Genomic DNA, 57487 nt, shown 5'->3' on the forward strand with positions numbered 1-57487 from the left:
CGGCATCCAAGAAGAGATGAGTGAGGGCAACGTGGTGATCGGCGCCGCGGACGTGACCGCCGACCTGATGCGGCGCACGTTCGAGACGAATGTCTTCGGCACGGTGCGCGTCCTCCACGCGTTTCTCCCGCTGCTGCAGCGTTCCGCCGCCCCGGTCGTGGTCAACGTCAGCAGCGGCCTGGCGTCGCTGACCCGGGTCACCACCCCGGACACCCCGGCGTACGCCTACCCGGGCGTCGCCTACCCGGCGTCCAAGACCGCGGTCAACATGATCACCGTGCAGTACGCCAAGGCGTTCCCGAACCTGCGGATCAACGCGGTGGAGCCTGGCTTCACCAAGACCGACCTGAACGGGAACACCGGTATCCAGACTGTTGAGCAGGGCGCCGAAATCATCGTGCACATGGCGCAGGTGGGCTCTGATGGCCCCACTGGAGGCTACTTCGACGCGGAAGGCGCCCTTCCCTGGTGACCGGCTCCACCACGCCTGGCCCACCAAGGTCGAAGAGCTGCACTCTAGAATCGTGTTCTAATATCGGTCAAGATGTCGATGAACACATCAGGCGACTGGAGAGTGGAGATCATCGATGGCTCGACTGCTGCGCCGCTTCGCCGAGACCCGGCCGGACGAACTCGCGCTGGCCGACGATGAGGGCACCACCACGTGGCGCGAGCTGAACGAGCGAGTCGACCGGCTTTGCGGTGCGCTCCTCGGTTCGGGGCTCGCCGCGGGTGATGTCATCGCCGTCCACGCGGCCAACCGCCGCGAGTACTTCGAAGTCATGGCGGCCGCCGGCCACATCGGCCTGCGCTACGTCCTCGTCAACTGGCACTGGACCGCCCAGGAGCTCCGGTACGTACTCCAGGACGCGGGTGTGCGGGCCCTTTTCTCCGAGCCGGCCTTCGCCGCGCAGGCGAGCGAGGCCCTCGTCGGGCTCGACCTGCCCACGCGGGTGGCGTTCGGTACGGGCATCCCAGGGTTTGTCCCGTATGCGGAGTTCGTGGCCGCCGCCTCGCCGGACGAGCCGGCGGTACAGGTCATGGGCACCCCGATGTTCTACACCTCCGGGACCACCGGCCGTCCGAAAGGCGTCAACCGCAAGCTGTTCACCGTGGGAGCGCCCGTTGACCACCTCGCGCTGCTCGCCGAGGGTTTCGCCGCGACCTTCGCCATCCCGGACCACGGCCGGACGCTCCTGGTCGGCCCGGTCTACCACTCGGCCCAGTGGGCGTTCTCCTTCACGCTGTTCCTGAGCGGCCGGTCCGTCGTCATGCGGCGCGCGTTCGACCCCGCCCAGACCCTGCACCTGATCGATCAACACGCGATCACCAACGTCCATCTGGTGCCCACCCAGTTCGTCCGCCTGCTGCGCCTGGACGCCGCGACCAGGCAGTCCTTCTCCGGGACCAGCCTCGCCGCGGTCTGGCACGGCGCCGCCCCCTGCTCGCCGCAGGTCAAACGCGAGATGATCGACTGGCTGGGACCGGTCGTCCACGAGTACTACGGCTCGACCGAAGCGTCCATCAACACGATCATCACCGCGGACCAGTGGCTGGCCAAGCCGGGCAGCGTCGGACGCGCGCTCGGCACGACCGAGATCCACATCTTGCGTTCCGACGGCACCGTCGCCAAGCCGGGGGAGCAGGGCGAGATCTGGTTCCGCTACACCAGCGGCGACGACGTCGAGTACTGGGGCGACCCGGACAAGACCGCCGCGATCCACCGTACCGACGGCCGGTTCACGACCGGAGACATCGGCTACTTCGACGAGGACGGTTACCTGTTCCTGTGTGACCGGGCCATCGACATGATCATCAGCGGTGGCGTGAACATCTACCCGGCCGAGATCGAGAACGCCCTGATCACTCATCCCGCCGTCCGGGACGTCGCGGTGTTCGGCGTACCCGACGACGAGTACGGCGAGCAGGTCAAGGCCGTCGTCCAACTGGCGGAAGACGCCCATGCGACCGACGACCTGGCCGGCGCGTTGATGGCCCACTGCCGTGACTCCCTGGCCGGGTACAAGGTGCCTCGCTCGATCGACTTCGTCCCCGAACTGCCGCGTACCCCGACCGGCAAGCTGTACAAGCGGCTGCTGCGCGACCCCTACTGGCAGGCCGGCTCCCGCCGGATCTGACCCCTGATGAGAGGTGCCGTGACCGACGCATCATCGTTTCTGAGAACGTTCGACCTGGAGCAGCTGGACGGCGACCTGTTCGTGGCCTCAGCCGGCGGACCCGGCTGGGGACGGACCTTCGGCGGGCAGGTGGCGGCCCAGGCCCTGCGCGCCGCGGGCCTCACCGTCAGCGGCCCGAGACGCGTACATTCCCTGCATTCCTACTTCATCCGCCCCGCCCGGCCGGAAGAGCCGTTGCACTTCCACGTGACCAGGAATCGGGACGGACGCTCGTTCTCCACCCGCTCGGTGGCGGCCGTCCAGGAGGGTAAGCCGATCTTCGAAATGATCGCCTCCTTCCACGATCCCGAACCCGGAGAGGACTGGCAGGCGGCCGGCCCGCTGTCCGTACCCCCGCCGGAGGGGCTGGCGTCTCTCCAGTTCTCCAGGATGTTCGGGGATGACGGGCCGTTCGACATCCGTCCCGTCGTCGCACCCGGCCCCGGGGGATTCCCGATCCTTCACCCGTTCTGGATCCGGCTGACCCCGCCGGTCGGCAGCGATCCCGATCTGCACGCATGCCTGCTCACCTACCTGTCGGACATCGCCGTCGTCGGCGCCGCCCGATCTCCGCACGCGCAGGGGCCTTACAGTCTGCAGGTGAGCCTCGACCACGCGATCTGGTTTCACCGCCGGCCCCGCGTCGACCAGTGGCTCCTCTACTCCATGAGCGCTGTCGCCCATGTCGGCACCCGTGGGCTGGCCCAGGGCTCGATCCGCGCCGCCGACGGGGCACTGATCGCCTCGGTGACCCAGGAAGCCCTGCTCCGGTAATCGCTACCCTGCTCGGATGAACGTGGAGTTCAGCGGGCTGATGTGGTTCTGGAGAGGTCCGGCGCCGTGGCACTTCATCACCGTTCCGGAAGAGGAGTGCGGTGAGCTGGCGGCGACTTCCGCGTTCGTGACCTACGGCTGGGGCATGATTCCGGTCACGGCGCGGATCGGGGAGACCGGTTGGCAGACGTCGCTGTTCCCGAAGGGTGGGCGCTACATCGACAGCGGGGTGGAGCGGCCAATCCTGCAGGTGCGGCTCGGCGGGAGGCCTGGTCAGGCGATCTCGATGTAGTCCAGTTCGGCCCAGCGTGTCTGGTGCTGAAAGCGCAGGGTGTTCCAGCCGGCGGTCAGCGTGAGCTGGGCCGGGACCTGCGTCCAGTTGTCCCAGCCGCGGTTGGGATAGTTCAGCGTGAACTGTGTCGTCCCGTTCACCGTCACCAGGTGTTGCGCGTCGCCGTACCCGGCGGCGTAGGACACGTGAGCGGTGTATGCCCCCGCGACCGGCGCGAACACCTGGACGTCGACCCAGCTGTCCGCGTAGTCGATCTTGGCGGCGACGGCTCCCTGGGACGCGCCCGCCGCGCCGGTGCGGACCTCGGCGTGGTTGAGGGTGCCGCGCTCGGCCTCGTAGCGGACCCGGCTGCCGCGGACGACCGGGTAGTCGTCGGCCCAGCCCAGCTCCGCGGTGTACATGTGGCGCGCGTTGTTCACCCAGCCGTGGAAGAAGACGCGGTCGCCGAGCACGTCGGTCCCGCCGGGGCCCTGGACGGCTCCGTCGAAGGTGGCGGTCGTCATCAGCGGCCGGTACGCCTTGGTGTAGGGGCCGGTGAGCGACGAGGACACGGCGTAGCTGGTGAAGTAGTTGTTGCCGGCGTAGGAGCCGGCGGAGTAGAAGAGCACGTACTGGGAGGACCGCTTGACGAGCACCGGAGCCTCGATCACGCCGGCCTCGTCGGGCCGGTCGTTGCGGATGAGCTCGGTGCGGCCGCCGGTGAAGGTGACGCCGTCCGCGCCGACCTGCTGCAGCCAGAGGATGGCGGGCCGGCCGACGGCGTTGCCGTCGTTCTTGTAGACCAGGTATCTCTTGCCATCGGTGTCGACGAAGCTGGAGGGATCGATGTCGCCGCCCTCGCCCGCATTGCAGACGAGCGGTCCGTTGCCGGCGGGCTGGAAGGGGCCGAGCGGGTTCGCCGAGGTCGCGGCGCCGATGCACATGCGCCCGGCAGCGGTGCTGGGGCCGGTGAAGTACATCAGGTAGCGGCCGTCGGGGAGGCGCGAAACATCGGGTGCCCAGAAGCCGCCGTCGCCCGCCCAGGACGGCTTGGCAGGCAGCGCGTCCGCGTGTACGGTCCACGGGCCGGTGGCGGACGGCGCGCTGGCGACCGGGATGCGCCCCGCCCAACTGCTGGTGGAGTAGGCGTAGAAGGTGGAGCCGACCTGGATGACGTCCGGATCGGGGAAGTCGGCGCTGATCACGGCCGCCGGGGCCACGGCGGCTCCTGCGGGTTCGGCCGATGTCGCACCGGCTGCCGATAACCAGACCGCGGTGGCGGTGAACATCAGGGAGAGACGGCCGAGCAGCCGCATGAGGGCCTCCGATCATCGGTAATCACGGGTACAGGAGATTCCGGGGCGGCGGGCAGGGGCGATCTCAGGACAGTGTGACCGAACCGTCCTCGTGTACGGTCCAGGCCGGGTTGTGGGCCACCTCCCATGGATGGCCGTCGGGGTCGACGAACACGCCTGAGTAGCCACCCCAGAACATTTTCCCGCCCGGCCGCGTGATCGTTCCTCCAGCCGCCTTCGCGGCGGCGAGGATCTCGTCCACCTCTTCCGGTGAGTCGACGTTGTACCCGAGCGTCACGCCGCCCCAGCCGCCCCCGTCGACGACACCGCCATCAGCCGCAAGCTTTGCGCGATTCCATAGAGAGACGATCGTATCCCCGGCCTGGAAGAATCTGATCTGGTCGTCTTCAGTATCGATGCTGACGTCAACGTGCCATCCCATCGACTGATAGAAGGCCGTGGCCCGCACGACATCGGCAACGCCGAGAGTAATGACGCTCATCCGCTGTTTCATCGACGATCTCCTTGATCATCATGGGATGGGACGGCCTCAGGTCGTGTCGAGCACCAGACGGCCGCGCACGTGTCCGGTCTCCCCGATCATGTGCGCGGCGGAGACCTCGTTCAGTGGGAACACGTTCTCAACGGCGATGCGCAGGTGCCCCACGGCCATCAGCGCGGCGAGGTCGGCGAGGGCGGCGCCGTCAGGTGCGACGTAGACGAACCCGACCCGCAGCCCCCTGGCCCGCACGGCCTCCGTCAGTTGCGCGCTGGCGCCCTTGAGCGTGACCAGAATGCCGCCCGGACGCAGCACGTCAAGTAGTCGCAGCGCCTCCTGGCCGCCTCTGGGGTCGACGGCCATGTCGATGTCGCGGGCGACCTTCTCCACCGGCGACGTCGAGTAGTCGATGACCTCGTGGGCGCCGAGTCCTTCGACGAAGGCACGATTGCCGGCGGAGGCGGTGCCGATGACCTCGGCTCCGGCATTCACCGCCAACTGCACCGCGACATGGCCCACGCCGCCGGCGGCTCCATGGATCAGAACCCGCTGGCCAGGGGAGAGCCTGCCGACGTCGAACAACGCCTGCCATGCGGTCAGCGCGGGCATCGGCGCGCCCGCCGCGCTGTGATGAGGGATGCCATCGGGCTTGACGGCCAGCGAGTCCGCGGGTGCTGTCACGTGGTCGGCGTATCCGCCCGCGAGATCGGGGAAGTACGGCATGCCGAACACCTGGTCTCCGGTCTTCAGCGTGGTGACGCCAGGGCCGATCTGAGAGACCGTGCCAGAGATGTCCCAGCCCAGTACAGCCGGGAAGCTGCTCAACGACAGGCCGCGGCCCGCGCGGGTCAGCCAGTCGATCGCGTTGATCCCGGCGGCGTGCACACGTACCTGGACCTCACCGTAACCGGGCTCCGGCAGCGGGACCCGGCCGATCCTCAGCACCTCCGGCGGCCCATAACCGTCGATCAGAACGCCGCGCGTCGTGTTCATCACCACCTCGATCTGGCCGCTCACTGCTGGACCTTCAGGTAACGGCGGTGCTGATAGCGGAAGAACACCGTCAAGCTGGTGGCCGCGGCGAAGAGCCCGACGGCCAGAGCAGCCGGCAAGTGATGATCCGTCACAACGTAGTAGGTCAACAAGGCCAGGCACACCCCTGCCAAAACGCCGTTGATGATGGCGATCATGCTCGCAGCAGTGAAGAGCCCTGCCATTGGACCCCCTTGGACCGCCAGTGAGCCAAGCGCATCATCGGTCTCCCCTTCGCCCGCGCCCCATCGGGCGAAGTAGCGCGCCGCCTCGGGGTCGAGCGTGCGGTAGTAGCCCCGGATGCGAGAAATACTGCTCAGATACAACACGTTCTGCACCCCAGTGCCGACAAGCCGGACCATGGTGAACACACCCAGCACGAAAACCGTCGGCAACGCGGCAGCGGCGAACGGTAGCAACAGGCCGGGCGTCTGTGAGGCGAACCCCAGCGCGATCAGACTGCTGGACAACGCCGACAGGTACAGCGACGAACGCCCGAGCGCTTCGCTGACCGTCGTGCCGGCCGCCGATTGCAGTACGAAATGCTCCGTCACGATCGCTGACATGAGCGCTGCCGACGGTCCCGCCTCACGGCTCTCCGCCTCCATGGCCACTCCATTCACCCCATAGAACGCCGACCCGCCGACACTTTACCGACGTTTGGCGGACATCTGCACCGCCTCCCCAGCGCCGCAAGACCCTGCATGCGAAACGGAATCGGGCTCCGCGCACGACGTGAAACTGGTCGTCATATGAGTCGCCGGATGCGCCCGGCGTAGCGGGCTTCGAGGATCCGGTTGTGGTCGTCGCCGCCGGTGATGTTGGCGGACAGGTAGATCGGGGCCTGCTCGCCGGCCTCGTCCAGGCGCCGGACCACCTCGGCCACGACCATCTGGGCGAGCAGGGCGGCGGAGATGGAGGAGATCGCGCAGACCGCGCCACCTGAGGGCAGCGGTAGCAGCGCGTCGCCGTGCGGGGCGCCGTTGTCCAGCACAACATCGGCGAAGTCGTGTAGCCGCAGGCCCGACGGGTGGCGGGAGGCGGTGTGCGCGGTGTGCTGGGCCGAGGTGACCGCGATCAGCTTGTGCCCGTGCTGCGTCACCAGCTGAGCCATCTCCACCACGCAGCCGTTCACGCCGGAGTTGGAGGCGATGACGAAGACGTCCTCCGGACGCGGCGCCGCCAGCCGGTAGAGCTGGTGTGCGACAGCCGGATCTCGTTCCAGGAAGGGATCGAACAGCGCCTCACGGGGGCTGTCGCCGAGGATCACCACGTCACGTAGCGCGATCTTGTTGGTCGGCACGAGTCCACCGGCCCGGCCGGCGATCTCCATCGCGAACCCCTCGGAGTGCCCGGTGCCGAAGGCCTGGACCACGCCACCTGCGCGGATTGACTTCGTGATGAGTTCGGCCGCGGTCTGAACCGTGAGTTGCTGCGTGGCAGCCACCCGGTCCAGGACGGTTCTGGCGGCCGAGAGATACGCCGCGGCAGTGGGACGGTTCTGCTCGAAGACCACGGACGCCCCCTTCGTGGATGATAATTTTTCGTCGTCTGCTGCGTCACTCTGAGGGCAGGTGACCTCGTTGTCAAGGAAATTGCCCGCCCAAACGGGAGAACGGGCTGTCATAGACGGTCTTGACATGAACGCTGGCGAAGAATAATTTCCTCACGAGTGAGGAGCAAGCATGTCGACTTACCAGCCGTCGAGCGGCATCATCGAGCGCATCCGTGGGCTGCTGCCCACGATGCCGGACGCGCAGCGGTCGCTGGCCGAGCTGGTGCTCGGTGATCCCGCGGCTGTGGCCCGGATGACCATCGTCGAGCTGGCGGAGCAGTGTGGGGTGTCCACCGGCACCATCACGAGGTTCTGCCGGGCATTGGGGATGAACGGATACGCGGCGCTGCGGATCGCGCTTGCTTCTGACAGCGGGCGGATCGGCGGGGGTACGTGGGCGGCGCATATCGGGACGGATGTGACCGAGGGCGACGATATCCGGCAGGTCGCCAACGTTATCTCCGCCAATATCGGGCACGTCGTGGCCGAGGCGATCGCCAATCTTGATCTGGCTGCGGTGGAGCGTGCGGCGAGTCTGCTGGCCGCGGCCCGTCGGGTGGTGGTCTTCGGGGTCGTCGGTAGTGCTACGACGGCGTTGGGGTTCCAGCAGTTGTTGTACCAGATCGGTGTGCCGGCCTGGGTGTACACCGATGCTCACATGGCGCTGACCGGCGCGGCCTTGATGACGCGCGGCGATGTGCTGGTCGCCGTCTCGCACAGCGGGCGGACACGCGAGGTCTGCGATCTTGTCGCCGAAGCTCGTTCGCACGGCGCGAGAACGATTGCCATCACCAACGATCTGGCCTCCCCGGTGGCCCGTCGAGCCGAACTCGCGCTGGCGACCGCGGTGTATGAGATGGGTGGCTCCAGCACCGAGAACATCCTCGCGCGCCACGCTCAACTGGCGGCCCTGGATGTGCTGTACATCGCCATCGCCCAGCGGACCTTCGAACAGACCAGGGAAGCGATAGCCGTCGCGACGGAAGCGGTGCGGCCCTACAAGATCGTCGATGCCGCGGGCGGCGTCGACAGCGCGGACGTCAGGCACACGTAGCCGGACCAGCGGCTGGGACGTGGCGCGTGCGAGGACACACCGAAAGGCTTTTACCTTCCGAAAAGGAGCACAGTCGTGCCACAAAGGAGAATGCCGCGCAGGCGGCGCACGGGATTACTGCCGTTATGGGTGGCGGTGCTCGTGCTGCTCGAGTTGACCGCCGTCGCCCCGGCCCACGCGGCGGCCGGGATGCGGATATGGATGGCCAGTGCGGCGGACCGGGTGTTTTCCACCTCGCAACCGGCATCGTCGGCACCGAGCTCGATCGACTTGTATGCGGCGCGAGGTGAGCAGGAGGCCGCCCAGATCGCGGTCCGGCCGTCCTCGGCCGAGGCGCTCACTGATGTGCGGGTGACCGCGAGTGCGCTCACCGGGCCGGACGGGGCGAGCATCCCGACGTCGAACATCCTGCTGCGGCGGGCGTACAACCATCTGGACATCGAGGTGATGCCAGGCGACCCCGAGCTGCCGCCGGGCGGGGGCAAGAGTTACTACGACGCCCTGGTAGAGAACGCCCCGCGTAACCTGCCCGGTGACGTCACCCAGCCGTACCACTACAGCGTCACCGTGCCGGTGGGACAGGCGCCCGGCGTCTATACCGGGACTGTGGTCGTGAGCACCAGTAATGCGGGTGAGGTGACGGTGAACGTGCGACTGGTGGTCTACAACGTGACCCTGCCGGAGCCGAACAAGTCCACGTTCAAGATGAACAACTGGTTCACCTCTGCGGGGTGGGACTACAACGGCACCGTCAAGTCGATCCCCCAGCAGTACGGCGTGGAGATGTACGACGACAACTGGTGGAAGGTGATCGAGAACATCGCCGTCAACCACAGACGGCACCGTAACAACGTCATCTACGCGGACTTCCAGGCGCTGCTGATCCCCAGCACCAAGGTAGGCCCCGGTGGCGAGCTGCAGTTCGGCTGGGCCACCTTCGACCGGTTCATCGAGACGTTTGTGAACGAGCGCGCCCTGCAGTACATCTACACGCCAACCCTGCTGGAGAATCCTGAGCCGGGTTCGTCGCGCGATGTCACGGCAGAGATCCTGCGCAACGTCAACGGTGTGGTCGAGCGCGTGTTGGTGACTCCGCAGAGCCCGGAGGCCAACACCTACTACGACCGGGTCTTCCCCGCCCTCAAGGCGCACCTGGACGCCAGGGGTTGGACCGACCAGTTCTACATGAGCGCGATGGACGAGCCCGAAACCAAGCAACACGTGGAGTCGGCGAACTGGTTGTACGGCAAGTATCGCAAGTACTTCCCGAACCCCCGGACCAACGAGGCACACGACAATGCCTTGGCTGAGCTCGACGGCAACCTCACCACGATCACCCCGGTGCTGGGCCACTACGAGCAGAACATGGGCTACTACCAGAATCTGCGAGCCAACGGCACCGAACTGTGGCTGTACAACTGCATCGTCCCCAAGGGCGAGCAGATGAACAGGTTCATCAGCTACCACCTGGCCAAGACCCGGCTCACACCGTGGCTGACCTGGAAGATCGGCGGCACCGGATACCTGCACTGGGGCTGGAACTTCTGGTACAACGGCAGCAGCGACCCTAAGACCCCTGCGACGAACACCTTCGACGCCCCGCAGAGCGGTGACAGCTGGCTGGTCCGGCCGAACAGAGCGAAGTATGACATCTACGACAGCCTGCGCAGCGAGACGCAACTGGACGGTCTTGAGGACTACGAGCTGCTGAACATGCTCGCCAAGACCAAGCCGCTGTTGGCTCGACTGGTCGCGTCGAGCGTGATCACGGACACGGTCACCTACACCCGTTCCGGGGCTGTGGTGGACGACCGCCACAAGATGCTGCTCGAACTCCTCGTGGACGGCGGCCCGGACCGGCGATTCCCCTACACCGACAACTTCAGTGCGGGCGACGCCAACTGGCAGCGTGGCAGGGGCTCATGGTCGGTGGCGTCGACCGGTGAGTACCTCCAGACCGACACGTCGGGCTGGGGCTTCACCTCGACACCGAGATCCAGCGCGTATGGCGACGTGGTCGCCTCCGTCGACTTGAAGATTGTCGGAGTCCACTCGACCGGCAACGTCAACTGGGCCGGGTTCATGATCCGCAGCTCCAACGCCACGGACATGGATACCGGCTACCTCGTGGCCCTGCGCAACAACGGCCAGGTTTTCATTTACCGCGCGGGAAAGGAACTGAGCCACGCGACGGCCGGAAACTACCAACCGGGGACGTACACCCGGCTGCGGGTCATGGCGTTCGGGAACAAACTCAGCGTCTTCGTCGGCAATGATCCGCAAGCTGTCCTCACCGTCACCGACGCCGCCTACCCCGCAGGGCATGTCGCCCTGGTGACCGGCGGGGCCAGTGTCCGATTCGACAATTTCACCGTCAACCCCGACAACAACATGGCCGACGGCAGGCCCGTTATGACGTCGAGCACCTACCCCGCCGACGGCTGGCATGAGATGGCGGCAGTGGACGGGATACAGTCCTCGACCCCCGGCTCGATGGGCTGGTCCAGCGCGGCCGGCACATCCGCCGACCGCACCGAGTGGGTGTCCGTGGACCTGCAGTCGAAGCGTTCACTCAGCCGGATCGATCTTTTCCCGCGCTCCGACGGCGCGAACACCGGCATGGGGTTCCCCGTCGATTTCACCGTGCAGGTGTCGGCTGACGGCAACTCCTGGAGCACTGTGGCGTCCCGCACGAATTATCCCCGCCCAGGCGCCGGCGCGCAGACATTGTCCTTCCCGACCGTGGACGCCCGTTACGTCAAGGTGACCGGGACAAAACTCAGCAGCGACCCGTTCGGTGCCTTTCACATGCAACTGGCGGAGATCGAGGCCTACGGCTGAGCCGCCAAGCGAGCCCTTCATGAAACCCGAAGCGATTCACCGATGAGCGGGGAGACGCATGAGCATGGTTCGAGCGTCGGCTGTTCGGCCGCGGCTGACAGGGCGGTGCGGCATGTCGTCTTTCCCGATCCAGGTAGCCGGCCGCAGGGGGTACGTGCATGAGGCCAGGAGTTGGTGACGTGGCCAAGGACTGCCCTTCTGCGGAGGAGCCGGGTCTCGGCGGGTTGTTGCGATCGTGGCGCGAGCGGGCGCTTCTGACCCAAGAGCAGCTGGCGGCGCGGGCGGGTCTGAATGTTCGGACCGTCCGCCGGTGGGAGACCGGCCGGCTGGAGCGCCCCCGCGGCACGTCGATGCGGTCGGTGGCCAAGGCGCTGGGCCTGGGTGATGCGGAGCTGTCGATGCTGGTTCGCGCCGCGATCACGGGGCCGGAGACCTCGCGCCCGATACGCACGACGCCGCGGCAGTTACCCGCCGATGTGGCGGCGTTCGTCGGCCGGGCGCGGGAACTGGCCGTTCTCGGCGAGATGGGCGAGGCCGATGGTACGGCCGCAGCGGTGATCATCGCCATTGATGGCATGGCGGGGGTGGGCAAGACCGCGCTGGCCGTACATGCCGCCCATCAACTGGTTTCTCGCTTTCCCGATGGGGATCTGTACGTCGACCTGCACGGTTACCCCCAAGGCATGGCCGCGGCTGACCCGGCCGACACGCTCGCCCGAGTCCTGGGTGTCCTGGGTGTGCCCGGTGAGTCGATTCCGCAGCACCTTGGTGAACGGGCGACGCTGTACCGCAGTGTGCTGGCCGACCGCAGGATGTTGATCGTTCTGGACAATGCCGCTGATGAGGAGCAGGTGCGGCCGCTGCTGCCGGGTGCGGCAGGCTGTCTGGTGCTCATCACCAGCCGACGGCGGCTGGTCGGCCTGGACGGCGTCCGTATGGTGTCGGTGGATGTGCTGCCGCTCACGGACGCGATCGGGCTGTTCTCAGGTACCGCTGGGGAAGGGCGGGTCGCGGGTGTCCCGCGGGAGGTGCTGGCCGAGGTGGTGCGGCGGTGCGGGCTGTTGCCGCTGGCGATCCGGCTGGCCGCGGCCCGGTTGAAGGCCCATCCGGCGTGGAGCGTGAGGTATCTGCTGGAGCGGCTGGAAGAGCACCAGCGACTGCAGGCCGGGGAGCGCGGTGTCACCGCCGCGCTGGACATGTCGTACGAGGAGCTCAGCGCCGATGAGCGGCGGGCCTATCGGGTGCTGGCACTGCCTACCGGGGTGGCGCGTTGACCCGGTTTCTGGACCACTGCCCTATGAGTAGGGGTTCCTTGCCCGGACATCGGGACGACTGCCCGTTGTCCCCAGCCGGGCGGGACCGATGGCGATGCCGCCGGCGGGACCGCCGCGCAGGCTCATTCCGGTCACGCCTGGACGGTCCGCGGCATGTACACGGACCGATCCGCCGGGCCACGACAGATCCAGCGCTGAGTCGTCTTCAGCCACCCGAGCCTCCAACAGGTCCCCGAAGACGAGCCGAGAGAAGCCGAGGTCCGTCGACGCCAGGTGGGTGGTTCCCAGCCGTGCGACCGCTCCCGGTGCGGTCTCCCACAGCTGGGTCCACCAGAGCGGTTCCGTGGCTCCCCGGGAGCTGGGGAAGTCCTCGAGGTCACGGGTACGACTCGACAACAGCTGCTCGACAGGCGGATAGCTCCGGTCGGACTGCGCGAGCTGGATGACGACACCGTGCTTGTCGTCGGGCGCGATGAACGCCTCGCGCCACGGCGGGTGGTCGTGGTCCTCGCCCACGACGGTCAGGCCGAGCGCGCGGGCGTGTGCCACCATCGCGCGCAGGTCCGGTACGACGAAGGTGATGTGGTGCGGGCCCTCGCCGCGGGCACTCAGGAAACGGGTGAGGAACCCCGCGCCCCTCGGCTCCAGGAGCTCCACCCTCGCGCCGTCGTCGGCGGTGCCGACGTGGAGCAGCAGGTATCTGAACTCCGCGAGCTGCTCACCGAAGATCGGGGTCGCGCCCAGCTCGCGCCGCAGCCGCCGTGCCCAGCCCATCGCGTCGTGGACGGCGAACGACGTGTGATCAAGGGCTATGCCGGCGATGACACCGCTCCCTTCACGCGCCCCGCTGCCACGACTGCCGCCACGACCATGGCGTCGCGCTGCGCGGCCAGGGTATCGAGGTCACCGGACCCGGCGGCCGCCAGCCCGTCGACCAACCGGGCCGCGGTGGCCTCGTCCAGGTGTGGGTGACCCAGGTCGTCCCACCAGCGGTTGAAGCTGTCGGCGTACCGCTCGCAGAAGGCGGCGAGGCCTCCGTCGCCGGCGCCGAGATGGAAGAGCGTCGTCGGCCCCCAGGCGGCCCAGCGGAGACCTGGCCCGGAGGAGATGGCGGTGTCGATGTCGTCCACGGATGCCACGCCCTCGTTGACGAGGTGGATGACCTCTCGCCACAGGGCGGCTTGCAGCCGGTTGGCGACGTGGCCGGGGACTTCCCGCTTGACCTCGATCGTCACCTTGCCGACGGACTCGTAGAAGCCACGGGTCCACTCGATGACGCCGGCGCCTGTCCGCTCGTTGCCCATGACCTCGACGAGGGGGATCAGGTGCGGCGGGTTGAACGGGTGACCGAGGACGAACCGGTCCGGGTGCTCCCAACCGGCCTGAAGTTCGGTGAGGGTCAGGCCGGATGCTGACGACGCCACGATGGCACCCTCGGCAAGGGCGGGTTCGATCTCGGCGTACAGCTGGTGCTTGAGCTCGATCCGTTCGGGCACGCTCTCCTGGACGAATTGGGCGTCGGCTACCGCCGTCCGCGCGTCCGCGCACACGAGCAGCTCACCTTCCGGCTCGGCCCGGGTCGCCAGACCGAGCTCGACCAGGGCCGGCCACGCTGTCTCCACCGCGCGGCGGACCCGCGCCTCCGCGGCCGGGTCGGGGTCGTACAGCGCGACCGACTTCCCGGCGGCCAGGAACAGGGCGGTCCAGCTCTGGCCGATCACTCCGCCGCCGAGCGAGGCGACGCGGGCGACCCCAGAAGGTGACTCAGAAGGTGACATGGTCGGCTCCCTTGAGACCGAGCCGCTCCCGGGCCTGCGCCGGGGTGGCGATCTCATGTCCGAGTGCCTCCACGATGCCGCGGATCTTGCGTACCTGGCCGGCGTTCGACGTCGTGAGTTCGCCCGGTCCGATGTACAGGCTGTCCTCCATGCCCACCCGCAGGTTGCCGCCGAGCATGGCGGCCTGCGTCGCGAACGGCATCTGGTGGCGTCCGGCGGCGAGCACCGACCACTCATAGCTGTCCCCGAACAGCCTGTCCGCCACCGTGTGCATGTGCTGGAGGTTGTCGAGGTCCGCGCCGACACCGCCGAGCACACCGAAGACCATCTGCACGAAGAAGGGCGGCTCGATCCAGCCCTGGTCGATGAGCCAGGCCAGGTTGTAGAGGTGGCCGAGGTCGTAGCACTCGAACTCGAACCTGGTCCCGTGGCCATGGCCGAGTTCCTTCACCACGTACTCCAGGTCGGCGAAGGTGTTCTTGAAGACGAAGTCACGCGTCATCTCCAGGAAGGCCGGCTCCCAGTCGTGCTTCCACTGGGAGTGCTTCTCCAGCATCGGGAAGATCCCGAAGTTCAGCGAGCCGACGTTGAGCGACGCCATCTCCGGGGAGGTCGCGACGGCGGCGCGCAGTCGTTCCTCGCGGGTCATGCCGAGGCCCCCTCCCGTCGAGACGTTCAGGACGGCGTCGCAGCCACTCTTGATCTTCGGCATGAAGTCCAGGAACAGCTCCGGTCGTGGGTCGGGCCTCCCGGTCTCGGGGTCGCGGGCGTGGAGGTGAATGATCGCCGCGCCCGCTTCGGCGGCCTCGATGGACGCGGCGGCGATCTCGTCAGGGGTCACGGGCAGGTGCGGTGACATCGTCGGGGTGTGGATTCCGCCGGTCGGTGCGCAGGTGATGATGACAGGCTTCGACATGGCCGCTCCTTCAGTTGGTGAGGATGGGGACAGCTTCCTCATGATCGCGCCCGGTGCCGGAGCCCGCCACATACGACCGGTAGGCGTCGAGGACAAGGCCGTGGAAGTGGTGCACGCCGTGCTCGGACAGCCCGGAGCCGGCCGGGTCGTAAACGATGCGGCCCTGGTCGAAGGCGGGGGTGCTCATGCCGCGCTGGACGCTCTCCACGAGGGAGATGTCCTGCTCCTGCAGCACCTTGTCGATGTACGTCACCGACTGGACCTCGGCGCCGGTGAGTTCGGCCGTTTCGAAGTAGAAGTCCCAGGTCTCCAGGGTCCGGTCGGGGCCCGCCGGAACGACCTGGAAGACCATGAAGTTGCCGCGGCCCGGGTAACGCAGCAGACAGGTGTTGGGCCAGAGCCACCACACCGCGTGCTGGGTGACCGACGCGTCTGAGACGTCGTACGCCGAGTTCTCGTGCTTGCCGGCCTCGGCGAAGTGGCTCGACCAGATGCCGTGGGTCTTCACCTCGTAGGTGCTCATGTCGACGAGGTCGACGAACTCCTTGTGGGCGATATGGCAGTGGTAGCACTCCAGGAAGTTGTCGATGACGTTCTTCCAGTTGGTCCTGACGTCGTACGTCAACCGCTTGGCGTGGGTCAGCCGAGCGACGTCGGGGGCCCACCGGGCGATGTCGGCCGCCAGGTCCCCGGCCTGCTCGCCCAAAGGAGCGGCGCCCGGGTCCAGATTGACGTAGACGAACCCGCCGAACTCCTCCACCCGCACCTGGTCGAGGCAGATCTCGCTCTTGTCGAAGGTCTCCATCCGCTCGGCGCGACGAGCCGCCTTCAGCTGCCCGTCGAGGCCGTAGGTCCACGCGTGGTAGGGGCAGACGATGTTGCGTGTGGTGCCTGAGCCGGTGAGCAGCTCATGGGCGCGGTGCTTGCAGACGTTGTAGAACGCGCGCAGTGCTCCGTCGCGATCGCGGACGATCGCGATCGGCATGCCGGCCACGATGGCCGACACGTAGCTGCCCGGCGACTCGAGCTTCTCCACGTGGCAGATCCACTGCCAGGTCCGGCCGAAGATCGCCCGGACGTCGACGTCGAGCCACAGTGGGTCCGTGTACGCCTCCGACCGCAGCGACATCGATCGTTCGGGCTTCTCGTGGAACCCGAGGCCGACGCGGCGTACGTCTTCCGCAGTGACTGATGCCATGGCGGGAGCGTACGACGGTTTGGACGATCGTTCAATGTCTATCTGGACGTTCGTTCAAAGTTGCCCGTAGCGTGACCAGTCAGTCGGCGAGCGCGATCTCCTCGCAGCGAGCGACGCTTCTTCTGATCGAGGCGCGGTCGAGCCCCAGCAGGGCGGTGAGCCACAGGCCGTTCTGGACGACGTCGATGTCGGCGGCCCGCTTGCCGCACTCGCCGCGCGACAGCTCAGGCCGGGCCGCGCGGATGAGGGCGGCGAGCCCGGCGCGGTAGCGCTTCTGGGCCACCGTGTTGATGCGCTCGAAGTCCTCGTGAACCTGGGCGAGCGCCCAGAGCTGGAGTCGCCGGGACAGATACTCCGTCGTCAGGAACTCCGGGTCGGCCACCCGCTTGAGCGCGGCGCGCAGCCGCTCTTCGGGGTCCAGGGCGAGGTCCGGCTCGACCATCGCGATGTCCTGCTCCTCGATGCGGTGCAGGGCCGCACGGATCAGGCTCGTCTTGTCCTCGTAGTAGTAGTTGACCAGCCCCAACGAGACCCCGGCTTCGCGCGCGACGGCACGCATGCTGACCCCGGATATGCCCTGCAGGGACAAGAGCCGAAGCACCGCCTCAAGGATCCGCGCCTGCCGGTCGACCTTCTCATCGGCGTCCGCCGCGCGCACGGACCTCGGACTCACATCCACGACCTTAGTATCCGGCAGGATGCTGAGGCGAATGACCGTCCTCTCGCCGCTGAGCCGATCAGGTCTCCCGGGTCAGGAACTGGTGGAGGCTTCGGCAGGCCCTGGTCAGCGAGGTCGAGCCGCGTTTCTTCGCGTGGGCGGCCACCTCCGGGAACTCGCCCCGCGCGCCGGCCCATGTGGCGATGTCGGTGGCCAGCACGACGGCGTCGGTGTGCGGACGCTGGGCCCGCTCGCCCTCCCTCGGGAGGAAGACGGCCAGGAAGTGGCGCAGGATCGTCCATACCTCGGCGTGCGCGCCCTGCTTGGCGGCCAGTTCCAGTGAGGGCAACGCGGGGTCGGCCGCGTAGCGGGTGCGGCGGCCGAGCAGGCCCAGCAGGCGGCCCGTCTCGGCGGCGGGGAGCGCGCCCTTGGCCGCCAGCTGAAGCAGTGGGGGCACCGCGTCGTCGCCCTCCACGGTGAGGAAGTAGGCCAGGACCAGGGCCGTCGCCGGGCCGGACGCGCCTTCGGCCAGGGCCAGGTTGCGGAGGTCGTCGATCGCGATGTCGGGCGGGTCGAAATGGCCGATCAGGCCGATCGCCAGATGAGCCGCCGCGAGCTCCCGGTGGTGGGGCGTCATGCCGGGCCAGAAGTGACGTGACATGCGCCGGAACGGGCGCATTTCGGGCGCGGTCAGCAGGGCGTCGAGGTGGGCGAGACCGGTGGGCTCCACGGGTTGCCAGCTGACGTTGGCGATGCCGCGCTGGTCGAGGACATGGTCGTCATAGGGCACGACGCGGGAGCCGAGTTCGAGGGTCCAGGTCAGCTCCACCTCCGGGGGCGGGGGCGCGCCGCGCTCGAACCAGCGGGCCACCACCGCGGCGGCCGCCGAGCCGATGATCTTCGCGCGTTCGGCCAGGTCAGGGGCGGGGTCGGGCGGGAGGCGTAACAGGGCTTGTGCCACGTCCAGCGGGAGCGGTTCGCAGCCGGATTCCGCGCACCCGGCCAGGCGGTCGAGCAAGGTCTCGGGGTCGAGGTGGCCGTCGGCGCGGGTGGGGGTGGCCAGCAGGACCGGGGGCAGGGCTCCGGCCTTCGCCGCGCGCAGGAGTTCGTCGAGGCGGGACAGGAGGAAGGCATGGGGGCGGGCGCACTCCCGCAGGTGGGGGAGGCGGTTCCAGGGGGCGGGCGCCGGTCGCGCCTCCGGGTCGTAGAGGTCGGTCTGGATGTCGGTCGTCCGCAGAATGTCCTCCTGTACGTAGTCGGGCATCTCATGGAGCGGGACGACCATGCGGAGGCCGGGGAACAGCCGGAAGGCCGTGGCCGCGACGTTCACCATGCCGTCGTACAGGGCCTGCCCGAGATCGCCTGACAGGCCGGGGAAGGCGTGCTCCGCGTCGGCCCGCTGCTCCTCGGAGGTCGTCTTCCGGTACGACGGGCGCTGCCTCGGCGGACGGGACGCGGGCGGCCCCGGATCTTCGCCGGGGTTGACGAGTTCCCTGGCCAGCGCGGTGCACCAGTCACGCGGGGAGTGCCACGTCGGCGCGTCGTAGAGCACCGGCCGCAGGTGTTCGCCGAACCGCCGGGCCAGCGTCTCCTTCAGGGAGTCCGGGTTCGTGTGTGCCTCCCGCGTGACCGCCGCCAGCCACGCCTCGACGTCGATCCAACCGATCTCCTCCGGCGGGCCGCTCTCCAGGCCGGAGGTGGGGAACGGGCCGGGGGCGGTGACCTCGGGCAGGCGGCCGGGGGTGAATTCGCTGGACCAGCCTTCGACGAAGCGCTCGAAGAGCTGCCGGGCCGAGGCCGGGGGCAGGAGTTCGGCCGCCTCCAGGATCGGGGCGGGGTCGGTGAGGTGGCCGGCGTGCTTGAGGGTGAGGGTGACGGCGCGGTCGCGTACCTCGTGAGAGGCGTGCGCGTACGCGTTGGTCAGCGCGGTGACGTGGTCGGCCACCCGTTCCGGGTGGTGGCCGAGGTCGCGGTCGAGCCAGGTCAGGCCCTTCACGGCGAGCTTGGCCTCTTGGCGGAAGGTCATCGCCTCGATGGCCTCGGCGACGTCCGCCGGGTCGAGCCGCGCCCGGCGTACCTGCTGCCAGGCCAGTTCGGCCACCGGGCCCGGCGCGGCGGGCAGCAGGCGCAGGTAGTCGCGCAGCCGCCCGGCCGACTCCTCTGGCGTGGGCGCCACGAGCGTGTGCAGCCGGACGAAGAACCGCAGGTCCTGCGTGTCGCCGCCGCGCAGGAAACGGCGCACGCAGCCGGTGATGATCTGCTCGCGCGGCAGCGTGCGGGCGGTCAGGGCCAGCCAGCGGGACGGCTTCGGGGTGAGTGTCTCGTTGACCAGCGCCCGGCCCGTGCCGGCCGCCTCGAAGATCTTCGGAAGCAGGTGGGGCGTCAGCGGGTCCTTGGCCACGCCCACCGCCGACAACCAGGCCGCCACCAGCGGTTCGTGGTCGGGTGGGGTGGCCTCGCCGTCACGCAGCAGTGCCAAGGCCAGCGGCACGATCCGGTCGTCGGGACGGCGGATGCGGCGCGCGAGCCGTACCGCCAGATCGGCCCGCCAGGCCACCGGGCGGCCGGAGACCGCCTTCACCAGCCGGTGCGGGCTCGGCGCGCCGGACCAGCGGGGATTGAGGTCGCGCTTCATCAGCCAGGTGGCCGCCCCGGCCGGGCCGGGAATGGTCGCCGCGCCCACCATCATCAGCACCTCGGACGAGCCGGCGGTCCAGTCGAAGGCGTCCCAGCCGAAGGTGGCGGTCGGCAGCGGGTTCGCGCGGAGCTCGGCGAGCAGGCCCGGCAAGCCGGCGGCGACGGTGGCCCGCTCGGCGTCGGTGAGCTTCGGCAACCGCGACGCCAGACCCTCGGCGTCGTGGTTGAGCACGAGATTCCTGATCTCGGTACGGATGTCGTCAGAAGTCATGATGTGGCTCCGGTGAGCTGGGCGTGCAGGCGCTTGCACTCATGGACGAAGCGGATCGTCCGGCGGCTCCGCGCGAACTCGCCGACGACCGGGATCTCCCCGCGCGCGCCGGTCCAGCGGGCCACGTCGGCGGCGAAGGCGACGAGTTCGGCGTGGGTCGCGGTGATGCGCTGCCCCTCGCCCGGCAGCATCCCGGGCAGCAGGGCGCGCAGGATGCGCCACACCTCATGGTGGCCGCCGGCCTCGGCCAGCTCGGTCAGGACCGCGATGGCGGGGCGGGTCTCCTGCCAGGTGCGGCGCAGCACCAGCGCGAGCTGGCGGCCGATCGCCTCGGCGGGCAGCTCGCCCCTGGCGGCCAGGCTCAGGACCAGCGGGATCATGCTGGACCCGGTGTCGGCCAGGAGGAAGGCGAGGATCACCGCCGTGGACTCGCCCATCGGGCCCTGGGCGATCTCCAGGCCGGTGATGTCCGCCGGAACCATCCCCGCGCCCCAGTGCCCGCTCAGCAGGAAGGGCAGGAAGTTGACGGCCACGACCTCGCGGTGCGAGGGCAGCATGGCGGGCCACGCCCTGAGCGCGCCGCCGAACTCGTCGGCCGCCCAGTCGAACGGCTCGCGCAGCAGCACCTCGTCGATCAGCCGATGGCCGGTCGGGGCCGTCACCCGCAGCACGGGCTGCAGCCTGACCTGGGTGAAGTGCTCCGGTTCGCCGTCGCCGAACTCGACCATGGACGCGCCGACCATGTGGCGCCACACGTGGCCGCACTCGGGGTCGGCCATACCGTCACCGGCGAGCCAGCGGGCGGCCGAGCGCGCCGCCGCCGAGTCGACCTTGGCGGCCCGGTCGGCCGCGGCCGGGTGGCCGCCCCGGGGCAGCCGCAGCAGCGCCTGCGCCAGGTCGGCCGGGGGTGGCTCCATGCCGGCGGCGGCGCAGGTCTCCAGCCGGTCGATCAGTACGTCGGGGTCGAGGTGGCCGCTCATCCAGGTCGGCGTGGCCAGCAGCACCGGCGGCAGGGTGCCGTTGCGCATGGCCTCTGCGAGTTCCGCGTAGCGGTGCAGCCGGAAGTCGTGGGGCGGGGAGACGCGATCGGGGTGGGGCAGCCGGTTGCGCCGCCGCCACTCGTCGTGCTCGGGCAGCTCCTCGGGCATGAAGGACCGCAGCCGGGGCGGGACGAAGTCGACGGTCACCTGCACGAGCGGCTCGCTTGGGCCTGGCGGGGGTACCTGCTCCTCCGCCCGCATCGCCGCGATCCGGGCGGGGTCCACGCCGAGCTCGGCCATGCGCTCGTAGACGTCGTCGAGGATGAAGGACGGCATGGCCTCCTCGGAGTCGTCGTACAAGACGCCGGGCCTCGTCCGCACCGGACGGAGGTGATCCGGCAGCCCGTCGTCGGTGGGGGAGCCGTACAGGTGGATCCGGCCCCTGGCGAAGGGGATCTGCTGGTCGCCCTCGCGGGCCACCGCCCCGCCCGGGCCGTCGTCGCTGGTCCAGGTGATGAAGAAGGTGCGCAGTGGGGCGTCGTCGTCGAGGTAGCGGCCGGGCTGGTAGGCGCTGCCCATCATGATCCCCCGGCGCCCTGGCTCCGGGGCGGGCTCCTCGCCCCGGGCGAGGGCGCGTACTCCCACGGAGTAGCTCGCGCCGTCCCAGAACTTCTCCGGCCCGATCGGTGGTGGCTCTGCCACGCTGCCGGGGGTCACGAGCTCGGCGGCCAGCGCCGACTGCCAGTCGTCGGAGTCGACGCGCACCTCCCTGGACCGCCAGTAGCCCTGGTCCTGCTCGACGTGGGGCTTGAGCGTGCGGCGCAGTTTCTCCCGGTCGTCGGCGATCCCGGCGACGAAGGCCGCCAGCCAGCGCTCCTGGCCGATCCAGTGCTCGTGGTGGTCGGGGAAAATCGACGGCTCGGGGAACCGCCGCGCCTGCGGCGGTTCGGGCAGCGGCGGGAACTCCTTGTCCTGCAGCAGTTCCTCGACCGGGGCCTCCCCGCCGAACCGCTCGGCCAGCTTCGCGCCCAGGTCGGCGGGGAGGTGGCGGACGCCGTCGAGGATCGTCCCGGCCTGGTCGGCGAACAGGCCGGCGTGTTTCAGGGTCAGCTCGACCGCGCGGTTGCGCACGTCGAAGGACTTGTGCGCGTACGCCGTGGTCAGCGCGGTCACGAAGTCGGCGGCCGCCTCGGGCGTGGCCCGGATCGCCTGGTCGAGCCAGCGCAGGCCGATGGCGGCGAACTTGGCCTCGTCCCGGAAGGTGAGCGCGTCGACCGCCTCGACCAGGTCGGCGTGGTCGAGCGGCATCGCCCCGCGCACCTGCCCGGCAGCCAGTTCGGCGACCGTGCCCGGAGCCGAGGGCAACAACCGCAGGTAGTCGCGCAGGCGGGGAGCGGACTCCGCGGGCGTGGGGTCCAGGAGCGTGTGCAGCCGGACGAAGAACCGCAGGTCCTGCGCCTCGCCACCGCGCAGGAAACGGCTCACGCAACCGTCTAGCACCTGCTCCCTGGGCAGTTCGCGGGCGACGGCGGCCAGCCAGCGGGTCGGCCGGGGCTCCAGCCGCTCGTCACGGAGGGCGCGGCCCGCGCCGTCGGCGGCGAAGACACGAGGCAGCAGCACGGGGGTCAACGGGTCACCGGCCACGCTTGGCGCGGCCAGCCAGGCGGCCACCAGCGGGTCGTGGTCGGGCGGCACGGCGCCGGACTCACGCAGCAGCGCCACGGCCAGCGGCGCGACGCGGTCGGCGGGACGGCGCACCCGCTGGGCCAGCCGGACCGCGACATCACGACGCCACTCCAAGGGGCGGGTGGCCGCCACCCGGCACACCTGGGCGACATCGGGGTCCTCGGCCCAGCGGCGGTTGACGTCGCGGCTGGTCATCCACGTCACGGCGGCCGCCGGGCCGGTGATGACGCCGACACCGGCCAGCAGCAGCGCGCCGGCCACCTCGTCGAGCAGGTCGCCGACCTCCCAGGAGACCATCTCCGCCAAGTCGTCGGGATGCTCGGCGCGCAGCTGCTCGGTGAGGGCGCGGCGCAGCTCCTTGACCAGGCCGGGTAGCCGCCCGCCCAGCTCGGCGCGCTCCTCCTCGGTGAGCGTGACCAGCCGGTCGGCCAGGCGGGCGACCTGGTTGCCAGTGATCAGGTCGCAGATCTCCGTCCAGAGGGTCATCGGGAGACCTCCACGGCGGCGCGGGCGACGATCCGGGCGGCCAGCACGTGTTTGCACGGCCCACGGGAGCCGCGATGGTCCCACCACCACTCGCAGGTGCAGGAGCCGTCGGCCAGCAAGACCCGGCGCGCGCCGCCCGAGGTGCGGACGGTGGCCGACTCGCCTTCGAGGTGCACGGCGCCCGCGTCGACGAGCTTGCGCGCCTTGGCCAGCCGCGGGTTGAGCAGGAGCACGTTGTCCTTGTCATAGGGCAGCTCACGGTGGAAGTGGGCGGCCTCCGACAGGTCGTAGCCGACCCGGCCGGCGACGCCGAGCTGCGTCAGCGCGGTCCGCACCCGGTCGGCGGGGATGCCCGCTCGGTCGGCCAGCAGGCCGATCTCGATCTCGGGCTCGAAGTTGAGCAGCATGCCCACCACGTCGGCGTCGTTCTCGGCCTCGTCGGTGGCCAGGTCGTCGAGCACCGCGCCCTCGCCGGAGAAGCCGCGCCAGCGCTCGGGCGAGAGGGTGAGCGTGTAGCGCATGCCCGGCAGCTCCAGCTCCCAGGCGCTGGAGGCGGCGTCGGCCGGGCCGTACACCCGCAGGGACTTCGCGAAGCGAAGCAGCGGCAGGAGGGTGCCGAGCCGGTTGGGGCCGGCGAGCTGGACCGATCCCGGAACCTGACGGTCGGAGAGCTTCAGCTCACGACCCGCCTGCGCCACCCACACCGTGCCCTTCTTGGGCAGCCCGCGCAGGAACCGCACCGCCGCCATGCCGGTCAGCTCGCCGCGCTGGTCCATGCCCGAGGCGATGACCTGCACCTCGGCGAATCCGCGTAACCAGCGCTCGGGCAGCGGCACCTTCTTCTCCACCACCGCGCCGTCCATCGTGGTCACGACCAGCTCGTCGAGGCCCACCCCCAGGTGCAACGGGTCACGTGCGCCGATGCGCGCCAGCGCCTCCCGGAGCGGTGCGTTCACGTCGACGTTGGTGGTACCCCGGTCGAACACTTCGCCGTCGAGCGCGCCGTTCAGCAGATCAAGCCGGGCGTACACCCCGCCACAGGCCGAGAACGACTCGAACCGCAACCGGTCTCCGTTGCACGTCACCACCGGGTCCCGCACCCAGCCGGGCCGCGCCTGCGGCTGGTGGTAGCGGGCCAGCGCCACATCGGCGACGCTGAGCAGGCCCGCCGCGGCGGGGGCTGCCTGGGTCACCACGCCGCTGAAGAACCGGGGGGCCACGGCCGGGCCGGACAGGGCCCGCCCGCCGGAGGTCGCCAACCCGAGACGACCGTCGACAAGGGAGGAGGGCGCGGCGTACGTGTACGCCTGCGTCGCTGAAGTCATGGCCGGGACAATAGATCGCCCCACTGACAAACCGGAGCGGCAGATTCACCGGCAGCCCGCGAGCTCCGGCGTCACGTGATCACCTCGCCAGCCCTGTGTGGGCGGCCGTCCACGGTGACGGTGCCCGAGGCGGTCGAGACGTCGATCGTCCGCCCCCGGTACGTCAGCCCCGTCAGCTCCAGCCCGCCGTCCGGCAGCGCCGGCGGCGTGACGACCAGGCCGCCGTCGAGCCGGAATCGCACACCCGCCGCCCCCGTCAGGATCGCCTCCGCACCGGCCAGCCCGGCGACGATGTTGATCCGCCGTCCCTCGGGCGGCGCCGCCGGGCGGTCGCAGTAGTGCTCCTGGGGGAAGTACGGGAAATGCCGCCCCATCCAGAGCAGCCGCCGCATGACGTCCCAGGCGAGGCCGGGCTCGCCGCGCTCCCATAGCGTCAGGGCTAGCTGCGGGCCTTCTCCCGTGTACGCCCCGCCGCCCGACCAGTCGGTGTCGCCGAGCTCGTAGTGCAGCCGGTCGTCCGCGGCCACGGCGCTGACGCCGTACGGGGACAGGAACGAGCCCTCACGCAGCTGTCCGAGCATGGCATCGGCCATCTCGGGCGTGCAGGCGCCGTTGCGCATCGCGTCGAACGCCTGGACGTGCCGCACGAGCTCGCTTTGCCCGTCGGGGTACCGGCAGCGGAACCAGCCTTCCTGCTCGTCCCACAGCTCGCGGGCGATCGCGTCCCTGATGTCGCGGGCGCGGGAGCGCAGGTCGCCGACGGGCAGCCGCGCGCCGGACGCCTCGGACAGCTCGGCGAGCCGGTCGAGGCACCAGGCGCGTTCGGCGTTGGGGCTGGCGACCACGTGCTCCCAGCCCGTGCCGCGCATCTCCAGCAGGTTGTGCTGGGTGCCGTAGTCGCGCAGCGCCCCCGCCGGGGTGAAACGGGCGTCCAGGCCCTCGACGAGGTCGTGGAGCTGGGTGACCAGGGCGGGGGAGAGGCCGAGGTGGGCGGCGACGGCGGTGGCGAGGGTGACCAGCGACCAGCCGCTGTACGCGTACGGGACGCCGAGGCCGCTGCCGTCGGGGGCGATCGCGTAGTGCCGGGTGAGATCCACCTTCATGAGCGATTCGAGGACGCCGGTGGCGGCGTCGCCGAGCATGAGGGTGAGCAGGTGGGGGGCGTACCCGCCGGTGTCCCAGGCGTACGCGCAGAGCGCCCCGCCGTCCAGGCCGGATGTGGCCACGAACGGCGAGGTGATGAAGCCGGGGTTGTCCCAGAGGCAGACCAGCCCGCTGACCAGGGAGCTCCGCCAGTACTCTGCCAGCCCGGGGATGTCGCTGGACAGCCGCGGCACGTGCGCCAGCGCCCGGGTCACGCGCTGCGACGACCACCGGGCGGCCTCGGCCGCCAGCTCCCGTGGCCTTCCGGAGGCCGTGCCCGTGTGGACGGCCAGCGCGAACACCGCCGTCCCGCCCGCGGGGACGTCCTGGCGCAGGCCCTCGTGGGAGAGCTCGACGGTGAGGTCCCCGGCCCGCCAGGTCCACGGGCCCGTGCTGACGGCCTTCGGGCCGGGGGCGGGCGGCACCCAGCCCCAGTCGCCGAGCGGGACGCGGTGCGGCCCGCCGGGGTCGACATGGGGTTGGAGGGTCACGGTGACGTCCCGGTCGGCCCGATTGGCGATCTCCACCTCCAGGACGAACCCCGCCTGCCCGTACAGAGGGGTGAGCGTGCTCTGCACCCGGAGCGACAGCAGCTCGCCGTCGTGGCGGCGGTGGTAGGTGCCGTGCCTGACGATCCGGCCGGGCCACCAGGTGCCGCCCGCGTACAGCAGCCCCACCCCGGCCACGCCCGGCGCCGCGCCGTCGGCGATCCGGTGCCCGTCCATGTCCAGTTCGACGGCCAGCTCGGCGTCGGGCGCCGCGTACGGCGGCGCGAACCACCCGCCGACCCCGCACACCGACCCCGGCCGGGCGTGGACTGTGGTCCAGCCGCTGGTCACCCAGGTGTGGCCGGGCGCCATGCTCTGGCGCAGGTCGAAGGCGAGCTCGTCAACGGTGTAAGGCATGCGTCAACCCCGTGGAGGAGAGGGAGGGATGGGCGGCCGGCGGCTCTGGCGCTCGTGAACCGATGCTGACACCGGCCGTTATCCGTCGCAAGAGTTACGCCCGAGTTACCCGAGTTTTTCATTCAGGTATTGTCATCGAACCGGTCCAGCGTTACCTTCCTCACAAGGTGTTGGACCGGTTTGACAAAAGGCCGGGCGCAGCTGAGGACGGGCATGGAGAAAATCACGATCCGCGATATCGCACGCCTCGCCGGCGTATCGAAATCGACCGTGTCGCTGGTGATCAACAACAGCCCGCGGGTCGATCCGGCGACCAGGCGCCGCGTGCTGGCGGTGATCACGCGGCACAACTACGTGCCCAGCGCCACGGCGAGCGCGCTGGCGAAGGGAGGACGGCCGCCGTTCATCGGCATGATCGTGCCGGGACTTACCTGGCGGATGGTGGCCCCGCTGAACTTCGGGGTGGCCTCCGTCATCGAGCGCACGCCGTACGAGATCATCCTCTACACGAGTACGAACGACCATGACTACGCGCCCGTCATCGACCGCATGCTCGCCTCGGGTCTGTCGGCCGGGGTTCTGGTGATCAGCCAGGACCAGGCCATGCAGCCGCTGCTCGACCTGCACGAGCAGGGGGTGCCCGTGGTCCTCATCAACACCCTCGGCTCCCACTTCGACCTGCCGTCGGTCGAGGCCGACAACTACGAGGGCGCGTACGGCGCGGTCCGCCACCTGCTGGACCTGGGCCACCGGCGGATCGCGTCGCTGGCCGGGCCGATGACATACCCGTGCTGCCAGGACCGGCAGCGCGGCTACGAGGACGCCCTGACCGAGGCGGGCGTCCCGATCGACGTCTCGCTCACCCTGCAGAGCGGGTTCGAGCCGCCCGTCGCCCGTGAGCTGGTGCGCGAGCTGCTGGATCGGGCCGACCGGCCGACGGCGGTGTTCGCGCACAACGACGTCACCGCCTACGCCGCCATGGAGGCCGCCGCCGACCGCGGCCTGCGGGTGCCCGAGGACGTGTCGGTGGCGGGATTCGACGACATACCGTCGTCGGCGCACGTCAAGCCCGCCCTCACCACCGTCGGCCAGCCGTTCGAGGCGATGGGGCAGCAGGCGGCCCGCATGCTGCTCGCCGCCATCTCCCCGGAGTCCGCACCAGGCGGGCAGGGTCAGCCGCCCGCCCGCGTCCATCTGCCGACCACCCTCGTCGTCCGGGACAGCACGGGGCCCGCCCCCGCCTGACACCCGGCGTCCATCCCATCGACGAAGCGAAGACCGCGCCCCGAGGGGCGCCGGTCGAAATCCCCCTGCCCGTCGAAAGAAAGGACCCTCCCCATGGGTCGCCTCACCAAGGCACGGCGCCGGGCGGCGTACGTCATCTCCGTCGCGCTGCTCGCGGCGCTCGGACTGGCGTTGCCCGCCACCGCCGCCGACCCGACCGAGATCATGCCGGCCGACGCCCTCGCGGCGTTCACCCAGTTCACCGGGACCCCGGCGCCCCAGACGAAGATCGTCTCCGTCCAGGGCCAGCCCAGCTTCGACAAGGCACTGCAGATCACCGTCACCGGCCAGCCGAGCTCGCCCGGCCTGGACGGCGAGTACTCGCTGGGCGTCGGCGCCCCGTCCGCGCAGCCCACGGTCAAAGGCGAGGCGATGCTGGCCACCTTCTGGGCGCGCTCGGTGACGCCGACCGCCTCCGGTTCCGGCCTGGCCCACTTCGTCTTCGAGCAGAACGGCGGCGGCTACACCAAGTCCACCCAGGCGGCGATGAAGGTCGGGTCCGGCTGGCAGCGGTTCCAGCTGCCGTTCCGGATGGTCGCCGACTACGCGGCCGGGCAGGTCCGGATCAACTTCTGGCTCGGTTACGGCCCGCAGGTGCTGCAGATCGCGGGCGTGTCGGTGCTGCGGTACGGCCCGGGCACCCCTGCCGGATGGCCCCAGTCCACCTACGCGGGTCGTGAGGCGGGGGCGTCCTGGCGGGCCGCCGCCGAGGACCGCATCGAGCGCAACCGCAAGGGCAACCTGTACGTCAAGGTCGTCGACGCCCAGGGCCACCTCGTCCCCGGCGCCACCGTGCGGGCGGACCTGACCAGGCACGCCTTCAAGTTCGGCTCGGCCGCGGACGGCATACGCCTGATGACGCAGAACACCGCGGGGCAGAAGTACCGCGACACGCTGCTGGCCAACTTCAACCAGTTCACGCTCGGCAACAACCTCAAGTGGAACCACTGGGAGAACGTCACCGAGCGCGACACCTACACCCTGCCCGCCCTCCAGTGGGGCCGCGACAACGGCCTGTTCGTCCGCGGGCACACGCTGATCTGGCCGTCGTGCGGGAACATGCCCGCCGACGTCTGCGGTCTGCGCGGCGACCCTGCCGCGTTGCGGAACAGGATCGACACCCACATCACCGACGAGGCGAGCACCCTCGCCGGCAAGATCGACGAGTGGGACGTGGTCAACGAGCCGTACGCCAACCACGACGTGCAGAACGTGCTCGGCGACGGCGAGATCGACCGCTGGTTCCGGCTGACCCGGCAGGCCGACGCGGGCCCCAAGCTCTACCTCAACGACTACGACATCATCGAGGACAACGGCTGGGAGGTCCGCCACCAGGACCAGTTCGCCGCCCTGGCCCGCACGCTGAAGGACGGCGGGGCACCCATCGGCGGGATCGGTATCCAGGGGCACTTCGCCGGTGAGCAGCTCACCCCGCCGGCCGACCTGGTGACGCTGATCAACAAGTTCGGCGCGCCCGGCCTGCCGATCGCGATCACCGAGTTCGACGTCGGCACCACCGACGAGCAGCTCCAGGCCGACTACACGCGGGACTTCCTGACCACCATGTTCAGCATGCCGCAGGTCACCGGGGTCAGCACCTTCGGCTTCTGGGAGGGCGACACCTGGGATCCCAAGCGGGCGCTGTTCCGTACGGACTGGACTCTCAAGCCCAACGGCCAGGCGTGGCGCGACCTCATCTACGGCGCGTGGTGGACGAAGGCGTCGGCCACGACCGGCTCGACCGGCTCGACCACGGTGCGCGGCTTCCTCGGCGACTACACCGTGAAGGTCACCGTCGGCGGCGTCACCAAGCAGGTCGCCGTCTCCATGCCGACCATCGCCGGCAAGGCGATCACGGTGGTCGCCGGCTGACCCCCGCGCATCGGGTCGGCTGTCGTCGGCTGACCCCCGCGCATCGGGTCGGCTGTCGTCGGCTGACTCCCGCGCATCGGGTCGGCCGACGGCACGCTCAGCACATCGAAAGGAAAGACCATGTCAGCCATTCAGCTCAGCCGCCGGCAACTCCTGCAGGCCGCGGCCGCAGCGGGCGGGGCCGCGCTCCTGTCCGGCTGCGGCGACTCCGGCCGCCAAGCGTCGGGCGTCACACTGCCGTACTGGGACTGGTACGTCAGCCAGGCCCCCTGGGCGGACAACGAGATCAAGCTGTTCCAGCAGGCCCACGGCGACGTCACGGTCAAGAAGACCACCCAGGTCACCGACAAGTACCTCGACCTGCTGGCGCTGGCGGTACGCAGCGGCACCGCGCCCGACGTCTTCCTGCTGCCCACGAAGCCGAAACTGGAGGTGCCCGTCGGCCAGGGCTGGCTGATGCCGCTGGACAAGTGGGCCACGCCCGAGTGGCGGTCGAGGTTCCCCGACAACAGCTTCGTCGAGGGCGTCAACATGTTCGGCGGCAAGGTGTACTCCGCGCCGTTCAGCGGCCTGGCACCGGCGCTGCAGCTCTACATCAACAACGACCTCTTCAAACAGGCCGGGCTGACCAACCCCGACGGGACCGTGTTCATCCCCAAGACGTGGGACGACATCACCCGCGCCGCCGAGGCCATCACGACCAAGAGCGGCGGCAAGGCGTTCGGGCTCGGCTTCGGCAACGCGCAGAAGGGCGCGCTGCCCTGGCTGATCGAGCTGTTCTGCCGCGGCGCCGGGTCGCCCGGCGGCACCCAGACGGTCGACTACAGAACCGGCCGATGGACGTACGGCGGCGACCGCAACTACGCCGACTTCCTCGCCCTGCTCCTCGACTGGAAGAGCCGCGGCTTCATCTACCCCAACTCGATGAGCATCTCCGACGAGCAGGCCAGGGCGTTCTTCGCGAAAGGCCGGTTCGGCATGATCGTCGGCGGGGTGTGGAACCAGGCACCCTGGGAGGAGGCCGGGTTCAAGGACTACAGCCTCACGACGCTGCCTTCGCCGACCGGCACGCCGCAGGGCTTCTTCTACGGATCCCCTGGCAGCTACCTGATGGGCATCTCGGCCAAGGCCAGGAACCCCGAGCAGGCGTGGGCCTGGCTCGACTGGTTCTACAGTCCCGCCGCGGGCAAACGCTGGGTGCAGGGCGGTTACGGTCTGTCGGTCTACCCCCAGAACAACGACCCGGCAGGGGTGAGCTCGCCGACGTTCAAACAGTACGTGGGCATGGCGGACACGGCCCTGGTCGGACCGGTCCCCGCCATCCGTAACCCGGACCTCGCCAAGGTGGAGGTGGCGCCGGTCCAGCCCGACCTCCCGGACGTCGCGGCGGGCATCTACACCGGCCAGCTCAAGGACGTGCCCAAGGCGCTCAAGGAGCTGGAGGACCGGCTGAACGGCGCCCTGAGCGAGGCAGTCTCCAAGGCCCGCGGCAAGGGGCTCAAGGTGAGCATGGACGACTACAAGTTCGCCGACTGGGACATCGCCAAGTCGTACACGACCAAGCGCGGATGACACGATGACGGATGTCCACCTGGCCGCCCCGCCCCGCGCGGTGATCGCGAGAAGGGCCCTCCACCTGCGTCGGCGGATCGTCGCGGCACGCTGGTCCTACGTGTACGTGCTGCCGATGCTGGTGCTGTTGCTGGCCTTCGTGATCTACCCGATCGTCGCGTCGCTCGGCTACACCTTCTACCGGTGGGACGGGATCGGCGAGCCCGGCGACTTCGTCGGGCTCGCCAACTTCGCCCGGGTGATGACGGACTCCATCTTCTGGGGAGCCCTGCGCAACACGTTCTTCTACGTGCTCATCGTCGTGCCGGTCCAGCTCGTCCTCGCGCTCGCCCTCGCTCTCGTGCTGAACAATAAGCGACTGCGCGCGCGAACCTTCTACCGGACGATTTTCTTTCTCCCGGTGGTGACCTCCGCCGCGGTCGTCGGAGTCGTCGTCCAATTGCTTTTCTCGAATTTCGGCGACGTCGTCAACGACCTGCTGATGTCGCTCGGTCTCACGCACGAATACATCGACTGGCTCGGCGACCCGAATTTCGCGATGATCATTATCATCGGGGTCGGGATCTGGCACACGCTCGGCTACAACCTGGTGTATTTCCTGGCCGGGCTGCAGACGATCCCCGACGAGTTGTACGAGGCGGCGCGGCTCGACGGGGCGGGCGCCCTCGCGAGCTTCCGCTACATCACGGTGCCCATGCTCAGATCGGTGGGCGTCGTCATCGTCCTGCTGTCCGTCATCGGCTCGTTCCAGGTCTTCGACCTCGTACAGGTGCTCACCAACGGCGGGCCGTACTTCGCCACCGAGGTCGTCAACACCTACATCTACCACCTGGCGTTCGGCGGGTTCGGCGGCACCGGCGTCGAACGGGACGTCGGCCTCGCCTCGGCGGCCTCGTTCTTCTACGGGCTGCTGCTCATCGTCTTCGCCGTGCTCCAGGGGCTCTTCCTGCGGGTGCTGGTCCGGCGCAGGGGCGGCCGCGCATGACCCGCCGCCCACCCCTGCTGACGCACCTCTTCCTGCTCATCGGGGGAGTGGCCTGGCTCTACCCGTTCGCGTGGACGCTGGGCAGCTCGCTCAAGAGCACCGACGAGTTCTTCGGCCGCGGCCTGAACCCGCTGCCCGGCACACCGCTGTGGTCCAACTACGGGCAGGCCTGGCAGGGGGCGTCCTTCGGCCAGTATTTCCTCAACACGCTGACCATCACCGTCTGCACGGTGGTCATCACCCTGCTCGTCACCGCCATGGCCGGGTACACGCTGGCCCGCACCGAGTTTCCCGGCAAGGGGCTCGTCCTGGTCGCGGTGGCCGGGACGGTGTTCCTGCCCCATGGGTACACCATCATCCCGATCTTCGACATCATGGACGCGCTCGGCCTGCTCAACAGCTTGTGGTCGATCATCATCGTGCAGTCCGCCGGCGGGATCGTCTTCGGCACCTTCCTGTTCATGGGCTACTTCCGGGCGATCGACCGCTCCCTGGAAGACGCCGCCCGCGTCGACGGGGCCAACTTCCACCAGGTCTTCTGGCGGATCATGCTGCCGCTGTCCGGGCCGATGCTGGCCACGGTCGGGCTGTTCACCGCCATCTCGGCGTGGAACAGCTTCTTCATCCCGCTCGTGTTCACCCTCGCCCGTCCCGAACTGCGGACGCTCGGGGTCGGCATGTACGCCTTCATCGGCGAGAACTCCACCGACTGGACGCTCCTGTGCGCCGGCTCCGTGATCACCCTCGCTCCCATCATCGCCATCTTCCTGGTGCTGCAGCGATTCTTCGTGAACGGGCTGGCCGGCGCGGTCAAGCAGTGACAGAAGGGGCGCGCAACCGCGGTGTGTCCTCGTAGAGGCGGTAGGTGGCCAGGATGTTGAGCCGGTGCAGGTCGCGGCAGAGGAGGAGCATGCCCTGCTGGGCGGCCCCCTGCGGCACCGGGTAACGGGCGAGGGCGGCCGCCAGTTCGGGGTCGAGGCGCTCGGCCCACGGGTCGGTGCAGGCGGCGAACGTCTCCTCCAGGCCGCGACCCGCCGCCACGCTTGCCCGCACCTCGTCGTGCAGTCGCTCGAGGTAGCCGATGAGATCGTCCACCGCAGCCGGCCCGGCTCCCATCGGGCCGTGCCCGGGAACGACGGTCTCCAGGTCGGGCAGGGCCTCGCGCATCCGGCGCAGCGACCCCAGGTACGGTTCGGGGCCGCCCTGGAGCAGCATGGGGGCTATGCCCGCGTGGCTGAGGAAGTTGCCGGTCCAGGCGGTGCGGGCGTCGGGGACGTAGACGACGGTGTCGCCCGGCCCGTTGCCCGGACCGAAGTGGTGGAGCTGGACGATCCGGCCTCCGAGGTCGATCTCGGCGTAGGAGTCGAACGTCAGGTCCGGTCCGCGCCAGGTGGTGACCTCGTCCAGCAGCGCGGCGTCGCCGTACATGTTGGCTGACCGGGTCTGCTTCTCGTAGGCCAGATCGGTCATGTTCGCCTTGTTGACCCTGGACGAGACGACCACGACCTGGTCGGGGAAGGCGGCGTTGCCGAAGGTGTGGTCGCCGTGGTAGGTCGTGTTGACCAGGTAGCGCAGCGGCCGGCCGGTGAGGCCCGCGGCGGTGGCCTGGATCTTGACCGATACGTCGGGGGTGATCCCGGCGTCGATCACCAGGGCCGCGTCCCGCCCCGCGACCACTCCGTTGTTGTCCTTGGGCGGAAGGTTGGCCATGAGTGCCCACACGCCCGGCGCGAGTTCGTGTGGCACCAGCTCCAGGCCGACCGGTGACAGGTTCGGCCCGCCGTAACCCTTGGGGCGCTCGGCGATCTCGCGCTCCGGGATGTGTGATGTCGACATGTCGATTTCCTTTCGTTCGGTTTCCAGCGAAATTGATCAGACGGAGACGGCTACCGGCCGGGCCTCGGCCACCTGGGGGAGAGCGGCCGTCCAGAGGCGGTGTACGAGGATCGGGCCGATCACCCAGTAGCCGAGCGAGGTGACAATGCCGGGAAAGGCGAGGTCGCCCGCGACCAGGTCGTAAATGGGGTGGCCGATGGCGTTGCCCATCGCGCCCATGATCGCGAAGAACCAGGCGATGAGCAGTGGCACGCGCCAGCCGCGGTAGATGGCGAGCGCGCCCATGGCGAAGGCGGCGTAGGAGATCATGTTGATCCAGACGAACAGGGGGAGGGACATGGCCTGCGCGCCGAAGACCTCGGTCGGCCAGCGCCGGTTGAACCCGTTCATGAACTCCTCCCCGAAGTGCAGAAACTGCCAGGCCAGGCCGATGAGGTAGATCGGCAGCACCCGGGAGGGGTCGGGGAGCCTGCGGTCGGTGGTGGCCAGGTGACAGCCGTAGGCGATCACCATGGCCGGGATGAAGGTCAGCCACAGCGCCAGTCCGGGCGACAGGTAGGCGAACACCACGATCAGCGCGGTGGCCAGGACGCCGGCGGCGACAGCGGAACGGTGGCGGGTCATCGGGTGCTCCTCATGAGGTGGGTGGTGATGGTGTTGAGCTCGATCGGCGCGTCCTCGCCGACCACGACGGTGCCGCCGACGTGGACCAGGCGGCGGCCGTGGACGCAGTTGGGCGCGAAGGCGAACGTCATGCCCGGCCTGAGCGGCAGGTCGGAGCCGATGGTGGGCTGCTCGGCGAGCAGCCCGTAGCGCGCGCTCTGCGGCAGCGTGCCGATTCCGGCGCCGGATCCGCCCGCCGCTCCGCAGGGATTGACGGCGTGCACGAGGGGGTACGCGTGCCAGCCGCCCCCTTCCTGGAGCGGGCGCTCCATCTCGGTCACGACCTCGCCGAACGTGTGCCCGGGACGCAGGACCGCCAGCCCCGCCTCGTAGGAGGCCCGGGCCGCCAGCGCCGCCGACTCCACGTCGGGATGGACGTCGCCGACCGCGATGGCCAGCCGTTGCCGGGTCTCCCGCATGCCGTACGAGCCGGCGATCTCGGCCAGGAGCAGATCGCCGTCCTCGATCACGCGTGACGCCTGCGGCCGGTACGACCACGCGGGCGGGCCGCAGGAGACGAACTCCTTGCCCGACACGATCAGCATGCCCGGCGCCACGGCACCCCGCCGCAGGGATTCGGCGATGCCCGCCGCGTACACCGACGCCTCGGTGACGCCGGGCCGTACCGCCGCCAGCATGGCCCGGGCCATCGCCTCGCCGATGGCGGCCGCGTGGCCGATGACCGCGAGCTCCTCCGCGGACTGGCTCAGCGCGCGCCGCACGAAGGCCGCCTCAACCGGCTTGAAGGTCACCTGCGGGAACTGCTGGAGCACCGCCGACCACAGCGTGTACGGCACGAGCGGGTCGGCGTGGAAAGGCGGGCACGGTTCGAGACCGAGCACGCCGATCGCCGACCTGCCGAGCCCGTGCGCACGCAGCACCTCCGCCACGCCGTGCGCGTGCTTGGCGACGAGCACGTTCTCCGGCCTGATCCACACCGCGTCGCCGCGCCTGCTCGCGTCGAGGTGCTCGCCGAGCCGCGCGGGCGAGCGGACCAGGGCGATCGGCTCGTCTGCGCGGGGAAAGACGACGATCGCCCCGGGACGGTCGTTGGTGAAGTACACATCCGGCGCCCACTCCGCCCCGCTGTGGACGATGAGCGCGTCGACGCCCTCGGCATCCATCAGCTCCCTGGCGAGATCCCAGCGCCGGTCCCGTTCGGCCGGCGAGTAGGTGGGAAGATCCATGCCGACGACGCTAGGGCGGCGCCGCCCGGCCGGAATCTGTCACGTGACCAGCCGTCCCGCGACGGGCATAGGTCACAGGCTCAATAAGATCGTCCCGTGCTGTACGGGCGTGTGGCGGAAACCGATCGAATAGACCATGTGCTGGCAGAGGCCAGGGACGGCCGAAGCGGCGTCCTGGTGCTGCGCGGGCCCGCCGGAATCGGCAAGTCGGCGCTGCTCGAACACGCGGCGGGGACGGCTGCGGCCTTGGGCATGCGAACCGTGCGCGGGGTGGGCATCGAGAGCGAGACCGAGATGGTGTTCGCCGCGCTCCACCTGCTGCTGCGGTCCGGGCTCGACCGCCTCGACCGGCTTCCGGCCCCGCAGGCGGACGCGCTCAGGGGGGCTTTCGGGCTGGCTCCTTCCCGTGAGGCCGACCGTTTCCTGGTCGGTCTCGGCGCCCTGACCCTGCTGTCCGAGCTCGCCGGCGACGGCCTGCTGTGCCTGGTCGACGACGCGCAGTGGCTGGACCGCTCCTCGGCCGACGCCCTGCTCTTCGCCGCACGGCGGCTGGAAGCTGAAGGGGTGGCGCTGATCCTTTCAGCGCGGGACGGCAGCCACGGTTTCCGGCCGACCGGCCTGCCCGAGATACGGCTCGGCGGCCTCGGCCCGGAGACCGCGGCCATGCTGCTGGGCGAGACCGCCGGGACGCTGGCGCCGCACGTCAGGGACCGGGTCCTCGCCGAGAGCGAGGGAAACCCGCTCGCGCTCATCGAGCTGCCCGCGGCGCTCACCCCTGATCAGCGGGCCGGGCACGTCACCCCGCTGGCCTACCACCTGGGCCCGCTTCCGCTCACCGGCCGGATGCAGGAGGCGTTCCAGACGCAGATCCACGCGCTGCCCGAAACCGCCCAGACCCTGCTGCTGGTGGCGGCCGCGGAGAGCACCGGCGACCTCACCGTCATCCTCGGGGCCGCGCGGCGGCTGGGCATCCGCGCCGACGCCGTCGAGCCGGGGGAGCAGAGCGGGCTCATCCGCGTCGTGGACGGGGAGCTCACCTTCCGCCATCCGCTGATCAGGGCGGCCGCCTACCAGGGAGCGCCGTTCACCAGGCGCCTGGCCGCGCACCGGGCCTTGGCGGACGCTCTCGACGGCGCCGTCGACGGCGGCCGGCACGACGATGCCCGGGCCTGGCATCTCGCCGCCGCCTGCACCGGACCCGACGAAATCGTCGCCGCCGAGCTGGACCAGGCGGCCGAACGGGCCAGGCGCAGAAGCGGCCACGCCGCCACGACCGCGGCCTACCGCCGCGCGGCACAGCTCTCTCCGGAACCACGCGACCAGGTGCGACGGCTGATCAGCTCCGCCGAGGCCGCGATGGACGCCGGTCAGCTCCTGCAGGGCCGCGCGCTGGCCGACCGCGCGGCGCTGCTCACCGACGATCCGCACGAGCACGCCAGACTCGCCGGGGTACGCGCGGCCATCGAGTTCGAACAGGGTTCGCCGAGCGTCGCGCACGGCATCCTCATGACCGCCGCCGCCCCCGTCTCGGCCGCGGACCCGACCAGGGCCGCGTCCATGCTGCTCGAAGCCGTACGCGACGCCTGGTTCGCCGGTGCGCCCGAGCTGGCCAGGCAGGGCGTCGACCGCGTCCACGCGCTGGCCCTGCCGTCCGGGCACCACCTCCAGCCGGTCATCTCGGCGATGACCGGCCTGGCCGCCCTCCTGGCGGGCGATGCCACCCGCGGGCTGGTGCCCATCCACGCGGCACTCGCCGACGCCCGGCGATCGCAGCCGGGCACGCCCGGAGACCGGCTCATCATCGCCTCGATGGCGTTCATGGTGGGCGACGACGAGACGTCCATGGACCTGGGCGCCCGCCTGGTCGACGACTGCCGGGCCCAGGGGATGATCGGCTGGCTGCCGCACGCGCTGCAGAACCTCGCCACCAGCCAGCTCTACCTCGGCCGGTTCCGGGACGCGCGGGCGTCGGCCACCGAAGCCGTGCGCATCGCCGACGACACCGGGCAGCATCACCGCGTCGATCACCTGCAGGGGATACTCGCCTGGCTCGCCGCGGTCCACGGCGACGACCGCGCCTGCGCGGAGCTCACCGGCCGCGTCCGAGCTCATGCCACCGACCACGGCAACGTGTCGAGCCTGGCATGGGCGGTCTGGGCAGAGGGCCTGCACGCCCTCGGGCAGGGCAGGGCGCAGGCAGCCCTGGAGCAGTTGGCGGCCGGCATCACCGGCACCGTCCCCCACCAGCTCACGACCACCCTGTTCGTGCCGGACCTGGTGGAGGCGGCGGTCCGATGCGAGCAGGCCGATCGGGCCAGGGCGCCGCTCGCCAGATTCGACGAGTGGGCCACGGCAACCAGGCAGCCCTGGGCGCGCGCGGTCGCCCTGCGCTGCAGAGCGCTGAGCGCCGTCTCGGAGGAGGAGACGGAAGCTCACTACGCCGAGGCCGTCAGCGTGCACCTGAACGGAGGGCGGCCGTTCGAGGAAGCCCGCACCAAACTGCTGTTCGGCGAGTGGCTACGCAGAAACCGGCGCAAGGCCGAGGCCAGGGTCCATCTCAGGCAGGCGCTGGACACGTTCGACCGCGCCGGGGCCGTCCCCTGGGCGGCCCGTGCCCGTGCCGAACTGCGCGCCACGGGAGAGGCGACCGCTGACATGCAGGCGGCGGGCGCGGCGGGCCTGCTGACCCCGCAGGAACTGCAGATCGTCCGGCTGGCCGCGCAGGGCGCCACGAACCGCGACATCGGCGCGCAGCTCTTCCTGAGCCCGCGCACTGTGGGCTACCACCTGCACAAGGCGTTCCCCAAGCTCGGCGTAGCCGCCAGAACCGAACTCGCCCGGCTCGACCTCGGCGATCGAAGCAGCTGACGGCTGCTCCGGAGCACTACGTGCCCGGACCGCAATTCGAGCTCGCTGGTCCGCAATCTCCTGCATCGACTTCATGACCACCTGCGCCCTACGTTTGCCGTTTGATCGGCATCGCGTGTGGCGAGGCGAAGGCCCGCTGCCGCCGACCTCGCGCATTGCGCGCCTTCCTTCTCGTTCCCGCGCAGATACTGGAGTTCGCGTGTCCACTACGACCATGTCACGGGCCGTTCGCCGCCGCTGGTGGTGGACCCTGTGGAGTCTTCTCACCGTGCTCGCGATCGGCATCACGGCCTACTTCGTTCCGCCGTACCTGGTCGGCAACACGAACATTCCGGGCCTCGACATGACCATCCCGGGCTACTACACGAGTCTCGTGATCCATGGGGTGCCGGCCGGCCTGGCGCTTCTCATCGGGCCGTGGCAGTTCGTGCCGCGGTTGCGGGCCCGTTTCCCCCGGGCGCATCGGATGGCGGGGCGGGTGTACCTGATCTCGGTCGTCGCCGCCGCGATGGCGGCGCTCTACTCCGCCGCGGTGACGCCGAGCGGCTTCACGTTGCAGGTCGCGTTCTTCGGGCTGGTCGTGGTGTGGTTGTACACGGCTGCCCAGGCGTATCGGGCGATCCGCCGCGGTGAGGTGCAGGTGCACCGGATCTGGATGGTCCGCAACTACGCGTTCACCTTCGCCGCCGTGACTCTGCGGCTCTACCAGCTGGTCGGGCTGCAGCTGATGAGCGTCATGCCGTCACTGGAATACAGCGCTGTCTACGAGTCGAGCGCGTGGCTGTCCCTGCTGGGCAATGTGCTGGTCGCGGAGTACTTCATCGTTCAGCGCACGCTGGCACCGCTGGCCCGGCGGCGGTCGTCGGAACCGGCCGAGGCTCTAGCGCAGCAGTGAATCGACCTCGTCGGCGTACAGCAGCGCGACGTCGATGCCCATGCCGGTGAAGTGGCCGGCGAGTTCGAGGGACAGCACGCCGTGCAGCCGGGTCCAGAAAGTCATGGCCTGGCGCAGGACGGCCGCCGGCGCTGTGGGATCAGGCGACCAGTGCCGGTGGCTGTCGAGGTGAGTGCCGAAAGGGGTTTCCGGCGATGGGATGTCCGCCTTGCGGTAGGCGCCGATCAGGACGGCCATGATCTCCTGCGACATCGCGACGGTGTCGGCGGGCGCCTGATAGCCGGGTACGGGTGTGCCGTAGATCAGCAGGTACCGGTGGGGATCGCTCAGGGCCCACACGCGTACGACGTGAGCCAGCGCGGCGATGTCGGCGCCGGAGTCGTACGCCTCGCGAACGGCGTCGGCGAGGCTGCGGTAGGCATCCCTGATGAGCGCCGTGATCAGCTCGTCGCGACTGGCGAAGTAGCGGTAGAGGGCCGGGCCGCTCATGCCCAGATGCTTGGCGATCGCCTTGAGCGACAACGCTGACACGCCCGTGGCGGCGATCTGCTGCCAGGCGTGCTGTTTGATCTCGGCTTGCACTTGCGCCCGGTAGCGCTCGCGCGGGCTCACCACATCGCCGTCCATGGGTCAGCCTCTCCGGTCCCGTGCGCCACCTCGAGTTAGAGGCTATCACCATCGCGATTGACGAAAACTTAGAGCCAGTTATAGGATGTAACGAAAGCGACCTGGCGTAACGCGATGGCTGCGCGTGCGCCGATCGTCACCCCGTACTGGAGAAGTGGTCTCGCTGATGCGACGTGAATCGCGCTTCGACATGGGCGGATACGCCGGCCTGGACCTGGACCGGTTCGTCCGCCGATCGTTGTGCAGCTGGGAACGGCCCGGATGGCGCTCGCTGCTCGTCCAGAAGTTCGAGCACCTCGAGGCCGCCGGTGAGATGGTCATGCCGGCCTCGGCCGACACACACCTGTGGCTGATCACCGGCGGCGCCGGCCGGTTGCACATCGACACCGGCGAAGGCTGGCGGACCACGCCCATCGCGCCGGGTGAGATCGGGATGGCCACACCGGGCGTACAGACTCGCCTCCGGTACGAGACCACGGCGCCGATGCACTCGATCCACGTCCATCTCCCCGGAGACGTGGTCGCCCGGGCGGCCGCCGAACTCGGTGGCCCGGCACCCCCGGGGCGGGAGCCGGCCCCGGGCAGCGACGAACTGATCGGCGCGGTGCTCAAGTCGCTGGCCGCCGCCACCGCGGCGGGTGCGGACGAGCTCTATGCCGAGGCGGCCGCGCGGTTCCTGGTGGTGCACCTGGCGATCCGCGAAGGCCGGCGAGGCTCGGCGGACGGTACGCGGCGTGAGGACGTCCGGGTGCGCAAGGCCATCGCGTACATGCACGACCGGTTGAGTGAGCCGGTGCGTCTGGCGGAGCTGGCCGAGGAAGCGCGGTTGAGCCCTTATCACTTCCTGCGGGTGTTCAAGCAGGCGACGGGAGAAACCCCTGGCCGGTACCTCGCCCGGCTGCGTATCGCGCACGCGACGCACCTTCTGGAGAGGGGAATGACGGTGAGCCAGGTGGCTCGGCGTTGTGGTTTCAGCAGTCCCGGGCACCTGTCGTCGGCGTTCCTGCGGGTGACCGGGGTGCGGCCCTCAGCGGTGCTGGCCAAGTAGCACGTGACAAGAAATCCTACGGAGGAGCCTTCGATGACCGGCACAGCCCTTGAGATCGTCATGCCCGGCAAGGTCGACCCGGACGGGTTGCAGATCCGCACCCGGCCGCTGCCCGCGCCGGCCTCCGGCACCATCCTGCTGCGGATGGAGGCGACCGGCGTCTCGTTCGCCGAGCAGCAGATGCGCCGTGGCAGGTATTACGACCAGCCACGCTTCCCGTTCGTGCCCGGCTACGACGTGGTCGGCACGGCGGTCGCGGCCGGCCCCGGCGTGGACGCCACGATGATCGGCAAACGGTACGCCGCCGTGACCAAGATCGGCGCCTGGGCCAGCCACGTCGAGGTGGACGTCGCCGACCTGGTACCCGTGCCGGACGGCCTGGACGCGGCCGCGGTGGAGACCGTCCTCGTCAACGGGATCACCGCCTGGCAGATGCTGCACCGGATGGCCAAGGTGCGCCGCGGCGGGACGATCGTGGTCCTCGGCGCCAACGGCGGCGTCGGCACGACGTTGGTGCAACTGGCCCGCCACGCCGGGATCACGGTGATCGGCACCGCGTCGGCACGTCACCACGAGACGGTGCGGAAGCTGGGTGCGACCCCGGTCGACTACCGCGACCCCGGCATGTACCAGCGGATGCGGCAGCTCGCCCCAGACGGCGTGGACGCGGTGTTCGACCACGTCGGCGGTGCCGGGCTGCGGCGATCCTGGCAGTTGCTGCGCCGCGGCGGCACCCTGGTGTCGTACGGGACCGCGGCCACCAAGAACGACGAGGGCAATGCCCGGCTGCCGGTCCTCAGGTCGTACTTCCGGCTGATGCTCTGGAACTACCTCCCCGACGGCCGCAACGCCTCCTTCTACGACTTCTGGGCCGGCCGCCGGCACGCGGACGCCTTCCGCACCCGCCTGCGCGACGACCTCACCGAGGTGCTGCGACTGCTGGCCGACGGCGCTCTCGCCCCGCAGATCGCCGCGACGCTCCCGCTCTCCGACGCCGCGGCGGCGATGACCCTCGCCGAGTCCCGAACCGTGACCGGCAAGGTCGTCCTCGTGCCCGACGCCCGATAGCGGACTCCTTCGCATATCAGCCGACGAGGTCGGGGTGATCTTTGAGCCGCCTGCGTGAGTCGATGCCCGGCTTGCGGAGGATGTCGCGCAGGTGGGCGTCCTCCGCCCCGGCTCTGGACAGCAGCTCGTGGGCGGTGCGCAGGTGCTCGCGGCAGGGCCGCTTCGGGCGTCATATAGGTATCGGCGATAGCCCCGATCGCTATTCGGGCTTTGTGTCGGGCCCGTGGCGCGTGGTTGATTCGAAACGGTTCTGGCAGGCCTGTTCCGAGCGGCGAATCCCATTTCATGGCGCCAGTGACACAAGGAGGAGCGCGTGAGGGACGCGGTCATCGTCGATGCGGTTCGCACCCCCATCGGAAAACGCAACGGCGCTCTGTCCGGCATACACCCCGTGACCCTTTCCGCGCACGTGCTGAAGGCACTCGCCGGGCGTACCGGAGTGGAGCCGGGCGAGATCGACGACGTCGTCTGGGGATGCGTCAGCCAGGTCGGCGACCAGTCCGGCAACATCGGCCGGGCCGCCGTGCTGGCGGCCGGATGGCCGGAATCCGTCCCCGGCACCACGGTCGACCGCCGGTGCGGCTCCAGCCAGCAGGCGATCCACTTCGCGGCCGCGGGGGTCGTCGCCGGACACTATGACTTCGTGGTCGCCGGTGGGGTCGAGTCGATGAGCCGCGTGCCCATGGGCTCGGCCGCGCGGGACGGTCGGCCGTACCCGGACGAGGTGCTCGAACGCTATGGCGTGTCCAGGTTCAACCAGGGCATCGGGGCGGAGATGATGGCCGAACGGTGGGCCTTGTCCCGGCGGCAACTCGACGAATACTCGGCCCGCTCCCATGCGAGGGCGGCGGCGGCCGTCGACTCGGGCGCGCTCGACGGACAACTCGCGCCAGTGCCGGGAGCAGCGCCGGGAACCCTGCGGGCCGACGAAGGCATCCGCCGCGGCTCGTCGGTGGAGAAGCTGGCCGGGTTGACGGCCGCGTTCCGCGAGGACGGCGTGATCACCGCCGGAAACGCCTCGCAGATCTCCGACGGCGCGGGCGCCCTGCTCATCACCTCGGGTGAGCTCGCCCGGGCGCGCGGGCTGCGGCCGATCGCCCGTGTGCACACCGCCGTGCTGGCGGCTGATGATCCGGTCATCATGCTGACCGCGCCCATCGAGGCCACGGCCAAGGCGCTGAAGAAGTCCGGCCTGCGCCTCGCCGACATAGGGGCCTTCGAAGTGAACGAGGCCTTCGCGCCGGTTCCGCTGGCCTGGCAGGCCGAGACCGGAGCCCCCGGCGACCGGCTCAACCCCCTTGGCGGGGCGATCGCCGTGGGGCACCCGCTGGGCGGCTCGGGCGCCGTCCTGATGACGCGTCTCGTCCACCACATGAAGGACCAGACCCTTCGCTTCGGGCTGCAGGCCATGTGCGAAGCGGGCGGCATGGCCAACGCGACCATCCTCGAACTGCTCTGAAGAGAGGGCTGACCCATGCGTCTGGAAGGACTGTGCACCGCCGTCACGGGAGGCGCGTCCGGTCTCGGGCTGGCGACGGCCCGGCGGCTGGTCGAGGCGGGCGGCAAGGTCGTCGTCATCGACCTGCCCGGCTCCGCCGGTGCCGACGTCGTCAAGGAGCTCGGCGAGACGGCGAGGTTCGCCGCCGCGGACGTCACTGACGCCGATCAGTTCGCGGCGGCGCTCGACGAGGCCGGCGAGTTCGGCGGCCTGCGCGGGCTCGTGCACTGCGCGGGTGCCGGTCGGCGGCTGAGGCTGCTGGACAAGGAGGGCGATCCGGGGTCCTTGGAGGACTTCGAATGGGTGATCAAACTCAACCTGATCGGCTCGTTCAACGCCCTGCGTCTCGCCGCGGCCCGGATGGCCCGCCAGGACGAGATCGACGGCGAGCGCGGCGCCATCGTGCTGACCGCGTCGGTCGCCGCCTACGAGGGCCAGATCGGCCAGATCCCGTACACCGCCGCGAAGTCCGGCATCGTGGGCATGACCCTGACGGCGGCCCGTGACCTGGCCAGCCGGTCGATCCGGGTGTGCACGATCGCGCCGGGGATCATGGACACGCCCTTGCTGGCCCGGCTGCGGGAGGATGTGCGGGCTTCCCTGGAGGCCACCGTGCCCAATCCGGCCCGGCTCGGCCGCTCGGAGGAGTTCGCCCGGCTTGCGGGCCAGATTCTGGAGAACGGCTACCTCAACGGCGAGACCATCCGGCTCGACGGCGCCATCCGTATGGCGCCGCGCTGAGGACGCCGCATGTCCGGGGCTGGATACAGTCAGGGCTGTGGATCTGCACCACATCAAGTACTTCCTGGGGGTCGTCGACCACAACGGCATCAACGCCGCGGCGACCGTGCTCGACGTCGCCCAGCCCACGATCTCGCAGGCCATCCAGGGGCTGGAGCGCGAGCTCGGCGTCCTGCTCTTCCACCGCATCGGCCGTGGCATGGTGCTCACCTCGGCCGGACACAGCTTGGTCGGGCCCGCGCGCCGCATCCTGCGCGACGTCGTCGCCGCGGAGGGTTCGCTCGTCGACGCGGCCGGGCGACCCCGGGGGCGGCTGGACGTCTTCGCCATGCCCGCCCTGTCCGCGGATCCGGTGGCCCGGCTGATCGGCGCCTTCCGCAGGGAGTTCCCGAAGGTCTCCATCCGCATCGGGGACCTGCGGGACGAGACGGCGGCGGCCTCCCTGATCAGGGAGGGACACTGCGAGATCGTGGTCTGCCATCTGCCCGCGATGGACTGCGCCGGCCTGGAGGTCCGCGAGCTCGGGGTGCAGGAGTACTGGCTTGTCCTGCCTCCCGGCTCGGCACCGCCGCCGGATCCGCTGCCGCTCGCCGAGCTGCCGGACATCCCGCACGTGACCGTGCCGCGGGGCAGCTCCCTGGCGGTCGGCGAGATCGAGCAGGCGGTCGCGGCCGCGGGGCGGGCCATCAGGCCGGCCGTCGTGGTGGAGCACCGCGAGGCGCGGCTGCCGTTCGTGCTCGCCGGCGTGGGCGCCACGTTCCTCGAACGGTCGATGGCCGAGGCCGCCGCGGCCCGGGGCGCCGTGGTCCGCTCGCTGGAGCCGCGGATCAGCCGGGCGTACGGGCTGGTCTACGACCCCGGGGCGCTCTCACCGGCGGGCCGCGCGTTCGTCGACGTGGCCGAGGCGGCTGGCACGTAGGCTTGGCGCAGCTCGTGCTTGCGTACCTTCCCGCTCGCGTTGCGCGGTAGCTCGGCCACTACGGCGATGCGCCGCGGCACCTTGTACGCCGCCAGCCGCGTCTTGCACCACTCGCCGATCTCCTCGGCGTCCGGCGAGTCCGCCGCGCGGGCGGGTACCACGACGGCCAGGGGCGTCTCGCCCCACCGCTCGTCCGGCACGCCCACCACGGCCACCTCCGCCACCTTCGGGTGGGCGGCGATGGCCTCCTCGACCTCGGCGGAGTAGATGTTCTCGCCACCCGAGATGATCATGTCCTTGAGCCGGTCGACCACGTAGATGTAGCCGTCCTCGTCCTGGCGGACGAGATCACCGGAGTGGAACCAGCCACCGGCGAAGGCCGCCGCGGTCTCGACCGGCTTGTTCCAGTAACCCGTCATGATCGTCGGTCCCCGGTAGACGATCTCGCCGATCTCGCCGCGTGGCACGTCGTTCATCTGCTCGTCCACGATGCGGACTTCGACGTTGACCAGCGGGGTCCCGACCGATCCGATCTTGCGGAGCGCGTCCTCGCCAAGAAGTACGGTCGACACCGCGCTGGACTCCGTCTGGCCGAACACGCTCAGCAACCGGGCGCCGGGGAATGTCTCGATCATCCGGTGCAGCAACGCCTTCGTCGCGGGCGCGGCGCCCCACGAGATGAGCCGCAGGGCGGACAGATCCCGGTCCGCGATGGCCGGGACGTCGCAGACCGCCTGCCATTGGGCAGGGACGAGGAAGCAGTAGCCGACGCGCTCGCGTTCGAGCAGGTCCACGGTCCCCACCGGGTCGAAGCGGCCCGACCTGGCGATCACGGTCCGCCCGCCGACCATGACGCTGGACAGCAGGGCGGCCAGGCCGCCGATGTGGAAGAGCGGGGTGCTGATCAGCCACACCCGGCAGTCGCTCGGCACGCCGATGTGGGCGAACCTGCTCATGGTCTGGACGGCCAGGTTGTAGTGCGTGAGCACCGCGCCCTTGGGGCGTCCGGTCGTACCGGAGGTGTACATGACGAAGGCGGGCGCATGGAGGTCGACCGCCACGGCGGGATCGGTCTCCGGCGCGTCGTGCAGCGCGTCGTCATAGCGCTCCATGCCCGCGACCGGTTCGTTGTCCGCCCTTGTCACCAGGCAGTGCCGCACCGTCGGCACGTCCTTCCACGCCCGGGCGAAGGTGGCGGCCAGCCCGGACTCGACGACGGCGAGCACGGCCCCGCTGTCGGCCAGCTGGTAGGCCACCTCGTCGGCGTGCAGCCGGAAGTTCACCGGCACGCAGATGGCCCCCAGCCTGGCGCAGGCGAAGAAGACCTCCGCCATCTCCAGACTGTTGTACGTCATCACCACGACCCGCTCGCCCGGCCCCACTCCGCGAGCTCCGAGGGCATGGGCCAGCCGGTCGACCCGCGCGTCCAGTTCGCGGTAGGTGCGATCCACCCCGTCCATGCGCAGCGCCACGGCGTCGGGGACGGAACGGGCGTGCCGGGCGAGCTGGTCGCTGATCGTCATCCCCGAGTAGGCCGGTGGCGGGTTCACGTCAATCTCCTTCGCATCCGGGTGAGACACGCTGCTGAGAGTCGACCATCACAGCGGGCGCGGCGCAAAGAGCGAACGCCGCATCGTCCGATAGGCCGAACCTATGAGAGGCGGCTCCGGCTCATCTCCGCCGCCACATCCAGGAATGCCGTGGCCGCGGGGGAGAGCGGTCCCGGCCGGAACACCAGCCGCACGGTCCGCCGGACCGGCGGCGACGTGGACCGCACGACCACGTTGCGCAGCTCGGTCTCGGCGATGCGCCGGGGGAGGAACGTGGCGCCCGCGCCGTGCATGACCAGCTCCCAGATCGCCTGCCGGTGCGCGCACTCGACGGCCACGAAGCCGAGGGCCTGCCCGAGCGCGCTGTCGATGGCAGCCCGGCCGCTCGCCTGCGAGGACTCCAGGACCAGGGGGATGCCGGCGATCGCCGTGAGCGGGACGGGGTCGGGCAGCGTGGCGGCCAGGTCCGGGGGCATGACGAGGGCGATCTCCTCCTCCCAGAGCTCGCGGGTGCGCACCATGTCGTTCTGCACCGGGAAGTCCGTCAACCCCAGCTCGGCCTCGCCCTGGCGGACCTGGCTCAGAACCCCGGACGAGCTGCCGGGATCGCGTACGGTGACCAGGATGCCCGGATGCCGCCGGTGCAGGGCGCTGGTCAGCTCCGGCAGGGGGTCGGCGGACAACGCCGACAGCACGGCGATCTCCAGGCGCCCGGTGACCAGATCCCTGACCGCGTGCACCCGCCGCTTGGCGGCCTCGGCGTCGGCCAGGATCTGCCGCGCCGGTTCGGCGAACGCCCGGCCGTCGGCGGTCAGGGTGAGCCCGCGACCGGACCGGTCGAACAACTGGGCGCCGAGCTGGCGTTCGAGGCTGCGGATCGCCTGGGACAGCGACGGCTGCGCGATGTAGAGCGCCCGGGCGGCCTTGGTGACGCCGCCGTGGTCGACGACCGCTACGAAGTACGCGACGAGTCGCAGGTCCATGCCCTGAACTTTACTCATAGGCATTGCCGATAGATCCATACGTATGTGGGTCTTTGCGCCTGGCAGCGCGGTGATGATGCAGTCGGAGTACGCCGTACCGCCCGAGCACGATGACACAGGAGCACGATGACAACGGAGAGCGGCACGACCGCCGTGGGCGACGACGTGCTGGTGCGCCACGAGTCGCGCATCGCGGTGATCACCATCAACCGGCCGCACGCGAAGAACGCCGTCACCCGGGCGGTGTCCGAAGGCATCGCCGCGGCACTCGACGAGCTCGATCGGCGCGACGACCTCTCCGTCGGCGTTCTCACCGGGGCCGGAGACTCCTTCTGCGCGGGAATGGACCTGAAGGGCTTCCTGCGCGGTGAGCGGCCGAGCATCGAGGGCCGGGGATTCGCCGGCCTGACCGAGGCGCCGCCGAAGAAGCCGCTGATCGCGGCGGTCGAGGGCTACGCGCTCGCGGGTGGCTGCGAGATCGTCCTCGCGTGCGATCTTGTCGTGGCGGCACGGACGGCGAAGTTCGGCATCCCGGAGGTCAAGCGGGGTCTGGTGGCCGCCGCTGGCGGACTGCTGCGCCTGCCACATCGCGTCCCCCCGCAGATCGCGATGGAGCTCGCGCTGACCGGTGACCTCGTCACGGCCGCGCGGGCGTACGAGATCGGCCTGGTCAACCGGCTGACCGAGGACGGCGAGGCGCTGGACGCGGCGCTCGGGCTCGCCGCCCGCATCGCGGAGAACGGCCCGCTCGCCACCCTCGCCAGCAAGCGGGTGATCAAGGAGCACGAGCAGTGGCCGGAGGCGGAGCGGTTCGCCCGCCAGCGCCTGATCATCGAGCCCGTCTTCGCCTCGGAGGACGCCAAGGAAGGCGCCCGCGCCTTCGCCGAGAAGCGCCGCCCGGACTGGCAGGGCCGGTGAGCCGGCGCGGGCCCCTCACCGGGGTGCGCGTCGTCGAGCTGGGTGGCATCGGCCCCGTCCCCTTCGCCGCGATGATGCTCGCCGACCTGGGCGCGGAGGTGATCCGCGTGCACCGCCCCGCCGATCGGGACACGCGTCCCAACCCGGTGCTCGACCGGGGACGCCGCTCGCTGGTCGCCGACCTGAAGAATCCCCGTGGCGCCGCCGTCGTACGGGCCTTGATCGACACGGCGGACGCGGTGCTGGAAGGCTTCCGGCCCGGTGTGGCCGAGCGGCTGGGGTTCGATCCCGGGGTGCTGGCCGAGCGCAACCCGCGGCTGGTGTTCGGCCGCATGACCGGCTTCGGCCAGGCCGGGCCGCTGGCGACGCGGGCCGGCCACGACATCAACTACATCGCGCTCTCCGGGGCGCTGGCCGCGATCGGCCGCCCCGATCACCCGCCCACGCCGCCGCTCAACCTGGTCGGCGACTTCGGGGGCGGGGGCATGCTGCTGGCACTCGGCGTACTGGCCGCGGTGCTGAACGCGCGCGCCTCGGGACGCGGCCAGGTCGTGGACGCGGCGATGGTGGAAGGCTCAGGCCTGCTGATGGCGATGATCTACGGCCGGTACGCGCAGGGTGCGTGGACCGTCGAGCGCGGCGCGAACGTGCTCGACGGCGGCGCCCCCTTCTACGACACCTACGAGTGCGCCGACGGACGGCACGTGGCCGTGGGCGCCATCGAAGGCCCCTTCTTCGCCCGGCTGGTAGACGTCCTCGGCGTCGCCCAGGAGATCGATCTCGCCGCCCAGCGAGACCCGGACACCTGGCCGGCGATGCGGAAGACGTTCGCCAAGGCATTCAAGAACGCCGGCCGCGACGAGTGGGTGGAGCGCCTCGCCGGCGTCGACGCCTGCGTGACACCGGTATTGACCATGGACGAGGTCGTCGCGCACCCCCACAACGCCGCCCGAGGCAGCTTCTCCGCCGACCCCGCGGGCGCGATCCACCCGGCGCCCGCGCCCCGGTTCGCCGGCACCCCCTGCGGCAGGCCGACGTCCGCACCGGTCCCCGGCCAGGACACCCGCGCGATCCTCGCCGAATTGGGGCATACGTCCGAGGAGATCGAGAGCCTGCTGGCGGAAGGGGCGGTGCGGTGAACGCGTACGGGTCGCCCACCTCGCTCGCCGGAAAGACGCTCAACGCGCGGTTCGCGCAGTCCCCCACCACCGTCAGGAGCTGAACAGTGGAGACCGAAGCGTTCCAGGAGGTGCTCGCCGCCGTGCGCGCCTTCGTGCGCAAGGAGGTCGTGCCCGCCGAAGACACGATCGAGCGGACCGACGAGATCCCCGAGGCCATCCGCGCCAAGGCGGCCGACATGGGGCTGTTCGGCTACGCGCTGCCGGAGGAGCACGGCGGGCTCGGGTTCACCATGATCGAGGACGTCCAGCTGGCGATGGAGCTCGGTCACACCGCGCCGGCCTTCCGCTCGATGCTCGGCACCAACAACGGCATCGCCGGCCAGGTGCTGGTGAATTTCGGCACCGACGAACAGAAGCGCCGCCACCTGCCGGATCTGGCCGCCGGCGCCAAGATCGCGTCATTCGCGCTGACCGAGTCCGAAGCCGGCTCGGACCCGAGCGGGCTGCGGACCCGGGCGCTCCGGGTAGAGGGCGGCTACCGGATCACCGGCCAGAAACGCTTCATCACCAACGCCGACCGAGCAGACCTGTTCATGGTCTTCGCCCGGACGAACGCCGACATCGAGGGAACCAACGGCATCTCGGTCTTCGTGGTCGAGTCCGGCTCGGAAGGACTGAGTGTCGGCCCCAAGGACGAGAAGATGGGCCAGCGCGGCGCGCACACCGCGGAGGTCTTTCTCGACGACGTCCACGTACCCGCGTCCGCGCTGATCGGCGGGGTCGAAGGCGAGGGCTTCGCGGCCGCCATGCGCTCGCTGGCGCGTGGCCGGCTGCACATCGCGGCGATCTGCGTCGGGCTCGCCCAGCGGCTGGTCGAGGAGAGCGTCACCCACGCCGCGGCCAGCCGGCAGGGTGGACGTCCCATCGCGGAGTTCCAGCAGGTGCAGGCGATGCTCGCCGACTCGCAGACCGAGCTCATGGCCGGGCGGGCGATGGTGCTGGACGCGGCGCGGGCCTACGACGAGGGCAGCGACCGGCGCATGGCGCCGTCGTGCGCGAAGCTGTTCTGCTCCGAGATGGTCGGCCGGGTGGCCGACCGCGCCGTCCAGATCCACGGCGGTCTGGGATACATGCGATCGGTCCCGGTCGAGCGGTTCTACCGCGACGCCCGGTTGTTCAGGCTGTACGAGGGCACGAGCGAGGTGCAGAAGGTCATCATCGCCAAGCAACTGCTCAAGGGGACACACCGGTGACTCGGCGGGCACACCGGATCCTGCGCACAGAACGAGGCGGAGAGCGATCATGAGCGCACTGACCGAGGACGAACGGGAGATCGTCGCCCTGGCCGGCGAGTTCGTCGACGAGCGGGTGCGGCCGCGGGTACGGGACTACGAGTCGGTGGACGCCTATCCCGCCGACTTCATCGAGGACATGAAGAAGCTGGGCTTCTTCGGCCTGCTCGCGCCCGCCGAGCACGGTGGCGTGGAGGTGAGCACCGAGTGCTTCGCCCGGGTGACCGAGGAGCTGGCCCGCGGCTGGATGAGCCTGGCCGGCGCCATCGGCGGGCACTCGGTGATCACCTTCATGATCCGCACGTTCGGCACTCCTGACCAGCGCGAACGCTACCTGCCCCGGATGGCCGACGGCACGGTCCGGGCGACGATGGCGCTCACGGAGCCCGGCGGCGGCAGCGACCTGCAGGCGATGCGTACGCACGCCCGCGAGGACGGCGGCGACCTGGTGATCACCGGGTCGAAGACCTGGATCTCCAACGCCCGCCACTCCGGCCTCATCGGCCTGCTCTGCGTGACCGACCCGGACGCGAAGCCGGCGCACCGGGGCATGAGCGTGCTCCTCGTCGAGCCCGGCGACGGCCTGACCGTCTCCAAGAACCTGCCGAAGCTCGGCTACCGCGGCGTCGAGTCCTGCGAGCTCCTCTTCGACGAGATGCGGGTCCCCGCCTCCGCCGTGCTCGGCGGCCAGCCGAACCAGGGCTGGGCGCACATGATGCGCGGCCTCGAGGTCGGCAGGGTCCAGGTCGCCGCCCGCGCGGTCGGCGTCGCCCAGGCCGCGCTCGACGACGCGGTGCGGTACGCGCAGGAACGCGAGTCGTTCGGCAAGCCGATCTGGAAACACCAGTCGGTGGGCAACCTGCTGGCCGACATGGCGACCAAGGTCCGGGCGGCCCGGTTGCTGACGGCGGACGCCGCCCGCCGGCTCGACGCGGGCGTGCGTGCCGACATGGAGGCGGGCATGGCCAAGCTGTTCGCCTCCGAGGCCGCCATGCAGGTGGCGCTGGACGCGATGCGCGTGCACGGCGGGTACGGCTACTCCAAGGAGTTCGACGTCGAGCGCTACTTCCGGGACGCCCCGCTGATGATCCTCGGCGAGGGCACCAACGAGATACAGCGCAACGTCATCGCGGCTCAGTTGATCGCCCGCAACCCCATCACCTGAGGGAACATGATGCTGCTCAACGGCAAGACCGCGGTCGTCACCGGCGCCGCCCAGGGCATCGGGCTCGCCATCGCGGAGACCTTCGTCAGGGAAGGCGCACGGGTCGTCCTCGGCGACCTCAACGAGGCGGCCGCCGAGGCGGCGGCCAAGGAGCTCGGCGGCCCCAGCCTGGCCCGGGCGGTGCGGTGCGACGTCACCCGCGCCGCGGACGTGGACGCGCTGATCCGGACGGCGCTGGAGGCGTTCGGATCGCTGGACGTCATGGTCAACAACGCCGGGATCACCCGGGACGCGACGCTGCGCACGATGACCGAGGACCAGTTCGACCAGGTCATCGATGTCCATCTCAAGGGCACCTGGAACGGCACCCGCAAGGCCGCCGCCGTCATGCGCGAGCAGAAGGGAGGCGCGATCGTGAACATCTCCTCGCTGTCGGGGAAGGTCGGCATGGTCGGCCAGACCAACTACTCCGCCGCCAAGGCCGGCATCGTCGGCCTGTCCAAGGCTGCCGCCAAGGAGCTGGCGCACCACGGCGTGCGGGTCAACGCCATCCAGCCGGGCCTGATCCGCTCGGCCATGACCGAGGCGATGCCGCAGAAGGCGTGGGACCAGAAGCTGGCCGAGATCCCGATGGGACGGGCGGGTGAGGTGCACGAGGTCGCCTCGGTGGCCTTGTTCCTGGCCTGCGACCTGTCCTCGTACATGACCGGCACCGTGCTCGAAGTCACCGGCGGACGGTTCATGTGAGCTCACGACCGAGACGGTCGACCCCCATCCCGTGGCGGCACTGTCGGCGCTGTTCGACGGCGGCCACCGCCAACCCGCACCGGATCCACTACGACTGGCCGTACGCCACCGGCGTCGAGGGCTATCCCGGCCTGGTGGTGCACGGTCCGCTGATGACGCTCGCCCTCGCCGAGGTCCTGCGCCTCGAAGGGCACCAGGGCAGGGTCGTCCGCATGCGGCACCGGAACCGGGGGCCCCTGTTCTGCGGGCAGAGCGCGGAACTCCGGCGGGTCGAGGACGCCCCGCCGCTGACCCTGGGCGTGTTCGGAGCGGATGGCGAGCCGCACAGCACCTTGACGATCGAGCAGGAAGGGGCCGGCCATGCGTGAGGCGGTCATTTGTGAGCCCGTCCGCACCCCGATAGGCCGTTACGGCGGGATGTTCAGGAGCCTGACGGCGGCCGATCTCGGCGTCATCGCGCTCAAGGGCCTGATCGAGCGCACCGGCCTCGCACCGGACGAGATCGAGGACGTCGTTCTGGGCCACTGCAACGCCAGCAGCGAGGCGCCCGCGATCGGCCGCGTCGTCGCACTCGACGCAGGTCTGCCCGCGCACGTCCCCGGTCTCCATCTCGACCGCCGGTGCGGCTCGGGCCTGCAGGCCGTCATCCACGCCGCCATGCAGGTGCAGACCGGGGTCCACGAGCTCGTCGTCGCGGGCGGCACGGAGAGCATGAGCAACGCCACGTTCTACTCCACCGACATGCGATGGGGCGCACGGAACGGCGTCGCGGTGCACGACAGCCTCGTACGCGCCCGGCAGACCGCGGGCGGCCGCGGCCACCCGATCCCTGGCGGCATGATCGAGACGGCCGAGAACCTGCGCCGCGCGTACGCGATCTCACGCCGCGAACAGGACGAGCTGGCCCTCCTTTCTCACCAGCGCGCGGTCAAGGCTCAGGCCGACGGCATCCTGTCCGAGGAGATCATCCCGACCCCGGTCTCCGCCAGGAGCGGCGAGGTCGTGATCGACACCGACGAGCACCCCCGCGCCGACACCTCCTTGGAGTCCCTGTCCAGGCTCAAGCCGCTCCTGCTCGGCTCCGACCCGGACGCGACCGTCACGGCGGGCAACGCGAGCGGGCAGAACGACGCCGCCGCCATGTGCCTCGTCACCACCCCGGAGCGCGCCGACCGGCTCGGCCTGCGACCGCTGGTCCGCCTGGTGTCCTGGGCCGTGGCCGGGGTGGCGCCGGAGACCATGGGCATCGGCCCGGTGCCCGCCACCGCGGCCGCTCTGGACCGGGCCGGCCTCTCGCTGTACGCCATGGACCTCATCGAGCTCAACGAGGCGTTCGCGGCCCAGGCGCTGGCGGTCATGAGGGAGTGGAAGTTCGGCGAGGCGGACCTGGAGCGGACGAACGTCCATGGCTCCGGCATCTCGCTCGGCCACCCGGTCGGCGCCACCGGCGTCCGGATGCTGGCGACGCTGTCCCGCGAGCTCTGCCGGCGCGAGGCCAGATACGGCCTGGAGACCATGTGCATCGGCGGCGGCCAGGGCCTGGCCGCCGTCTTCGAACGGGTGACGTCATGAACGCCCGCGTCTTCACGTCCCTGGCGGAGGTGACGAGCGCCCTCGACGAGCCGCTCGGCCCCAGCGACTGGCTGGTCCTCGACCAGCAGCGCATCGACGCCTTCGCCGACGCCACCGGCGACCACCAGTGGATCCACGTCGACCCCGAACGGGCCGCCTCCGGTCCGTTCGGGCGCACCGTCGCGCACGGCTACCTGACCCTGTCGCTGATTCCCTGCTTCGGGCGCCGGCTCTTCCGCCTCGACCTGGGCCGGGCCCGCGTGAACTACGGCGTGAACAACGCCCGCTTCCCCTCGCCCGTGCCCGAGGGATCACGCTTGCGGGCCTCGGCCACCTTCGCCGGCCTGCGGGAGACCGCGGCGGGAGCCGCTCTCACGACGCGCTACACCATCGAGCTCGACGGGGCGCGGAAACCCGCCTGCGTCGCCGAAACCATCACGCTCGTTCTCGACGCCTGAGGATCCCGGCCGCCGAGCAGGTCAACGGCCGCCGGGCAGGCTAGCTGTCGCGCCAGACCGGTGGCCGCTTCTCGGCGAAGGCGCGGGCGCCCTCCTGCGCGTCGGCGGAGGCCGCCACCTCGGCCCACACCTTCAGCTGCGCCGCGAACGCCGCCTCGTCGGTGTAGCTCACCGACGACGACAGGACGCGCTTCGACATCCGTACCGCGAACGGCGCGTTGGCGGCGATCCGCGCGGCCAGCTCCCGCGCCCCCCGCAGCGCTCCACCCGGTTCGGTGAGCTCGTTGACCAGCCCGTACGCATGCGCCCGCACCGCCGGCAACGGATCACCGGTGAGGACCAGCTGCATGGCCAGGTGGTGCGGCAACGCCTTCGCCACCCGCAGCAACCCGCCTCCCACCGCGATCAGTCCCCGCTTGACCTCGGGCAGGCTGAACTGGGCATCGTGGGCCGCGACCACGAGATCGGCCGCCAGCGCCAGCTCGCAGCCACCCGCGGCCGCCCATCCTTCCACCGCCGCGATCAGCGGTTTCTCCGGAAGCCGCTCGGTGATGCCGGCGAATCCCCGCCCCGGCAGGGCGGGCTTCTCGCCCCGCGCGAACGCCTTCAGATCCATGCCGGAGCAGAACGTGCCGCCGGCCCCGGTGAGGATCCCCACCAGCAGGTCGGGCCGGGACTCGAGCTCGTCGATCGCCGTCGCGAGCGCCTTCGTCGTCTCCAGGTCCACCGCGTTGCGCGCCGCGGGCCGGTTGATGGTGATGACCGCGATGCCGTCCGCGAACTCGGTCAGCACAGTGCTCATCGAGGTGCTCCTTTGATCAGAGGCCGATTGACTTGGCGATGATGCTCTTCATGACCTCGCTGGTGCCGCCGTAGATGCGGGTGACCCGTGCGTCGGCGTACATGCGGGCGATCGGGTATTCCAGCACGTATCCGTAGCCGCCGTGCAGTTGCAGGCACTTGTCGACGACGCGTGACTGCGTCTCGGTGCAGAAGAGTTTCACCTTGGCCGCGTCGGCCGCGCTCAGCCGGCCGGCGTCGTGCTCCTGCAGCGCGCGGTCGACCAGCGCCTGGCCCGCCTCCACCTCGGTCGCGCACTCGGCGAGCACGAACTTGGTGTTCTGGAAGCCGGACAGCGGCCGGCCGAAGACGTTCCGCTCGGTCACGTAGGACAGGGTGACCTCCAGCGCCGTCGCGGCTGCCGCCTGCGCGTTCACGGCGATGGACAGCCGCTCCTGCGCGAGGTTGTGGCCGAGGTACTCGAACGCGCGGCCCTCCTCGCCCAGCAGGTTCGCCGCCGGTACGAGGACGTCGTCGAAGGCCAGCTCGGCGGTGTCCTGCGCCTTGAGCCCGAGCTTGTCCAGATTGCGGCCCACCGAGAAGCCGCGCGAGGCCGCCTCGACGACCAGGATGCTCAGCCCCGCACGCCGGTCACCCGAGGGCGGGGAAGACGTGCGGGCGACGACGAGCACGAGATCGGCGTTGACGGCGCCGGTGATGAAGGTCTTGGCCCCGTTGAGCACGTAGTGATCGCCGTCGAGGGCGGCGGTCGTGGCGATGCCGGCGAGGTCGGACCCGGTGCCCGGCTCGGTCATCGCGATCGCGGTCATCAGCTCGCCGCTGGCCATCCCCGGCAGCCAGCGCCGCTTCTGCTCCTCGCCGGCGTAGCGCAGCAGGTACGGCAGCACGATGTCGGTGTGCACCCGCACCGGGCCGAGGCCGAGCCTCGCCCGGGCCAGCTCCTCGTTCACCACGGCGTTGAACCGGAAACTGCGCTGGCCGCCGCCGCCGTACTCCTCGGGGACCTGCAGGCCGAGAATGCCCAGCTTGCCCAGCAGCCGGTAGAAGTCGCGGGGCGCCGCG

At 70.2% G+C, this 57487-nt stretch carries 49 protein-coding genes (2 of these 49 only partly in view); 27 read left to right on the top strand and 22 right to left on the bottom strand.

The features are described from left to right. The 4 genes from KME78_RS15970 to KME78_RS15985 form a co-directional block, all read left to right on the top strand. Positions 1-472, top strand: partial view of an SDR family NAD(P)-dependent oxidoreductase gene (locus KME78_RS15970; protein WP_219529671.1) — the 3' portion only. Its footprint begins 239 nt before the window's first position; the window shows 472 of its 711 coding nt (coding positions 240-711); its start codon lies off the left edge, out of view; the stop codon is at positions 470-472. Positions 473-587: 115 nt separating this feature from the next. Beyond that, positions 588-2138 (top strand): AMP-binding protein, encoded by a 1551-nt coding sequence (locus KME78_RS15975; RefSeq protein WP_219529672.1) that lies wholly within the window; start codon positions 588-590, stop codon positions 2136-2138. An 18-nt stretch (positions 2139-2156) separates the two neighbouring features. Continuing rightward, entirely contained in the window at positions 2157-2951 is a 795-nt protein-coding gene (locus KME78_RS15980; RefSeq protein ID WP_219529673.1) for an acyl-CoA thioesterase, read from the top strand. Positions 2952-2967: 16 nt separating this feature from the next. After that, positions 2968-3243 carry a DUF1905 domain-containing protein gene (locus KME78_RS15985; RefSeq protein ID WP_219529674.1) on the top strand — a complete coding sequence of 92 codons (276 nt, stop codon included), beginning with the start codon at positions 2968-2970 and terminating at the stop codon, positions 3241-3243. On the opposite strand, the gene KME78_RS15990 is transcribed toward KME78_RS15985, so the two are convergent. From KME78_RS15990 to KME78_RS16010, 5 genes are all read right to left on the bottom strand, one after another. After that, positions 3225-4538, bottom strand: a complete 1314-nt coding sequence (locus tag KME78_RS15990; protein ID WP_219529675.1) for a family 43 glycosylhydrolase — start codon at positions 4536-4538, stop codon at positions 3225-3227. The genes KME78_RS15985 and KME78_RS15990 overlap by 19 nt on opposite strands. A 64-nt stretch (positions 4539-4602) precedes the next feature. Further along, on the bottom strand, positions 4603-5031 hold the full coding sequence (locus tag KME78_RS15995; RefSeq protein ID WP_219529676.1) for a VOC family protein: 429 nt from the start codon (positions 5029-5031) through the stop codon (positions 4603-4605). Between the two features lie 36 nt (positions 5032-5067). Beyond that, positions 5068-6033, bottom strand: coding sequence for an NADP-dependent oxidoreductase (locus tag KME78_RS16000; RefSeq protein WP_308126973.1), 966 nt, complete (start codon positions 6031-6033; stop codon positions 5068-5070). Continuing rightward, positions 6030-6656: a hypothetical protein gene (locus tag KME78_RS16005; protein WP_219529677.1), complete on the bottom strand. Its 627-nt coding sequence runs from the start codon at positions 6654-6656 to the stop codon at positions 6030-6032. The genes KME78_RS16000 and KME78_RS16005 overlap by 4 nt, the downstream gene beginning before the upstream one ends. Positions 6657-6796: 140 nt before the next feature. Further along, on the bottom strand, positions 6797-7564 hold the full coding sequence (locus tag KME78_RS16010; protein WP_308126974.1) for a sugar isomerase domain-containing protein: 768 nt from the start codon (positions 7562-7564) through the stop codon (positions 6797-6799). Positions 7565-7733: 169 nt separating this feature from the next. Between KME78_RS16010 and KME78_RS16015 the strand changes: the two genes are divergently transcribed. The 3 genes from KME78_RS16015 (at position 7734) to KME78_RS16025 (ending at position 12772) form a co-directional block, all read left to right on the top strand. Further along, the gene (locus KME78_RS16015; protein ID WP_219529679.1) at positions 7734-8657 is read left to right on the top strand and encodes a MurR/RpiR family transcriptional regulator; all 924 of its coding nucleotides are present in this window, start codon (positions 7734-7736) and stop codon (positions 8655-8657) included. A 75-nt stretch (positions 8658-8732) separates the two neighbouring features. Further along, positions 8733-11498, top strand: coding sequence for a glycoside hydrolase domain-containing protein (locus KME78_RS67175; RefSeq protein ID WP_219529680.1), 2766 nt, complete (start codon positions 8733-8735; stop codon positions 11496-11498). A 158-nt stretch (positions 11499-11656) separates the two neighbouring features. Then, positions 11657-12772: a helix-turn-helix domain-containing protein gene (locus KME78_RS16025; protein WP_219529681.1), complete on the top strand. Its 1116-nt coding sequence runs from the start codon at positions 11657-11659 to the stop codon at positions 12770-12772. 21 nt (positions 12773-12793) lie between these two features. Here the strand turns inward: KME78_RS16025 and KME78_RS16030 are convergent, their stop codons facing one another. From KME78_RS16030 to KME78_RS16070, 9 genes are all read right to left on the bottom strand, one after another. Beyond that, entirely contained in the window at positions 12794-13594 is an 801-nt protein-coding gene (locus tag KME78_RS16030) for a VOC family protein (RefSeq protein ID WP_308126989.1), read from the bottom strand. Beyond that, complete coding sequence (locus tag KME78_RS16035) at positions 13582-14550, bottom strand: 3-hydroxyacyl-CoA dehydrogenase NAD-binding domain-containing protein (protein WP_219529683.1); 969 nt, start codon at positions 14548-14550, stop codon at positions 13582-13584. Before KME78_RS16035 ends, KME78_RS16030 begins: the two co-directional genes overlap by 13 nt. After that, positions 14537-15466 (bottom strand): 3,5-dioxohexanoate:acetyl-CoA acetone transferase, encoded by a 930-nt coding sequence (gene kce / locus KME78_RS16040; RefSeq protein WP_219529684.1) that lies wholly within the window; start codon positions 15464-15466, stop codon positions 14537-14539. The genes KME78_RS16035 and kce overlap by 14 nt, the downstream gene beginning before the upstream one ends. Positions 15467-15476: 10 nt before the next feature. Further along, positions 15477-16664, bottom strand: a complete 1188-nt coding sequence (locus tag KME78_RS16045) for an aromatic ring-hydroxylating oxygenase subunit alpha (protein WP_219529685.1) — start codon at positions 16662-16664, stop codon at positions 15477-15479. A 79-nt stretch (positions 16665-16743) separates the two neighbouring features. Beyond that, positions 16744-17337, bottom strand: coding sequence for a TetR/AcrR family transcriptional regulator (locus KME78_RS16050; protein WP_308126975.1), 594 nt, complete (start codon positions 17335-17337; stop codon positions 16744-16746). Positions 17338-17401: 64 nt separating this feature from the next. Further along, positions 17402-20230 carry a hypothetical protein gene (locus tag KME78_RS16055; RefSeq protein ID WP_219529686.1) on the bottom strand — a complete coding sequence of 943 codons (2829 nt, stop codon included), beginning with the start codon at positions 20228-20230 and terminating at the stop codon, positions 17402-17404. Next, the gene (locus tag KME78_RS16060; protein ID WP_219529687.1) at positions 20227-23382 is read right to left on the bottom strand and encodes a DUF7824 domain-containing protein; all 3156 of its coding nucleotides are present in this window, start codon (positions 23380-23382) and stop codon (positions 20227-20229) included. The genes KME78_RS16055 and KME78_RS16060 overlap by 4 nt, the downstream gene beginning before the upstream one ends. Then, positions 23379-24707, bottom strand: a complete 1329-nt coding sequence (locus KME78_RS16065; RefSeq protein ID WP_219529688.1) for an SWIM zinc finger family protein — start codon at positions 24705-24707, stop codon at positions 23379-23381. The genes KME78_RS16060 and KME78_RS16065 overlap by 4 nt, the downstream gene beginning before the upstream one ends. 71 nt (positions 24708-24778) lie before the next feature. Beyond that, on the bottom strand, positions 24779-26755 hold the full coding sequence (locus KME78_RS16070) for an MGH1-like glycoside hydrolase domain-containing protein (protein ID WP_219529689.1): 1977 nt from the start codon (positions 26753-26755) through the stop codon (positions 24779-24781). A gap of 213 nt (positions 26756-26968) precedes the next feature. Here KME78_RS16070 and KME78_RS16075 point away from each other — a divergent pair, with 213 nt between their 5' ends. The 5 genes from KME78_RS16075 (at position 26969) to KME78_RS16095 (ending at position 33289) form a co-directional block, all read left to right on the top strand. Beyond that, positions 26969-28000, top strand: coding sequence for a LacI family DNA-binding transcriptional regulator (locus tag KME78_RS16075; RefSeq protein ID WP_219529690.1), 1032 nt, complete (start codon positions 26969-26971; stop codon positions 27998-28000). A gap of 93 nt (positions 28001-28093) precedes the next feature. Further along, positions 28094-29911 carry an endo-1,4-beta-xylanase gene (locus tag KME78_RS16080; protein WP_219529691.1) on the top strand — a complete coding sequence of 606 codons (1818 nt, stop codon included), beginning with the start codon at positions 28094-28096 and terminating at the stop codon, positions 29909-29911. A 120-nt stretch (positions 29912-30031) separates the two neighbouring features. Next, positions 30032-31483 (top strand): extracellular solute-binding protein, encoded by a 1452-nt coding sequence (locus KME78_RS16085; RefSeq protein WP_219529692.1) that lies wholly within the window; start codon positions 30032-30034, stop codon positions 31481-31483. A 4-nt stretch (positions 31484-31487) separates the two neighbouring features. Then, entirely contained in the window at positions 31488-32468 is a 981-nt protein-coding gene (locus tag KME78_RS16090; protein ID WP_219529693.1) for a carbohydrate ABC transporter permease, read from the top strand. After that, entirely contained in the window at positions 32465-33289 is an 825-nt protein-coding gene (locus tag KME78_RS16095; protein ID WP_219529694.1) for a carbohydrate ABC transporter permease, read from the top strand. Before KME78_RS16090 ends, KME78_RS16095 begins: the two co-directional genes overlap by 4 nt. On the opposite strand, the gene KME78_RS16100 is transcribed toward KME78_RS16095, so the two are convergent. From KME78_RS16100 to KME78_RS16110, 3 genes are read right to left on the bottom strand one after another with little or no spacing between them, the layout of a single operon-like run. Next, positions 33279-34304 carry an MBL fold metallo-hydrolase gene (locus tag KME78_RS16100; RefSeq protein ID WP_219529695.1) on the bottom strand — a complete coding sequence of 342 codons (1026 nt, stop codon included), beginning with the start codon at positions 34302-34304 and terminating at the stop codon, positions 33279-33281. The genes KME78_RS16095 and KME78_RS16100 overlap by 11 nt on opposite strands. A gap of 36 nt (positions 34305-34340) precedes the next feature. Further along, positions 34341-34928, bottom strand: a complete 588-nt coding sequence (locus KME78_RS16105; protein ID WP_219529696.1) for a hypothetical protein — start codon at positions 34926-34928, stop codon at positions 34341-34343. Continuing rightward, positions 34925-36154 carry a M24 family metallopeptidase gene (locus KME78_RS16110; RefSeq protein ID WP_219529697.1) on the bottom strand — a complete coding sequence of 410 codons (1230 nt, stop codon included), beginning with the start codon at positions 36152-36154 and terminating at the stop codon, positions 34925-34927. The genes KME78_RS16105 and KME78_RS16110 overlap by 4 nt, the downstream gene beginning before the upstream one ends. Before the next feature lie 96 nt (positions 36155-36250). Between KME78_RS16110 and KME78_RS16115 the strand changes: the two genes are divergently transcribed. Together KME78_RS16115 and KME78_RS16120 are read left to right on the top strand one after the other, a co-directional pair. Continuing rightward, positions 36251-39022, top strand: a complete 2772-nt coding sequence (locus KME78_RS16115; RefSeq protein WP_219529698.1) for a helix-turn-helix transcriptional regulator — start codon at positions 36251-36253, stop codon at positions 39020-39022. A gap of 199 nt (positions 39023-39221) precedes the next feature. Beyond that, the gene (locus tag KME78_RS16120; protein ID WP_219529699.1) at positions 39222-39917 is read left to right on the top strand and encodes a DUF2306 domain-containing protein; all 696 of its coding nucleotides are present in this window, start codon (positions 39222-39224) and stop codon (positions 39915-39917) included. On the opposite strand, the gene KME78_RS16125 is transcribed toward KME78_RS16120, so the two are convergent. Beyond that, positions 39903-40544, bottom strand: coding sequence for a TetR/AcrR family transcriptional regulator (locus KME78_RS16125; RefSeq protein ID WP_219529700.1), 642 nt, complete (start codon positions 40542-40544; stop codon positions 39903-39905). The two genes, KME78_RS16120 and KME78_RS16125, sit on opposite strands and share 15 nt — an antisense overlap. 166 nt (positions 40545-40710) lie before the next feature. Here KME78_RS16125 and KME78_RS16130 point away from each other — a divergent pair, with 166 nt between their 5' ends. From KME78_RS16130 to KME78_RS16150, 5 genes are all read left to right on the top strand, one after another. Beyond that, positions 40711-41592: an AraC family transcriptional regulator gene (locus tag KME78_RS16130; RefSeq protein ID WP_219529701.1), complete on the top strand. Its 882-nt coding sequence runs from the start codon at positions 40711-40713 to the stop codon at positions 41590-41592. A 33-nt stretch (positions 41593-41625) separates the two neighbouring features. Further along, the gene (locus KME78_RS16135) at positions 41626-42660 is read left to right on the top strand and encodes a medium chain dehydrogenase/reductase family protein (protein ID WP_219529702.1); all 1035 of its coding nucleotides are present in this window, start codon (positions 41626-41628) and stop codon (positions 42658-42660) included. A 313-nt stretch (positions 42661-42973) separates the two neighbouring features. Continuing rightward, complete coding sequence (locus KME78_RS16140) at positions 42974-44119, top strand: thiolase family protein (RefSeq protein ID WP_219529703.1); 1146 nt, start codon at positions 42974-42976, stop codon at positions 44117-44119. Positions 44120-44134: 15 nt separating this feature from the next. Then, entirely contained in the window at positions 44135-44899 is a 765-nt protein-coding gene (locus KME78_RS16145; protein ID WP_219529704.1) for an SDR family NAD(P)-dependent oxidoreductase, read from the top strand. 37 nt (positions 44900-44936) lie between these two features. After that, entirely contained in the window at positions 44937-45818 is an 882-nt protein-coding gene (locus tag KME78_RS16150) for a LysR family transcriptional regulator (protein ID WP_219529705.1), read from the top strand. On the opposite strand, the gene KME78_RS16155 is transcribed toward KME78_RS16150, so the two are convergent. Together KME78_RS16155 and KME78_RS16160 are read right to left on the bottom strand one after the other, a co-directional pair. After that, positions 45749-47368 (bottom strand): long-chain-fatty-acid--CoA ligase, encoded by a 1620-nt coding sequence (locus tag KME78_RS16155; RefSeq protein ID WP_308126976.1) that lies wholly within the window; start codon positions 47366-47368, stop codon positions 45749-45751. The genes KME78_RS16150 and KME78_RS16155 overlap by 70 nt on opposite strands. A gap of 101 nt (positions 47369-47469) precedes the next feature. Continuing rightward, the gene (locus KME78_RS16160; protein ID WP_219529706.1) at positions 47470-48351 is read right to left on the bottom strand and encodes a LysR family transcriptional regulator; all 882 of its coding nucleotides are present in this window, start codon (positions 48349-48351) and stop codon (positions 47470-47472) included. A gap of 153 nt (positions 48352-48504) precedes the next feature. Here KME78_RS16160 and KME78_RS16165 point away from each other — a divergent pair, with 153 nt between their 5' ends. The 8 genes from KME78_RS16165 to KME78_RS16200 all read left to right on the top strand — a co-directional run bounded on the left by KME78_RS16165 (position 48505) and on the right by KME78_RS16200 (position 55624). Next, a complete protein-coding gene (locus KME78_RS16165) occupies positions 48505-49269 on the top strand; it encodes a crotonase/enoyl-CoA hydratase family protein (protein WP_219529961.1) in 765 nt (254 codons plus the stop codon). Then, positions 49266-50408, top strand: a complete 1143-nt coding sequence (locus KME78_RS16170) for a CaiB/BaiF CoA transferase family protein (RefSeq protein WP_219529707.1) — start codon at positions 49266-49268, stop codon at positions 50406-50408. Before KME78_RS16165 ends, KME78_RS16170 begins: the two co-directional genes overlap by 4 nt. 86 nt (positions 50409-50494) lie before the next feature. Then, positions 50495-51643, top strand: a complete 1149-nt coding sequence (locus KME78_RS67180) for an acyl-CoA dehydrogenase family protein (protein ID WP_219529708.1) — start codon at positions 50495-50497, stop codon at positions 51641-51643. 49 nt (positions 51644-51692) lie between these two features. Then, a complete protein-coding gene (locus KME78_RS16180) occupies positions 51693-52847 on the top strand; it encodes an acyl-CoA dehydrogenase family protein (protein ID WP_219529709.1) in 1155 nt (384 codons plus the stop codon). A 6-nt stretch (positions 52848-52853) separates the two neighbouring features. Beyond that, a complete protein-coding gene (gene fabG, locus KME78_RS16185) occupies positions 52854-53594 on the top strand; it encodes a 3-oxoacyl-ACP reductase FabG (RefSeq protein WP_219529710.1) in 741 nt (246 codons plus the stop codon). Beyond that, a complete protein-coding gene (locus tag KME78_RS16190; protein WP_219529711.1) occupies positions 53591-53962 on the top strand; it encodes an HTD2 family dehydratase in 372 nt (123 codons plus the stop codon). Before fabG ends, KME78_RS16190 begins: the two co-directional genes overlap by 4 nt. Beyond that, positions 53955-55166: an acetyl-CoA C-acetyltransferase gene (locus KME78_RS16195; RefSeq protein ID WP_219529712.1), complete on the top strand. Its 1212-nt coding sequence runs from the start codon at positions 53955-53957 to the stop codon at positions 55164-55166. The genes KME78_RS16190 and KME78_RS16195 overlap by 8 nt, the downstream gene beginning before the upstream one ends. Then, positions 55163-55624 (top strand): MaoC family dehydratase, encoded by a 462-nt coding sequence (locus KME78_RS16200; RefSeq protein ID WP_219529713.1) that lies wholly within the window; start codon positions 55163-55165, stop codon positions 55622-55624. The genes KME78_RS16195 and KME78_RS16200 overlap by 4 nt, the downstream gene beginning before the upstream one ends. Positions 55625-55664: 40 nt before the next feature. Here the strand turns inward: KME78_RS16200 and KME78_RS16205 are convergent, their stop codons facing one another. Continuing rightward, the gene (locus KME78_RS16205) at positions 55665-56426 is read right to left on the bottom strand and encodes a crotonase/enoyl-CoA hydratase family protein (RefSeq protein ID WP_219529714.1); all 762 of its coding nucleotides are present in this window, start codon (positions 56424-56426) and stop codon (positions 55665-55667) included. Positions 56427-56442: 16 nt separating this feature from the next. Then, on the bottom strand, positions 56443-57487 hold the 3' portion of the coding sequence (locus KME78_RS16210) for an acyl-CoA dehydrogenase family protein (protein WP_219529715.1). The gene runs 107 nt beyond the window's last position; the window shows 1045 of its 1152 coding nt (coding positions 108-1152); the start codon falls outside the window, past its right edge; its stop codon occupies positions 56443-56445.

The sequence above is a fragment of the Nonomuraea guangzhouensis genome (genome assembly GCF_019396345.1).
GTDB classification, from domain to species: domain Bacteria; phylum Actinomycetota; class Actinomycetes; order Streptosporangiales; family Streptosporangiaceae; genus Nonomuraea; species Nonomuraea guangzhouensis.

Excerpts from the sequence above, each read along its gene's own strand:
- KME78_RS16160 (WP_219529706.1), bottom strand. The coding sequence starts at position 48,351 with ATGGACCTGCGACTCGTCGCGTACTTCGTAGCGGTCGTCGACCACGGC.
- KME78_RS16065 (WP_219529688.1), bottom strand. The coding sequence starts at position 24,707 with ATGACTTCAGCGACGCAGGCGTACACGTACGCCGCGCCCTCCTCCCTT.
- KME78_RS16080 (WP_219529691.1), top strand. The coding sequence starts at position 28,094 with ATGGGTCGCCTCACCAAGGCACGGCGCCGGGCGGCGTACGTCATCTCC.
- KME78_RS16090 (WP_219529693.1), top strand. The coding sequence starts at position 31,488 with ATGACGGATGTCCACCTGGCCGCCCCGCCCCGCGCGGTGATCGCGAGA.
- KME78_RS16145 (WP_219529704.1), top strand. The coding sequence starts at position 44,135 with ATGCGTCTGGAAGGACTGTGCACCGCCGTCACGGGAGGCGCGTCCGGT.
- KME78_RS16045 (WP_219529685.1), bottom strand. The coding sequence starts at position 16,664 with ATGGCATCAGTCACTGCGGAAGACGTACGCCGCGTCGGCCTCGGGTTC.
- KME78_RS16025 (WP_219529681.1), top strand. The coding sequence starts at position 11,657 with ATGAGGCCAGGAGTTGGTGACGTGGCCAAGGACTGCCCTTCTGCGGAG.
- kce (WP_219529684.1), bottom strand. The coding sequence starts at position 15,466 with ATGTCGAAGCCTGTCATCATCACCTGCGCACCGACCGGCGGAATCCAC.
- fabG (WP_219529710.1), top strand. The coding sequence starts at position 52,854 with ATGATGCTGCTCAACGGCAAGACCGCGGTCGTCACCGGCGCCGCCCAG.
- KME78_RS15995 (WP_219529676.1), bottom strand. The coding sequence starts at position 5,031 with ATGAAACAGCGGATGAGCGTCATTACTCTCGGCGTTGCCGATGTCGTG.
- KME78_RS16180 (WP_219529709.1), top strand. The coding sequence starts at position 51,693 with ATGAGCGCACTGACCGAGGACGAACGGGAGATCGTCGCCCTGGCCGGC.
- KME78_RS16125 (WP_219529700.1), bottom strand. The coding sequence starts at position 40,544 with ATGGACGGCGATGTGGTGAGCCCGCGCGAGCGCTACCGGGCGCAAGTG.
- KME78_RS16195 (WP_219529712.1), top strand. The coding sequence starts at position 53,955 with ATGCGTGAGGCGGTCATTTGTGAGCCCGTCCGCACCCCGATAGGCCGT.
- KME78_RS16135 (WP_219529702.1), top strand. The coding sequence starts at position 41,626 with ATGACCGGCACAGCCCTTGAGATCGTCATGCCCGGCAAGGTCGACCCG.
- KME78_RS16035 (WP_219529683.1), bottom strand. The coding sequence starts at position 14,550 with ATGTCACCTTCTGAGTCACCTTCTGGGGTCGCCCGCGTCGCCTCGCTC.
- KME78_RS16015 (WP_219529679.1), top strand. The coding sequence starts at position 7,734 with ATGTCGACTTACCAGCCGTCGAGCGGCATCATCGAGCGCATCCGTGGG.
- KME78_RS16110 (WP_219529697.1), bottom strand. The coding sequence starts at position 36,154 with ATGGATCTTCCCACCTACTCGCCGGCCGAACGGGACCGGCGCTGGGAT.
- KME78_RS16105 (WP_219529696.1), bottom strand. The coding sequence starts at position 34,928 with ATGACCCGCCACCGTTCCGCTGTCGCCGCCGGCGTCCTGGCCACCGCG.
- KME78_RS16130 (WP_219529701.1), top strand. The coding sequence starts at position 40,711 with ATGCGACGTGAATCGCGCTTCGACATGGGCGGATACGCCGGCCTGGAC.
- KME78_RS15990 (WP_219529675.1), bottom strand. The coding sequence starts at position 4,538 with ATGCGGCTGCTCGGCCGTCTCTCCCTGATGTTCACCGCCACCGCGGTC.
- KME78_RS16060 (WP_219529687.1), bottom strand. The coding sequence starts at position 23,382 with ATGACCCTCTGGACGGAGATCTGCGACCTGATCACTGGCAACCAGGTC.
- KME78_RS15985 (WP_219529674.1), top strand. The coding sequence starts at position 2,968 with ATGAACGTGGAGTTCAGCGGGCTGATGTGGTTCTGGAGAGGTCCGGCG.
- KME78_RS16070 (WP_219529689.1), bottom strand. The coding sequence starts at position 26,755 with ATGCCTTACACCGTTGACGAGCTCGCCTTCGACCTGCGCCAGAGCATG.
- KME78_RS16200 (WP_219529713.1), top strand. The coding sequence starts at position 55,163 with ATGAACGCCCGCGTCTTCACGTCCCTGGCGGAGGTGACGAGCGCCCTC.
- KME78_RS16205 (WP_219529714.1), bottom strand. The coding sequence starts at position 56,426 with ATGAGCACTGTGCTGACCGAGTTCGCGGACGGCATCGCGGTCATCACC.
- KME78_RS16100 (WP_219529695.1), bottom strand. The coding sequence starts at position 34,304 with ATGTCGACATCACACATCCCGGAGCGCGAGATCGCCGAGCGCCCCAAG.
- KME78_RS16095 (WP_219529694.1), top strand. The coding sequence starts at position 32,465 with ATGACCCGCCGCCCACCCCTGCTGACGCACCTCTTCCTGCTCATCGGG.
- KME78_RS16075 (WP_219529690.1), top strand. The coding sequence starts at position 26,969 with ATGGAGAAAATCACGATCCGCGATATCGCACGCCTCGCCGGCGTATCG.
- KME78_RS15975 (WP_219529672.1), top strand. The coding sequence starts at position 588 with ATGGCTCGACTGCTGCGCCGCTTCGCCGAGACCCGGCCGGACGAACTC.
- KME78_RS16085 (WP_219529692.1), top strand. The coding sequence starts at position 30,032 with ATGTCAGCCATTCAGCTCAGCCGCCGGCAACTCCTGCAGGCCGCGGCC.
- KME78_RS16005 (WP_219529677.1), bottom strand. The coding sequence starts at position 6,656 with ATGGAGGCGGAGAGCCGTGAGGCGGGACCGTCGGCAGCGCTCATGTCA.
- KME78_RS16055 (WP_219529686.1), bottom strand. The coding sequence starts at position 20,230 with ATGACTTCTGACGACATCCGTACCGAGATCAGGAATCTCGTGCTCAAC.